Raw genomic sequence first — 54,045 nt, 5'->3', positions numbered from 1 at the left:
TTAATTTATCAAGATCAAGGATAATAGCATTTTCATTAATATCTTTTAGTGCTTGTATTCTGCTTTCTGTGTAATATTGACCATCTAAACAAAATCACACTGAATCAACAGTGTTAGGGCCAAGATTTTTAAGTTGGATAATAACATCATTGTATTGATTATCTTGAGCTCCACCACATTCATTTGTATATTTATTTACAACATAAATTGTCTTACCGTTATGATGTATGACAAAATCTAGTGATTTTAGTTCTCTTGGTTTGTCATTTGAATTATGAACAATTTCATCATTGAGTAAATAAAGAGCTTCAGCTCCTTTAGGATTTAGTTTTTGAACATTTACTCCAATTTTTGTTAATTCATCTTTAAAGACGCTCTCATAGATATTTTGTCTTTTAGGATCTTTCATAAGGAAAGATAATAAAACATCGTCAGTTAGTAATGACTCTCTTATTTTGTCTTCATACTTTTTATCTAAGAATACTCTATCAACAACTTTTTTAATTTTTAATTCTAGTCATTCAGGAATTCCGTTTTCTTTGATTTCTTCCTTAAGTTTTTCTCTTTCGTTTTTTCATTTTTCTTCAATTATTTTGCTATATCTATCCATAAATGACACTCCATTTTATTTTCTAGTAATTTAATTATACTAAATTTGAAACTAATTTTCATTGTAGAAAAGTTTAAAGTGACCAATCAATGTAATTGATCTGAATTCAGAATAAATAAATTTAATTGGTTGAAAATATAATAAATGTTATATCATTTGATTATATAAAGAGTAAGTAAAGTAATTATTTGTTTTTACTTACAGATGGAGACTTATGAAAAAATCAAGTTTATTTAAATTATTATTTTTAGCACCTGCAACAAGTTTATTGATTTCTGCAATTTCTTGTGGTACTAAAAATGTTAAAGAACCAACACCTGCTAAACCAGGAGAACCAATTTCAATAGAACCAAATCCAGTAACACCAGAACCGAATGCTCCAGAAAAATTAAATAGTGTTGAATCATATAAATCACAAATTGAGCAAACAAGAGTTGATTTTAACAATTACTTGAACGATTATGCGAATGTTTATAACGGACGTGCTGAATCATTTGTATTTCATATGGCTAGACCTGAAGGAACTGATGAGCAATATGGATCTTACAAAAATTTTGCCGATGTAATTTTTGGCAAAATTAATACAGTAATTGATGGGTGAGATACTGTAGTGGGGAATAATGCAGAATCTGCTAAAGAAGAATATGCAAAAATTAACAAAATGTTTTCAACATTTGTTAAAGGTTTTAATAAGCAATTAGCTGCGATAAATCCTCCTACTTATTCTTTAAAATCTGAAATGACAATTGATGAAGTTAGAGAACATTTCAAAGAAATCGTTCAAAGAGTTGTTTCAGATAAAAATGAAGATCATTCAAATGAAGAAAACTACAAACCATTAAATGGAAGAATCAATTATGATAAAAATGGATATTTAATTCCTGCTGATACATATTATGAAGTTGTTAAAGATTTCTTAAAATCAGGTTTTAGAAATTTCAAACAAATTTCATTAGTTTCAACATCATCAATTTCATTTGAAGTTACACCACAGAATAAAGTTTATGGAATTTTAATAAATGCAAATGACTTTAGAAGAAATGATATGAATCAAGTTGTTGATAAATACGTTGAAAATGCACTTAGTTTAGTCGATAACTCAATGAATACTTATGAAAAAGTATATGTTCTAGGTAAATACGTTTTAGAAAACTTAATTTATAAAACTGAATCAGGTAAAGAAACAATGAATTCACTTGACTTTGCCTACATTGAACATAAAGGTGTATGTAGACATTATGTTGATCAAATGGCGCTACTTTTATCGAACTTAAATATTCCATACAAAGTGATACAAGGTGACTACCATACTTGATTAAATATCCAAAATGAAGATGGTAAATGATTCTCAACTGATCCAACACATGCAGATACAGGTAAAGCTGAAAAATACTTCCCTCTAGGAAAATCAGGTGAAATCGATTTAGATTTTGAAATGAAAAACTTTTTTAATTATCAAAATGCAGTTACAACAGATTTCACATTATTTGATTTAGAGCCAAATGATGGTTCAAATGAAACAATTAACTTTATTTCTCAAGAAATGCATAATTCATTATTTAATAAGTGAGTTTACAAACTTAAAGATATGTATGCAAATGGAGAAGAAATTTCATCATTAAACTATAGTGATCATAAGTTGTATTTTGTTTCGACAAAAGATAATCAACCTAAATTACAATATGTTGAAACAAACAAAACTATTCCAATTGAAAATATTGAAAACTCAATTCATACAGTTGATGAATTTAGTTCATTAGTTAATGGACTAAGTTTAAAAGTTTTACCAAAAGCTGCTATGCATAGGGATAAAATGTTCTTTATGGCTCAAAATGATAATGGAAATTATATTTATTCATATAATATTAAAACACGTGGACTTAAAAAAGAATTTGTATATAGTGAAGACTACAAAAACTTCTTTATCTTCCTAAATCAAAATGAAAACAAACTTGAGTTTTCATTTGGAGATCAAAATTCAGAAAACAAATTAGTTAAGTTATTTGACTTAAATTTACAAGATCAATAGAAATTGAAGCAGACTAAAATGTCTGCTTTTTGATTAAAAAAACATCTCAAGTTACCGAGATGCAAAACTCTATTTTTTAGCATTCTTGTGCTCTGAAACAATTTCATTAAGTTTTCTAAATCAGTGATTTATTCCACTTTTTGAAACATACATATTATGTTCAGTGTTAAGTAAATTTGATAATTCAGGAAGTGACAATCATTTGTTTTCAACTTTTAATCTAAATAAAACAAGTTGATTGTCTGTGAAATGAATATCTAATCCATTTTCAAACATATAGTTAATGTTTTCAATATGCTTAATTGTACTCTTTGCAATCTTATTAATATTACTCATATCGATATTATTAATACGGTTAACAACATTTTCAAAGTCGCGAGCAATAATTATGTTTTGAAGCTTGTACCAAGACTTTTTAGCATCAATAGCTGCTAAAAAGTCAATAACTTTTTCCTTATTTTTAAGGTAAATTATGTATTTATTATTTCTATTCAAGAAGTTGAAATTAAAGTCATATTGATTTAGTTTTTCTTGAATTTTTACTAAGTGTCCAGGATTATGTGAAGAAATTTCTAAGTGGTATGAAGTTGATGATTTTCCTGAGATGCTACCACTTCCGAAGAATACACCAGCAAAAAAACTTGTAAGTGAATCTTTAAAATCAATTTCCTCAATCATTTCAAGGTCAGAAATCTTAATTAATATTTTAGTTTTTCATTTTTGATTAATGATTGGTTTAATATTAATTTTTTCAAGTTTTCTAATCAATTTTGAATAAAGATATTCATTTTTAATTTTGAGAACATAAAACTCTTTTTCAACTTCTGCAGCACAAAAAAGTAAACCACTTAAAAACCTCTTAATTTCGTGTGGTTTAGATAAGTTGTTTATGACTTCTTTTTTTAACTCTCAACTAAACGATGTTTTATGTTCTTTATTCATAGTTTAATTATAAAAAATATAATATTTTATGTAAGTTATTTTTTAACAAATAAGCAATATTTTTAGTTCATAAAAATGCATATAAAAGTTGGGTTTAGACAGTCAAATAAAATAAATTTATTTGTAATTACTTGCATAAATAAAATTGCTAAAACTTTTTTACCTTACACATAGGTATATTGGTTAAAAACTAACATATAACATAGTTATATGTAAGGTTAATCAAAAAATATTTTTTTGATAAAATTAAAAAGCAATATAAAAGTTTAAATTGCAGAAAAGTAGAAGACACTTCTCACCTGATGACCATAGTCTTGGGTTTAGCTACAATTAAACGTATCAAAAATTCTGATACCTTTTTTAGTAGAACAAGGAAGTGGGTAACCACTTTTTTACTTAACATTTATTTAAGGAGTATATTATTCAAGCAAAAGGAAAGAAAACACCTTCAGAACATTACGTAAATTCTGATATTCCATTCAAACAAGTTTTTGTAATTGGAGCAGATCAAGAAAAAATTGGTGTAATGTACACATCTGAAGCAATTGAATTGGCAAAAAGCCAGAGAATGGACTTAGTTTTAATAAGCGTTGAACCTAAACCAATCTGTCGTATTCTTGATTACGGTAAATTTAAATATGACCGTAAAAAGAAAAATAAAGAACTAAAAGAAAAACAAACAATTATCCAAAATCGTGAAGTTAGATTAACTGCGATGATTGGAGAAAATGATTTACTTACAAAAAGTAGAAAAGCTAGAGAATTTCTTTTAAAAGGTGACCGTATCAAAGTTTCATTAAAATTAAGAGGACGTGAATTATTGATGAAAGATTTAGGGATCAAGACTTTAGAAAAATTCTTCGCAACATTAGAAGATATTGCTGAAATCACATCAGAACCTAAATTAATCAATAATCGTTTCCTTGACATGAATCTCCAACCAAATAAACAAAAAGTACTTAGATACCAAAAAGAAAAGAATCTTGAATCAAAAGATCAAGATGCTAAAGAAGGAGAATAAAATGCCAAAAATGAAAACTAAAAGTGCGTTAAAAAAACGTATTAAAGTTACAGGAACAGGTAAAATCTTAAGAGAACAAGCTTACCGTTCACACTTAGCACAAAACAAAACTACAAAACAAAAACGTCACTCACGTAAAGCTGCTCTTATGTCTAAATCAGACCTTAAAAGATTTAAAGCTTTAATCTAATCTTGTTAAGTTAATTCATAAACAAGATAATAATTAACATTATTTAAGAAAGGAATTAAATTATGGCAAGAGTTAAAGGTGGAACAGTTACAAGAGCAAGACGTAAAAAATGAATAAAATTAGCTAAGGGATATTTTGGACACAAATCAATCGGTTACAAAGTTGCTAAACAAGCAGTTGTAAAATCTTGAACATACGCTTTTAGAGACCGTAAACAAGTTAAAAGAAACTTCCGTAAATTATGAATCGCTCGTATCAACGCTGCAGTTAGAGCAGAAGGAATGAGCTACTCAAGATTTATTAACGGTTTAAAAAGAGCAGGTGTTACAATTAACCGTAAAATGCTTTCAGAATTAGCTATCAACGAACCAAAAACATTTGCAGTTTTAGTTGATATTGCAAAACAAGCTTAATTTTAAATTGCTATTCACACATCCGGATGGATGTGTTTTATTTTGCTTTTTGATATCTTAAAATTGCAAAATAAAATCTCGGAATAAACTTCCGAGATAGTATATAAGCTATATAAATTAATTTTGAGGTTTGTCAACAAAGTTTCTAATGATACTTTTAGCCGTAACATCAACATTAGCAAAGATTGGTTTTCATTCTCAATCTATTAATGTATTTTGAGGAACAATATGATCAAAACTAATGTTTACTAATTTATCAAAACTTGTTTCAGTTGAGTTGTCATCAACACCTTTAACAAATTTTTCAGGGTCAAAGTATTTTTCAATTCTGATTGAAACAATTTTAACTTCATCATCAGGTGAAACCATTTCTCTAACTGAATTAATGTTTCCTTTGAAGTATTCTAACTCATTAGGGAAACGTAAGTCGTCAATGATGAATAAACTGCTTTTACCTGCTTTAGAAGATTCGTTAGCAATTGATTTAATTTTTTCAAAAACTCTTGAACATCAAATGTTTGTATCGATGTTTCTTCCAACTTCCCCCATAGCGATTCAAAGCGGTCTAACAATTTCTTTGTCTTGACCATTTCAATTAATTTCATCTAAGATCGGTTGAGTAATTTGTTTAATTGGTTGTGCAAAAGATAAAATGTGTGTGTTATCTTCGAATTGAGGTTTTAATTGTTTTGAAAGTTCATTACTTAATAAACCTTTTCCACTACGTCTTTTACCATTGATTAAAATAATAACGTGTTTATTTTTGCTCATATTGTCTCCTTGTAAATCTATATAAATTTATTGTTAATAGTGCATTAAATTATGCATTTTATGAATCTAAATTTGAAATAAAAACAACGATAGAAATTGATTAATTTCTGATTGCTGTAAATGAATTATAAAGACAAAATTTAAAAACAAAAAGAAATAGCTGAAATTTTCACAAAATGTGAAAAATAGAAAAATTACAATTTTTTTGATTAGCAAAATTTACTAATAACATTAGAAAATTAAAAATTTAATTTTATTTCATAAAACTACTTTTATTACTATGCTATAGGTATAAAAGTATCAAAAGTATTATTCTAATTTTTAAGTTATGCTATATAATATAAACGCAATACATATAGACAGTAACTGTATAAATGCTTATACTTAATTTGTTACCGAGTGTATCTCATTCCTGTTCAAATTGTATTGCATAATAGATTTTGAAGGGAGGCACAAGTATGTCAGAATCAAAATTAAAAGCAGCTAAAAAAGAAGTTGTTTTAGAAATTGTTGATAAAATTCAAAACTCTAAAGCTGTTGCTTTTGCTGAATACCGTGGTTTAACAGTTTCTGAATTAGAAGATTTCAGAAAAGAAGCTAAAAAACTTGGTGTTGACATCAAAGTTTACAAAAACCGTTTATTCAACTTAGCAGCACAACAAACAGGATTTGCTGACTTAGCAGAATACTTAGTTGGTCCAAACATTTTCGCATTCTCAAATAATGACGATATGTCAGCAGCTAAATTACTTACAAAATATGCTAAAACTCACAAATTATTAGTTGTAAAAGCTGGAACATTTGAAGGTAAAGTTATCAACGCTGCAGGTGTTAAAGAAGTTGCTACTCTTCCAACATACGAAGAAGCACTTGGAATTCTTGCACGTTCAATGATGGCACCATTACAACAAATTTCATTATCACTTAAATTAGTAAGTGAAGGTAAAACAGAATAATAAAAATATTTAGTTTGAAAGGAAACATATTATGGCTAAATTAACAAAAGAAACATTCATCGAATCATTAAAAGAAATGTCAATTAAAGAAGTTATGGAACTTGTAGACGCTATGAAAGAAGAATTCGGAATCGACCCTACAGCTGCTGTTGCTGTTGCTGCAGCTCCTGCTGAAGGTGGTTCAGAAGAAAAAACAAGCGTTAAAGTTGTTTTAAAAGCTGACAACGGTAAAAAAGTTGCAATCATTAAAGTTGTTAAAGACTTATTAGGTGTTGCTTTAATGGATGCTAAGAAAATCGTTGACACATTACCAGCTGTTGTTAAAGAAAACATTAAACCAGAAGAAGCTGAACAAATTAGAGCAGCTTTAGTTGAAGCTGGTGCAGATGTTTCAGTTGAATAATATAACTTCAATTAATTCAAATTTATAATTAAAAAACCTTACAAAATCTGTAAGGTTTTTCTTTTTTATCTCATTAACTATAAAAAAAGTGAGAGCTCATGGCTGTACGTGAGACTCTCTTTAAAAATATCTAACAAAACCACCAGACACAGCACTTCCTCATGTGGCTGCTACATTTCTGTCCTGACCAGGTTAGTGGGTTACTGTTCTGATGGCTTAAATATTATAACACCATTTTTTAATATTCTCTATTTTTTAATTTTAAAATTTCATCTTCAGTTAAATATCTAAACTGATCTTCTTGTAGTGTTTCGTTTTTAATATCTAAGAAAGCAAATGAAATTCTTTGTAATTTAGTCACTGTTAAATCAAAATGTTTAAACATTCTTTTAACTTGATGGTACTTACCTTCATTTATTGTAAGATTTGCAGAATTATCTGAAAGAATTTGAAGTTTTGAAGGTAAGACAATTTCATTGTCTCCTATATCAAAACCTTTTTCAAATTCAGTTATTAAGTTTTGGTCAATTTTGTTATCAACTTCAACATAGTAAGTTTTCTTGACATGTTTTTTAGGTGAAAGTAAATCGTGAGTTAATTGTCCATCATTTGTTATTAATAGTAGCCCTGTAGTGTCTTTGTCTAATCTTCCCACTGTGTGAATATCTTTATATGAGTTAATGTTTTCATCTAATAATTCAAAAACAGTTTTATTTAAGTTATCGTAATTTGCACAAACATAATCAGCAGGTTTATTTAGTAAAACATAAATAAATTCTTGATTAGGAACAATTAATTTATCATCTAAACAAACTTCTTCATTGATTATATTAATAATTGATTTAACCACTTTGTTATCAACTTTAATTCTTTTAGAGGAAATTAACTTTTTAGCATCAGTTCTACTGATGTTTAAGTTAAATGAAAGTCATTTATCTAATCTAGTCATATTATTTTAGTAAAGCATTATAAATGTTGTGTTTATAAACTTCTACTCCTGGTTGAGATAATGGGTCAACTCCAAATAACAATGAAGATAAGATTGCAACAAATTGGAAGAAAGCAAATAAATGAGCTAAATTATTGATTGAAATTTCATCAAATTCAATAATTAAATCATTATCCTCAAATGCATTATTTTTGATATTAAAATTAGGTTGATTTTCACCTTTTGTGCCTAGGAGACCTAGCTGGTCGAATTTTTTATTGTCTTGATTCAAGTTGTATTTTTTATTCTTAAATACAATGTTTGTTGTGATTGAAAAATCACTATCCAAACTATTTGTATTATTAACAGAATCCTTAATTGTTAAATAACCTTTTTTCTCTTTATTTTCACTTGAGTTATATAATGAACAAACATATTCAACAAAGGAATCTAATATAAAATCATTATCATTAATAACTTCAACAGTCTTGTTATTGTATCTTGCAAAAATGTATCTAAAAATAGCTGTAAGAAACACAATATTTTCTTTTATTGGTGTGTTCAAGGTCTTTTCAATAATTGAGACAAATGTCTCGATTAATTCTCTTGAATTAAAATTCAAGAATTCAAGTACAAATAATGATGATGGATCAAATATTGAAACATATCTTTCAGGTATGTTTGTAGGTAATTTCAAGAATAAATAATTATGAATTTTAGCCATCTTATTAAGTATATTATCTGCTTCAGTGCTTGCAACTGTAATAAGTGCATTTAACATTTCAATACTATCGCTTTTTTTTAAGTTAGCTTCAAGTAGTTTTCTATATTCTCTAAATGAAACAGAGCTTTCAATAGAAATTGCACTCTTTGAAATATAATAGATAGCAAATTTTTGCCCTATTAATAAAGAAAGTTGATTTGTTAAAACTTCAGGAGAAATGTTGTTTTGTGTAAAGATAATATTAAAAGCAGGTTTATTATTTAAATAATTATTAAAAATAAAGTCATAAATCGCTTTAGTAGTTAAATATGATTCTCCATCAGCAATCACAACTAATGTATCTATTTTGCTAGATTTTAAAAATTCAACTTTAGCTTTAATTAACTCTAAGTTAAATTCAAGATTATCATCAATATACTTAAGCACATTAGTTTCTTCATCGTCAGTGTTTTGGAAATTTAAAACTAAGTTGTTATGAATACTATTAACTTTTTTAATAATTTCATTAATTTTGCTGTGTTTTAATATTGAATTCACATCCTTAAGTAGGATATTTAGGTTACCGAATTTATACATTTTTCTCCTTATTAATAGTGTTAATTAAATTTTATATTTATTTTTAGAGTTTGTTATTTTAAAACACTTATTTTTATAATAAAAATTCGATATTCTCACGATATAAACTAATAATAGTTTATAATATAGAACGCAAATACATATTTATATGTATTTAACATTATTTCATTTAATAATTTGATTAAAAATTACATTATTTATTCATATTTTGGAGGCAATATGAGAGAAAAACAACCGACTTACATATTTGGTTTAGGTGGTGTTGAAGAAATCGGTAAATCCACATTAGTTGTAGAACATATGAACCATATTTTCTTAATTGACTCAGGGATTAAATTTGCAGACACTTACAACACTGGTGTTAAAGGTATTATTCCTGACTATTCATACTTAAATCAACCTGGAAAAATAATTGAAGGTTTATTCATTACACACGGACACGAAGATCACATTGGTGGTGTTGTTTATTTAGTTAAACAAACAAAAATCAAAAAGATTTTTGCTCCAAGAATTGCAATTCAATATTTAAAACTTAAATTTGAAGAGCACAAAATTACAAGAAAAATTGATTTTATTGAAATCAATAAATCAGATGTTTATAAGTTTGCAAATGGATGTAGAGCTGACTTTTGAACCGCTCAACACTCAATTCCCGATGCATTTGGTGTTAGATTAACTACCCCAAACGGTTCGCTTATGTGTACAGGAGACTTTAGATTTGACTATACACCAATCGGAAACTATACAGACTTTGCAAGATTAGATGAAATTGGTAAAGAGGGACTTACAGTTCTTTTATCAGATTCAACTAATGCCATGAGACCTGAGCATTCACCTAGTGAATCAGACATCTTAACTGACTTGGAACGTCATATGCGTGCTGCAAAAAGAAAAATTATTATTACTTCATTTGCTTCTAACTTAACAAGAGTTAAAGTTATTATTGAGCTTGCTGCTAAATTAGGTAAAAAAGTTATTCCATTCGGTCGTTCAATGATCCAAGGAATTAAAATTGGTAGAAAATTAGGTTACATCAATGTTGCGAATGGTGTGATTGTTGATAAAAAAGACTTGCCTAACATTAAAGATTCAGATCTTGTTGTTTTAACAACAGGTTCTCAAGGTGAAGAACTTGCCGCATTATCTAGAATGAGTTATGGTAAGCATGCAACAATTAAAATTGTAAAAGGTGATATGGTTATTTTCTCATCAAGTCCAATCCCTGGAAACAGAATGGTCGTTGAGTTACTTACAAACAGACTTTACAAATTAGGTGCAATTATTAAAGAAAATGGTGTTGATGGTTACTTACATACATCAGGTCACGCTTATGAGTGAGAGCATGATAAAATCTTTAAATTAACTAGACCTAAATATTTCCTTCCATACCATGGTGACTACAGAATGTGTTTAGTTCACGGACAAACAGCTATTAAAAATGGAGTTAATCCTAAACATGTTTTAATACCTAAAAAAGGTCAAGTGTTTGAAATGTACAATAACGTTATTAAGTCAACTAATAAAACAATTAACTTTGGTCCTATTTACATTGATGGAAACACAGTTTTAAACATTTCAGAAAAAATGCTTCAAGAAAGAGCAAAACTTAAAGACAGTGGATTTGTTAATATTGTTTTCTTAATTGATAGAAACAAAAATGCAATCGTTAATAGACCTCAAATTGTAACAAGAGGAAGCTTCTTTGTGAAAACTTCTAAACAATTAATTGAAGAAACAAGGAGAGTTGCTCACGGTGCAGTTCTATACTACATTAAAAATAATCCAGAATGATCTGTTAAAGATTTGGAAAAATTAATTCAAGATAGATTAAGTACATTATTCTACAAGGAAAAACGTAGAAATCCTATTATCATTCCTACAATTATGTTCCTTGACGAACCGACTGATGAAAAATTAGCTAAAGTTAAACTTAACTTCGGTAAACAGTTAGATATCGATGAACAATTAAATGATCCTACAACAAAGAATTTAAGCAAATCACTGAAGAAACAATTACTTAAGGTTAAAGAATCAATTTTTGGTGAAGTTGAAAACGATGAATTAGAAATTGATGAAGAAGATGAAATTTAACCAATAACACTTGAGCACATAGATAAAAACTCTATGTGCTTTTATTTTTGTAAAAGTAAAATCCCAAACTTTATGTAAATTTTTCATATTTTTAAACAAACTTTTCAAATAATATAAGGTAGTTAAATCAAAGGGGTATAATTAAAATAACCAAATTATTATGGAGGTTATATGTCAGGTATTGTTATTGCTGTAATTATAATTGTTGCAGTGCTTGCCGTAGTAATGCTTGTGATTACAAGTTGTCTTTCAGTGAGAATTGTTAGCAAAACTAACTTCTGCATTGTTGAAAGACTTGGTAAATACAAGAAAACAATGACTAAGGGTGTAAACTTTATGGCTCCTTACATTGACAAAATCAGAGTTAAAAATAACTTTAAGGAAAAAGTTTTTGACTACCCTGCTCAACACGTTATTACAAAAGATAACGCTACTATTCAAGTGGACACAACAGTATATTTAAAAATCTTTGATCCAAAATTATTTGCTTATGGAGCTGAAGATCCATTTTTAGCTATTGAGTTTTTAACATCAACAACACTTAGAAACTTAATCGGGGAACTTGAACTTGATGAAGCATTAACATCTAGAGAAATTATTAACGCTAAGTTAACTAAAATCTTGGATGAAGCTTCAGATGCTTGAGGAATTAAAGTAAAAAGAATTGAAATTCAAAACATTATTCCACCAAAAGAAGTTCAAGAAGCTATGACAAAACAGATGCAAGCTGAACGTATCAAGAGAGCTCAAATCCTTGAAGCTAGTGCTGAAAAAGAAAGTAAAATTCTTAGAGAGCAAGGTGAATATGAAAGTACAATCTTACGTGCAAAAGCAGAAAAAGAAAGTATGATTGAAAGAGCGACAGGTAAGAAACAAGCGATTGAACTTATTACAACTGCAAACATTTCAACTGAATACTTACAATTACAAAGTATTGAACAATTAGAAAAACTTGCAAATGGTCATGCTACAAAAATCATTATTCCACCTAACTTAGCAGATGTTGCTAAATCAATGTCAGTTGCAAAAGAAGTTTTAGATTTACCTTCTAGAGAAGAAGCTAAAGTAAACAAATAGAAATTAAAAACAAACAGTGTAATTATTAAAAAAACACTGTTTGTTTTTTGATTTTAATTATCCAGCATAAGGAGCAAATAAAATAAGTGAAATTCCTATGTTTATAAGAATAATTCAGAATAGAGAAATTCTTCTTTTAGCTAAGTAATATGAACCTAAAATACCTATTGGTACATAGATTTTTAACAGAATATTTTTGTATCCCACAAAATAATTATTGCTTGTTCATCCTGCGTAACCTTTAGAAGATGAATTAAAGAAAATTTCAGGTACATAAATAGAGATGAATAATTGAATTGCAAGAGCAATAATTATTCCTGAAACAATTGGTTTCATAATGATTAACATATTAGCAATGAAAGTATTAGTTTTAAATTTTTTAATATATTTCATTGCAATTACCATAATGATAATGGCTGGTAAACAGAAAATTACATAAGTTAAGAAAACTGCTATATAACCTCATCATTGACCAGATGCAACTAGGTAACCTGTGAAAAAAGCGAATTTAGTTGACACAACACCAGGTGTAGTGTTTGAAATTGCAAACACATTATTGATTGCATTTTCATCAATATTTGCTCCAAAAACTTGTGCTAAAAAGTTTCACAATCATTGGAATATTGGCATAAAAACTTGACCACCACCAAAGATTGAAAGTGAAATTAATATTAAAAGAGGTAAGCAAACTAATAAAGCAGTAAGTAGCATTATTTACCTCCTTTTTTAATGAAGGTAATCCCATTTTCCTCAAGTGATTTATTTAATGATTGCTTATTGATAAAGTGCTTTTTATTTACTAAAAAAACTACAGCAAAGACAAATAAGATAATTACAATTGAGAAAATTGGTAAATTGTAAGGCGATGGAACAAACAAGGAAACACAAATTGAAAAGAGCATAATAATTAATCAGACTGGTAATTTGAGTGATTGTTTAGATTGTTTTATATATCTTTGTGCAAATGCAATCAGAAAAGCAATAATTGAAACAAGCACACCGACTGAAATTATTTTTAAGTACTCGCTAGGTATGTATTTAGTCAAGATAACTAAGAAAATAAATGCAAATATTACGTGAGGCAATATTCCAAATAAAGTAACTACGGTTCCCTTAAATTTACCTAAAAGACTTATAGATATATATGAAAGTGTTTGAATAACCGAAGCACCTGGGAGCATATTTGTAACAATTACAATATCATCCATTTCTTCGTTAGTTATTCATTCTTTATTATCAACTGCTTCTTTTTTGATAACTGGTAAAAGGGCATTACCTCCACCAAATCCAATAAAAGTAACTTTGATAATAAACCAAAACAATTCTCAAAAACTAACTTTTTTCTTATTTTTATTCATTATGTCTCCTATTTATTTAGCAATATTTTATAGTTTTTTCAAAATAACTAAACAATAATAAAAAGTTTAATGATTTTTCTCATTAATTTAGATGAATTTAAGAATTTTTAAGATTTTTATGACTATAAAATAAATAAAATGCTATTATATATTTGCATCAGTCGACAGCTGCATTTTATGTAGAGGAAAGTCCGTGCTAACACCATCTGCGATGATGGTAGTGATCGTGCTAAGCCAAATAAGCTTAGGTTATGCATTATGTGTATAAACGACTAGTGCCACAGAGACGAGAAATATGAAACGGGTAAACTCCACGAGTTAGAAACTCAAATTTTGGTAGAGGAATCATTATTTTAGAACTGAATAAAATAATGGAGTGACATTAAGTCATTAGATAAATTGTCGACCTAGACAGAACACGGCTTATAGATGCAAGCATTCAGGCAACTGAATGTTTTTTTATTTAATATAAAAAATCCACCAAATGATGGATTAGTTAAATATTTGATTTACTTGTTCTTTAATGTGTTCATCAACGTGATTTGGTTCAGTTTGATTAATTGGAGAAACTTTTGTTCCAAAGTATTTAATTTCTTTTGAATCATTACCTGTTAAGAATTTAAATGTTCCTTTTAATCAATCAGAGTGATTGCCTCAAGTGTATCAACCCTGTGGTGCACCTTGAGTTGAAACTATAACTGTATTTAAGTTAGTTAATAAAGGAATTGCATCACCTTGCTTTGAGTATTTGTAACTAAATGTTTTATTAGCTACTGAAATAGCATCGATGAAATTTTTAACTATGACACTAGGTCCAAAGTTAATCATTGGGTTTGAAATGATTAATAAATCAGTTTCTTTAAGTTTTTGAATTCATCTATCTGACTCAACATCTGTGTAATAAGTTGTAAATGTTTGCTTAGTTAAAAAATGTTCATTTAGCTTTGTAGTTGATAAGTCTACTCTTTCGATTGATACATTTTCTTTTGATTTAAGTGCTTCTTCAATGTAATTTAAAATATTAGTTGAGTATGATTTTTCATTTTGTAAAAGACTTCCATCTAAAATTAATACTTTTTTCATATTTTCTCCTTAAATTTTATAAAAAGTTAATATTTAGTTATTTTTTAGCTTCGAAAATAACTTTTTTATATTGGTTATATTTTAGCAAACTTTTAATAATAGGTATGATAAAACACAAAAATAATATAAAAAGTTAGTATTGATTAACAAATACCAACTGTAAAAATTATTTAGTAGAGTAACCAAATTTTTCAAGTGCATCTGCATCATCGATTCATTTTTTAGCTATCTTAACTTTTAAAGTTAATGATGTAGGAATATCAAATTGATGTGCAATTTTCTTTCTAGCAACTGTACCTATTTTTTTGATTTTTTCACCGTTTTTACCTATAACCATACCTTTTTGAGAAGCTTTTTTAACATAGATAATTGCATCAATATCTAATCTATCTTCAGATTCTTCAAATTCCAGAACTTCAACAGCAATTGAGTGAGGTAGCTCTTCATAAAGTTCATTAATTGCAGATTCACGGATGATTTCTTTTGCTATAAAACGCATAGATTTGTCTGTGATGTATTCAGGATCATATTGTGCTTCACCATCGTAAGCGTATTTTTCAATTTCACTAATTAAAGCACTAATTGATTTAGGATCGTTTACATCAGTAGACATAATTGTTTCAAAACCGTGTTCTTTAAGCTCTTTGATTTTATCAAGTAGCTTTTGAGGATCTTTTTTAATTTTGTCAATCTTAGAAATAACAGCAATCTTGTTTTTTACGTGCTTGATTTTTTCTAAAATCATTTCATCACCTTTACCAATTGCTTCATCAGCAGGAGATAAGAATAAAAGAACATCTATGTCTTTAGTTGCATCATAAGCATTTTTGTTTAAAGCTTCACCAAGTTTATTTTGTGGTTTATGGATACCAGGTGTATCAATGAAAATGATTTGTAAATCATTTTCTGTATAGATACCTGTAATTTGGTCTCTGGTTGTTTGAGCTACATTAGTAACAATTGCAACATTGTAGCCGATAATAGCATTAAGAAGACTACTTTTACCTACGTTTGGTCTTCCTAAAATACTTGCAAAACATATTTTCATAATTATTTAATTGTAATTTCTTCAGCTCTGATGCTGTATGGAACTAATTCTTCAACTGTGTTAACTCTTAATTGTTTTCCATCATTACTGTATTGGTAAACTTTTGCATCAAGAGGCATAAATTCAGTCATAACTTGTCTACATCCAGCACAAGGGCTAATGATTTCATTTTTTCCACTAATAATGTGAATTTCTTTAAATGATCCAACTTTTCCACCGTATGCTACTGAACCAAACATAGCACTTCTTTCAGCACATAAACCTGATGGATAAGCAGCGTTTTCAACGTTAACTCCATAATATTCTTTCCCATCTTCTCCGATCAAAATTGCTGCTACTGGGAATTTTGAATATGGTGTATAAGTATATTTAAGTAAATCTTTTAATTTTTCAAATGTCATATTTGTACCTTCTTTCCTTGTTATTTTTAAAGGATTAAAAATATCATCAACCATTTTATTCATTTGAATTCTTTCTTCTTCAATTTCGTGGTCATATCCTGCTAAGTGGACTAATCCGTGAGTGAATAAGTAGCAGAATTCTCTTTTAATTGAGTGTCCAAAATATTTTGCTTGTCTTACAACTTTGTTTCAACAAATAACTAACTCTCCCAGATGAATAAATGGAAGTTCGTCATACATAGAACTATCATCAAATCCAAATGAAAGGATGTCAGTTACATAATCTTTGTTTCTGTATTCTTTGTTTAATCTCTTAATTTTTTGAGGAGAAACTAATGAAACATCAACAATGATTTGTTTTTTTATACCAAAGTATTCTGCAAAATTTTTGATAATTTGCTTCATTTCTTTTTCAAAAATAATTGCATCTTTAATTTTTGAATTAATAGTCAATGATATTTTTGTCTTTTTCATACTTTATAATTATACTTTAAATATGTAAACATATTTAGTTGAAGCAAATAAAAAAACTTGAAAATTAATCAAGTTTAGTAATTTAATTTAATACGTTTTTTAGTTTCGAATTGATAATCAACTGCTCATAGCTTTCCATCAGTGAATTGAAGTGGTAATCCATTTGGAACTTTGTGTTTTGTAGCATAATAAATTTTGACTCTTTTGTTATCTAAAATAACATAAGCACCCGGGTTCGATGAGAATGCTCTGATTTTATTAAATGCTTGTTCAACTGATAAATCGCTTGTTATGAGTGCATCTTCTTTTAATAATTTTGGACTTAAAATGACTTTTTCTTCATCTTGAACAATTTCCTTAAAATCACCTTTAACATAGTCTACAAGTCATTTTGTGATATTTTCAGTAGCTAATTTTGATAATTTTACAAACAATGTATCAGATGTGTCTGTGTCTTCAATTGGAATTGAAACCATTTTAATAATGTTACCTGCGTCCATTTGTTTTGTCATATACATTAATGAAAGTCCGGTTTCTTTATCTCCATAAAGAAGTGAATATTGAATAGGTGCAGCACCTCTATATTTAGGTAATAGTGAACCGTGAATATTAATTGAAGCTAATTTTGGAAGAGCTAAAACTTTTTCAGGAACATATTGACCAAAAGCACAAGTTAGTAAGATATCAAAATCTAATTCTTTAAGTTCGTCATAAATTTGTCCGATTTTTTCAGGTTGAAAAAGTCTAATGTTATATTTTTGAGCTAATAATTTTGTAGGAGTAGGTAAAAGTGCATAACCTCTATTTGCTGGTTTATCAGGCTGCGAAACAATTCCTACAACGTCAAAGTTTTTGATAACTTCCTCAAAAATAGGAACCGAGAACTCCGGTGTTCCTGCTAATAAAATTTTCGTTTTATTCATTTTTCTCCTATCCGATTGAGATTTCCTTGTAAATTAGCTCTCTCATAACTTCAACGATTTTAGTAAGCATTTGTTCAGTTAATTTAGTTGTTGATTTACTATTTTCATTAATTTCTTTTAAGTGTGTAAACATTTTTTCAGATGTAAAGTATGTTCCAAAGAAAGTAATTTTATTATTGATTGATCTTTGTTCTAAAATTTCCATAATTACTGAATCTCAGAATCAAATACTTAAGTTTTTAAGTCCAATTTCATCTAAAACTAACAAATCAACTTCACTAAGCTGTTTTTTAATAAAATCAATGTCATTTGAGTTTTTCTTATCAAATGTTTTTTTGATCTCTTGGTCTAAATCATTTATATTGATGTAAGCAACAGTTTTGTTATCTAATGCAAAAGAATTTGCGATTCTTGAAAGTAAATTACTTCTTTGAGATTTTCTTACTCCAGAAATTAAAAGCCCCTTCATTGATAGTTCATTGTGTTCTTTTAATTTTACCTTTAACTCTTCTACATATTTGTGTAAGTCAATATAGTCTTCATCATTTATAACTACATTTTCAATAACTTCATCATTAATTGGTTCACTGATGTCTGTGAAAATTAAGTGATTTTCTAATCTTAATTTTCTACCTTCATCATTATTTGCTATTTTTCTGACTAACTGCAATTTACCATTTTCATCTCTTAAAAAATAATTTCTAATAGGTAGATTTTTATCGATAGTTCTTTGCTTATAGTAATCAATTAAATGAACAAAATAATCTCAAATTTCCTTATCTGAGATATTTAATTCATCTATTAGTTGTGCTAATATTTCTTTTTTCTTGATATCAGCAATAATCTGTGCAGGATCTATTTTCAAGTTTTTATCTAGAAAAATTCTTCAATCTAGATTTTGATTATTGTTTGTCATTAATTAAGTCTCCAATTAATGTTTAAGTGCATTCTTGAAAGCTTCTTTTTCATGGAAAATTTTTTGTTCTTTTTTATCTTTAAATTTTCCATCAAAATAAGCTTCGATTGTGTCGAATCTCATAAGACCTGCATTTTTAATTTCAACCATCATTGAGTTTGCATGTTTAAATCACTCGTTAGGAGTTGAAGATTTTTCTTTAGAAATATATAAAACATAGTTAATGATTTTTGAATCAGTAAATTTGCTAATTCATTCATCTAATTTGTTTTCAATTTTTTCATTTCTGAAACCATATGAAATTGATTTATAGAAATCTCTTGTGCTTAATTTAATTAAAGCTTCATATTTATTTGAATACTTATATTCGTTTAATAAACTAATAGGCTCTAACATAGAAAAATCAACTGGTGCAAAATCGGCATTTTGTTGTCTTAATTTACCTAAATTAATTAAATTGTCAACAAATTCATTCTTTGGATATTGAGCTTGCTCATTCTCATTATTAAATACATCAAAGAAACTTGCTGAAACATCTTGAATGTGTGGTGTTTCGATGATGTTTGATTTTTTCAATCTATTATTAACTTTAATTTTGAAGTATGTATCACCGATTTTAGATTTCAACATTTCTGAAATTAAATGGTTATTTTTAATACCAGCTGCATTAAGTGGTTTTTGAATACTAAAGATAGTGATTTTTTGTTCATCATCTCTTAAAGTATCAATTAAACCAACGGCTTCAAGTTGTAATCTAGCTTGATTTAATCTGTTTTCGTGCATATTTAAGAATGTAGTTAGAGTTAAAAAATCATAGCTACTTCTTTTGTATTTGCTATCTTTAACAATATCTAATAAATATTGGTAAAGAAAAACAGGGTCAGCACCTAAAAATGGACCGTAAAATTCACGTAAATTACTAAGGTCCTCCATTGTTATTTCGTTAACTTTTTCAACTGCGAAATATTGATAAATCATCGGTGCTTCCTCCTGTTTTTTCTTGTGTTTGAAATTTTTGGTACTCTAATTTTACTTACTTATTTTTTTAGCTCCAAAAATTCTTTTATTTTTTCTTTACTATCTCTAATATTAATAGGGATATGCACAACCTTTTTTGACCTAAAAAAATCTTTTGTGTCTCAATTGTAGTTGTTTTGGTTGTCTAAAATTTCTTTTGTAAAGTTATCCACACCCCTAATTTTTAAGAATTGTGACCTATTTTCTTCATCTATTTGCATATGATAGACTGTAGAGAAAAAGATTGAAAAATCGACTATTTTTGTATATAAAATTGGTATTTCTACAAAATCGTACTGATTTGATTTAAGGTGCTCAAAAATTACTTCAAAAACATACTTTTCAAGTATTTTTAAGTTATTTGGATTTAAACTTACCCATTGCTTAATAAACGGTTTTCAAACTTGATTATTTTTGATTAAAAAACTACCGATTTTATTGTTAATTTTGTTGATAAAATCAGTATTTTTTTCATATAAATCATTTACAAATTCATCAAGATTTAATGATTTGTAACCTAATTCTCTTGCAGTATTTAAAAAGTAAGTTTTGCCAGAGCAAATTCTACCTACTATTGCTATCATAATTTAGCATACTTTCTTTTAATCTAACTAATTCAAGTTCATCAAGAATAGACATTGCATTTTGTAGATTAAGTTTTAATAAGTAGTTATCTTTTGATTCATTAAAATCTGGAACATTTGTATATAACTGAGCCATTTTATAACAGAATAACCCTTGGTCATATCCGGATTCTAATTTTGTAATAATTGATTTTGTAAAATTATCAGCTCAAGTATCTTTTTGTTCATATAAATTAATGAAACTTTTGTATTTATCAAGAATACTGATAGCGGTTTTTTCTCCAATACCTTTAATACCTGGCAAGTTATCACTGCTATCTCCTGCTAAACCTTTATAATCAGGAACTTGATTTGGATAAATTCCATATTCTTCAGGATAAATATCTAATGTTAATAAATCAAATTTATTTTTTTTAGGTCTCTTAACAATAACTGATGTGTGTTCATCAATTAATTGATGTAAGTCTCTGTCTTTTGAAAAGATAATTTTCTCTTCTCCTTGAGCGACATTTTTAACATAAGTTCCGATTAAATCGTCAGCTTCATAACCGGTTTGCTCTTTTCAAGGAATTTCTAAAAGAGTTAACATTTCTTTAATTTTGTCCATTTGAACAAATAATTCAGATGGAGCTGAAGCTCTACCGCTTTTGTATTCATCAAAAGCTTCGTGTCTGAAAGTTTTTCCTTGACTATCAAAAGCTATAAAAATGTGTGTTGGATTAAATTGGTTGAATATTTTTAGAAGTTGATGGAAGAATAAGTTGATTGCATTAGTAGGGAAACCTGTTGAAGTTCTTAAAATGTCATTAGGATTTCCATAATATGTTGCATAAAATGATTGAAAACTTAAGTAGTTTCCATCAACTAATAAATGTAAGTTTTTGTTATCCATTATCTACCTCTCTTCAATCACTAAAGTTATAAAATCCTTTACTAATTTTGATTAAAATCAACATTTTTCTAGGTCTTGTATCATTAAGAATTTCAATAGCTCTATTATTAAAGCCAAAAACTGTTACAGATTTTGTTGAATCTGTTACCGATAATCTAGGTCTACCTTTAGCATCCTTAGTCACTTTAGTTAACATAACTTCAATTCACTCATATTGATCTGTAAGCTGATCTAATGTTAATGTATTGTGTTTGTTTGAAATATTTGAATTTAAGTTATAAATGCTTCCTAATAATTGAGATTCATATTGAATTTGTTCATTTAAATCACTTGGTACGAGTTCAAATTCAATTTGCTCAATATTTTGCATTTTAATAAACTCTTGGAGTTGTTGTTTTTTATCGCCTTCAATTTTCTTATATGAAGCAACAAATAAATCATTAAGTTGCTTGCAAATGATCAGTCCATTTAATAGCGTTTGCATTCCATAAAATTCTCTAAATGCATTAGCTTTAATAAGTGTTTCAATATTTGACTCAGTTACATTTCCTAAATTTCTTAATCTAAGATATGCGACTATAAAGTTTTCATATTGGCCATTTTGATTTCTTTCTTCAAGTATTTTTTCAACAGCACTTTCACCAATTCCTTTAATCATATTTAATGGTAAATAAAGTTCATTATCAACAATTTCAACCATATTTGATGAATTGTTAATTTCAGGTGATTGAACTTTTATATCTTGGTCACTAGCTTCAACGGTGTATTTTTTGATATTTTGCTGGTCTGATGATGAATTTGAAATTAACACTTTATAGAAAATAAGTGGGTAGTTTGCTTTATAGAAAGCTAACTTATATGAAATTAATGAATAAGCAACAGCGTGTGATTTATTAAATCCATAAGCAGCGAATTTTTCAATATTTGAATAAATTTTTTCTAATAAGTCTATAGAAATATTGTTTTGTAATCCACCTTTGAAAAATTCAGCTTTATAGCTATGTAATAGCTTTTCATCTTTTTTAGAAATTGCTCTTCTAAGTAAATCAGCTTGAGCAAAAGACATATTTGCAACTTGCTGTGCAATTTGCATAATTTGCTCTTGGTAAACAATAATTCCAAATGTAGGTTTAACAATTTGATCATATAGTGGATGAATTGTTTCGATTCTGTTTTGGTTTTGTTTATTTTTACCATATGTACCAATAAATTCCATTGGACCAGGTCTAAACAATGAAACAATTGCATAGATATCATCAAATGAATCAATTTTAACTTCTTTAATTGTTCTTTGCATTCCTATTGATTCAAGTTGAAAAATTCCATTTGTATGTGTGTTATTAAGTAATTTTTTAGTTTTATCTTCTAATTGAACTGAATAACTATCTCCTATGACTTTTTCAAAAGTCTGTTCAGGTTCTAATAAATCTTCAATTTCTTTGAGAATAGTTAAGTTCTTAAGTGCCAAAAAGTCAATTTTAATAAGACCATATTTTTCTAGATGGTTTAATGTAAATTGAACTTGTTGAATTAATCCGTTATTGTAAATTGTGGGAATAAGTTTATTAATTTGTTGATCACAAACAATAATACCAGCAGGGTGTGTTCCGATTTGTCTTGGTAACCCCTCAATTTTTGAAGCATACTCGTGTAAGTTAGGATATTTATCTACATATGATCTATATTTTGGATTAGTTTCATAAGCATCAACAAGACTTAAGTCAGTTGACTTAATTGCATTACAAATTTTTTCAACTTCTGAAAGTGGTACATCTAAGTATCTAGCAACATCTCTGATGCTGTTTTTTAGTGCTAAAGTTTGAAACGTTGTAATTAGAGCAACATTTTCTTCTCCATATTTATTTTTAATGTATTCTAAAACTTCATTTCTTCTGTTATCTTGAATATCAATATCAATATCTGGAAGAGAAACTCTGTCAATATTTAAGAAACGTTCAAATAGCAATCCAAATTCTAGTGGATTAATATCCGTAATTCCTAATATATAAGAAATAATTGACCCAGAAGCACTACCTCTACCTGGTCCTACTTCAATTTTATTTTTCTTAGCTCAAGCAATTGCATCTTGAATAATCAAAAAGTAGTTAATAAAACCTAATTTAGCAATAACAGAAATCTCATAATTAACTCTATTTACAACAACATCTTCACCGAATTTGTAAATAAGTTCTTTGGTTCTATCATTAATTAATAATTTTTTAAATTCTGCTGCTGCATTGTCTGAAAATTTAGCTAATTTAATTGAATTATTAGGTTTAGATACGTTGCAATTTTGTGCAATGTATAACATATTTTTATATACATCTTCGTGAAGATCTTGTCAATCTTCTTCATCTAAATATTCATTATATGTTTGAGTTTCTTCGTTAATTGAACCAATTTTTTGAATAACTCTGAGGATTTCATTATCCTCAAAATTTAAAACTTTTTTAGCTGGTGCATAGACAGTTTGATATTCAAGTGGAGTTTTATTATTTAAATAAAAATTACTTAAATATTTATCAACTGCAATACCTTTAGATCTATGTCCTAGGTATTGATGGTCAATAATGAAAATATCTGAATTATCAAGTTCATGGTATGAAACTACTTTACCTTCAGATTTAGCATAAATAAGTTGATTAATAAAAGCGTATCCATTATTGTTTTTAGCTAATACAATAACAGTAAATCCTTCTGACAAATCAAGTTCAATACCAATAAGGGGTTTGATATTAAACTTATCTTGCATATTTCAATAATATTGCAATGCATATAAGTTTTCCTTATCTGTTAAAGGTAAGAATTCTAAATTATTTTCAACTGCTAATTTAATGAGTTTTTCAACTCTGATAGCAGAGTTTAAAAATGAATATTCAGTATTTGTGTGAAGATATATTTTTTTCATATTTAAATTATATTTTTCTTTTATCAAACTAACAGAAAATACCTGATTTTTTTAATTAAATATATCTACTAAATTCATAAAAATTTCGTTAATCACCCTATTTTATGACACTACAAAAATCATTTTTCTGTTTTAGAAGCAAAATGTGTAAGAAAATATGAAAAATATAGTTTTTTATAAAAAAATTACATAAAAATAAGATATTGAGATTAATAAGGAGTACAATCAAGATATATTAGATATTTTTTAAATGTCAGTCAGGGTGAGAAATGTTGAATTTTAAGAGAATAAAGAATAAACCTAACAAAATGTAAAGTTTGTTGAATAGATTTTTACATAATATATTAGTGAATGATTATGTATTGGGAGATGTTTATTATGCATAGAAAGTTTTTATTATTAGGTGCTATTTCAGGTATATTGCTTTCTTCATTGACAATGGTAAGCTGTTCAGAAGAAGATGAAAGTAAGTTTTTCACAAAAGAAGAAAAAAAGATAATATGAGGGGGTGAATATAAACCTGAAGAATTTTTTAATGAGTCTTATTCGCTGATAAGTGAAATTAATCAAACAAATGAACTTCAAACAGAAATTAAAAAGATTATTGAAAATATATCTATATATTTAAAGAATTTGTTGTTCATAAATTCTAATGATAATAAAAATGAATCGTTGATCAATTTTGTTAATGAAAGAAATAAAATTCAATTTTTGATTTCATCAACATTAAATTCAATTGAAGAAAAATATGCGTTATTGAAACAATTAATAGATACAAATACCGAAAAAGAGCAACCAAAATCTGAATACGAATCATTTAAAATTGAAAAGTTAAATGAACTAAAATCTAAATTATCTCAATATGTGGTTGAAACTAATTTTAATGAAACAATTTTAAACAATTGGTTGGATATAATTAAAAAAATAAACAATGAAAAAACTCAAAAATATAACTTGAGCAGAAAATTTAAAATTAACTTAAAGTCTTTTAAGAATTTTTATAAAAATTTTGAATGAACATTTGGTAGCTCTATATCTAAGTTTGAAAAAGATATTTTCCAAAACAGAAGTGATCAATTTTGATTTTCTGATATCTTATTAACAACATTAAACGATAAAGTTGTGAATAGAATATTTTCAGAAACAACAAATAGTAAAACAAAAGAAGAATTTGTCAAATTAGCAGGTAAATTTATAAATTTCTGAAAATTCAACTATGAAGAAGATAAATTTATTAGTGATCCTAATTTATTAAGATTAATTAAAAATGCAAATATTTGATCAATTAATTATTGGGACTCACTAAGCATAAGCAATGAATTAAGCAAGAAGGTTGAAGTAGATTTAATAAACAATAAAAAATACTTTTTTGATCAATTGATTTTTAACGACTGCGATTACAATAAAAATGAAGCTATTCAAATAATTAAAAAAGTATTGCAACTTATGCCGTCTGAGAAAGAATTTGAAGTCGATTCCTCAGGAAAAGATGATTGAAATATTTTCGCTGATCAGATAGTAGATAGAAGTCATATTTGAGTTAAAGAGTGAGCTACTACTGAATTTTGAAATTATTACAATAACATATATTTAAATGATATCTCTAGAAAATGAGAAGAATCAAATTTTTGATCTTTAAATACACTAAATACAAATGGTTTCAAAAATCCACAAAATAGAAAATCTAAATTCTATAATAATGTAATGAATAAGCGTTTAGATGATCTTAACCAAAATATCACAACCTTATCAATTGCACTTGATTGATTTAATCCTGATGAAGATATTTTAATTTGGTATGATCCAGAGGATGGTATTGATAATTGGGTTACTAATTCTAATATAAATCCATTTAATAATTTATATGTAAAAAATAATAAAGGTAATAAAGTTTTTATTAAAACTCCTAAAAATATTTATTCAACTTTTATGAACAAATTTTTGAGAATATGTCAGTTTATATTGAGGTTTTATCGAATGTCTCCATGATCTATTTTGAATCTTGAAGATTTAAGTCATTATGAAGAATTAATTGATTTAGCTAAAATACCAAAAGAATTACTTGAAAAGTCATCTGAAGATATGAAAGAAATATGAGCTGAAATACAGAGCAAGCCAGACTTTACTAAAGAAGATATGGAATGATTTAAAATATCTTATTACTTATCTACTTATGGAGAAAATGTTGAATATTTAAAAGAACCAGGATTGGAAGGTTTCAAAATAAAAATAAGACAAGGTGACTATTCGCATTTGGGCAATTTATATAATATTTCATATTCATTTACAGAAGATGAAATAAATAATATCAAGCAAAGATATTTCACGGCTGACGAAATGATGAATTCAAACAATAATAACAGCAAATTCTATGAATTAATTGAGCAATTGCAACATATTAAAAATGTAATTGAGACAAGTAGGAACAACAAAAATTCAAATCATAAGTTTTTCAAACACTTGAAAAATTATGCTGCTAAAAATATTAATTTTAATGAATGATTAAAATTAAAAGAAAATCAAAACAATTATTTTGGTAATGATGTTAAATCTAAAACTAATTACCAAATTGATAGAACAATTGAATTTCTAAATGAATTAATCGCCATTCTTAAATCTAATTAAAAAATACAAGCAAATAATTACAGTTTCAGTCGTAATAATTGCTTGTATTTTTATTTTAATCTCTTGGGGCTAGTGTTATTTGCTCATTTTCTATCTTGTATTCATACTTTTCTGAATCAATTTTGTACTCATATTCATCAAGTTCTGGGAACTTAAGTCTAAGAATGTACATAATAAGCTCATAAACCATTATCATAGCTCTAACATCGTTTTCACAGTACTTTTTAAGTTCAGGAACAATGTCATTTTCTCAATGTGAATCCCCAATTAGTTTTGCGTGTCTAATTTGCGCTTTTTCCATTGCCATAGTACCTTTTTGAATAACTAATTCTGAATAAGGTGTAATCAATGTTTTGAGTTTTAAATTGTTATGTGTAATGTATTTTTCAACTTTCTTAATGCTACTAAATCTTAGTAGTTCATTAATATAACAAATTCTATCTAATGCAAATTTTTCAGTATCGCTATTAATTAATTTAACTAATTCTAATGTTTCATTGCTTGTATTTTCTTTAAATACGATGAAATATTTATCTGAAATTAACCTAGATTTAAGTTCTGTTGATGTTGATTTAAAAATATCATTTAAGTCGATTGCTAAATTGTTGATTTCATTAATTGCTTGTTTGAAGTTTCCTAATGTTTCAAAATGCAAGTGAATTTGCTCTTGAATTTTTTCATTATTATTTTTGTATTCAATTTCAATTAAATTAAGAATTTCTTTGTTTCTTGTATTTTCATATGTCTTGTTATATACAACATAACCTTTAGCATCTTTATCGTGAATTATCTTAAACATATATATTGTTTTAGATAAATCGAAGTTTTTTGTGTCTATGACAAAGTTCTCTTTGTAAGTTTCTTTGCCATTTTGAGTTTTGATAACAGATACTTGGTTAACGATTTGCTGATATGATGATGTACCGGGGATAACTGGATAGATTGATGAAAAACCTTCATAGTCATATCAAACAATTACTGAGTCTTTTAAGTGAATTTTAAAGATTTTATCAAGAGCCGCTTTAACATTTATTGCATTTATTTTTTCATATTTGTTAATTAGCTCAAGTACTTTATCTTCAGATTCTTTAGTTATTCTACCGAATGAATAAGGCATAAAATCTTTTCCATAAAGATATGCTCTAATAACTAATTTATCAGGTGATTTGAATACATCTGTAGGTATATTAATAAGAGAACTATTTGAAATCTTTGAGTTTTTGTATGCATTTATATAATCATTTAAACTATTTATTAATTCAAAATTATCTTCAGCATCTTTGCTAAAACAATATCTAAATAAGTTGTAATCAATATTAGATAATTCGGGTGCTAAATAATAAGAATTGATGATTTTGTCAATGTAACTATCAAATGGTTCGTAGTAAACATATGACTCAGGTGAACTTCCTCTCTTGTCTTTTGTAAGAAAAACACCATTTGATTTTTCTATTAATGAATTAACTGATTTATAGATATCATGAGTTTCTTTTATTTGGTCTATAAATTCACTAAATATCTTAATTACATTAGGTATTGCTGCAAATTCTTCTAAATTAAGTCCTAAACTTCTATCGCAATAATATCCTCTTTTAGCACTCAAAATAAAGGAATTTGAATTTTTTGTAAAGTTATTTAAGTAGTCTTGTTCATTTCACGAATCATACAATGTAAGTGTTCCTGATTTTAATAATCCGTGTTCGATTAGGGTGAATAAATTATAAAATTCATCTTCGCTCATTCAATCTAATTTATCAGATTTATTACTTGGTTTTGAAGGCGATTTTATCTTTGTCATTGCTGAAAAGACTTCGTAAAAGTCAATCTTGTCTTTTTGAGTTAATCTAAGTTTATTAACAAATGGATTAATAATAATTTCGCTAATAGATTCAAGAGGAATATTTTCTTTTTTTAGCACGTTGTAGTTATAAAAGTTTTTTTGATATAAATCTTTCTTAGCTTTATCGACATATGATAAACCTACATATTTTTTAAGTTTTTTATCATATATAAGCGCTGATGAAGTTAAATAAAATACATCATTTTGATTCTCGATTTTATAAGCAAATACAGGTTCAATAATTACTTTGATTTTGTCATCATTTAAGTAATTAAGTGTTTGTTGCAATTTAATTTCTAAATTATCAATTTGTTTAATATAACCAACTTCATTTGGTTTATAGTTGTGTTTATTTAAATATCAATTGTATGCATCCAATTTAAATTGCAAGAATTCAGAAATGTTAACTTTAATAAATTCAACTTGTTCGCTGTTTTCTTGTTTTGCAAAAATTGAACCTAATTCGTGTAAGAAATTATTGCTTCAAACAAGTTTGTCTGAATTTGTATCTAGTTCCATTTGCAAGTTTTGTTCAGACATAAATTCAGACACTTTATTTGCATCAATTGCATTTTCACTAGATTCATCCTCATCGTCATCTAATTCATCAATATTGCCGAATTTAATATTGCTTAAATAATCATCCATTGATACATTATATTTATCAAAATAAGCTGATTTTTTAATTCAATCAACTAAGTTATTTGAATGAAAAATCAGTAAAGGATTTTTGAAAAAAACTTTTAGAAAGTTGTTTGCAGTTATCTTAATAATATTTTTTTGCTCCATATTTACACCCCTTATTTTGATTATATCAAGTTGTAGATATTTGATTGTAACTTCTGTGTTTGAACCATAGGGATAAATAAAAATATCACCAGAAGAATCTCTGGTAACATTGAATTATTTATCATTTTTTAAAGTATTCTTGAACTTTTTGATATTAAGAATATCCTTGAATTTGTTAAAGAAGTTTTGGAAGATTGAGAACACTTTTTTCTTAGTTTCGTATCTATTTGATGAATTTGCTCCACGTGGAAATAATGGTGCTTTGATAGCTGAATCGAAGTCTTGACCATCAAATTTTAAGCTTCCACTTTCAAGTGAGTTAAGAATGTAGTTTTTAGCTTGCTCAGCTTGAATGTTTTGGCTATTAATAATTGTGTTAATTTCTTGTCCAGCTCTTTGATGAACGAATTTTTCTCATTCTTCTCAAGTGTTGATTTCAATTTCATTTTCAGTAGCAGTCTTTGAAATATCTTGAATATTGTATTGGTCAATGAATTCTAAAATAAGATCCTTTTTGTTTCTGAGAGAAGTACTTGATTGTGCAAGTTTACCAACTTCTTTTTTAACTTTTTCAGTATCTGTTTTTTGAGCAAATCTAGTTGCAATTAATCTAATGATGTATTCAACATTAATTTCATCTTGTTGAACTAATTCGATTTCAAAGACAATATCATTGATGATATTTTCTTTGTAAACGTCATTCTTTTCTTTGTCCTTAAATTCATTTCAAATATTTAAGTAGTGAGATTGATAATCTTGCAAGTCTCTGTCAGGAATAATTTTATTAGCATCTTGTTGGAATTCATCAAACACCATTAATGTATTCTTACATTTTAAGATTTTTCCAAATAACTTAGCAAATTCTTTCTTCTTACTTTCAGGGAAGTATTCGATTCTTTGGTCTAAATTCTCAAGTGGGAATTTTTCTTTTATTTCATTAACATAGTCAACGTAACCCTTAACGTGCACACCTGTTTTCTCATTAGTTTCACCCTTTAAGTAGAAGTTATAATCTCTAAATAAAGCTGTATTAGAAGCTTCTTTATCGTTAAGAGCAAATAATGCAATAGCATCTTGAACTTCTTTTCTTAATTCTCTAAAGCAAACTATGTTTCCACATACTTTAACAGAGTTTAAAATTCTGTTTGTTCTTGAAAATGCTTGAATTAAACGGTGATATTCAAGTTTTCTATCAACTCATAAAGTATTTAATGTAGGTGAGTCAAATCCAGTTAAGAACATATCGACAACTATTAAGATATCAATATCTTTGTTTTTCATTCTTAATGAAACATCTTTATAGTAGTTAGCAAACCCTTCTGAACCATCTAATAAGAAGTTAGTTTTGAACATTTGATTATAATCATCCATAGCTTGCGCTAAGAATTCTTTATCAGTTGAATCATAAGTTACATTCGTAGGGATATCAATATCTTCTTCCTCAAAAACTCCTGATTCAGGATCTGGATTAGGTGCATATGTGAATATTGTTGCAATTCTTAAATTTCTATGCTGCTCTGCTAATTGTTTTTTGAATTCAAGGTAGTATTTTTTAGCCATCAAGATATTTTCAACTGTAAAAATAGAGTTGAAACCTTGAAGGTTTGTATCAACTTTTATTTCTTTAGCAGTGTTATCCTTGCTTTTAACCATTTCATCATAGTTAACTAATTTAGAAAATGAGTAACCATCTTTTGCTCTGGTTTTTCTATCAAAGTTTTCAAGAATATACTGAACATTCATTGCGACTCTTTTGTCTGATTCCTTGATACTTTTCTTGTCGATTCCATATATTTTCTTATCTTCGATACCAGAAGCAGATTTAAATGTATTCAAGAAATCAACTTTAAATTTAAGAACATTATGGTCTCTAATACCATCTAAAATTGTGTAAGTATGAAGTTGGTCTTTGAATATATCAGTTGTTAGCATTTGACCATTTGTTGTATTTGCGTTTTCAACAAATATAGGTGTTCCAGTAAATCCGAATAAGAAGTATTTTTTGAACTTATTAACAATTCTTTTATGCATCTTACCGAATTGTGAACGGTGGCATTCATCAAAGATGAAGACAACTTTTTTATCATATATAGTTGATTTAGGTGTTTTTTCAATAAATTTTGAAAGTTTTTGAATTGTTGTGACTAAGATTTTAGATCTTTCATCTTCGACAGTTTCATTTTCAAGGACTTGACTTAAAATGTTCGTCGATTGTACACCTTTAACACTTCCTTTTTCAAAACGGTTATATTCATTAATTGTTTGGAAGTCTAAGTCTCTTCTGTCTACAACGAAGATAACTTTTTCAATGTCATCTAATTCTTTTGCTAATTCAGCGGTCTTAAATGATGTAAGTGTCTTACCTGAACCAGTAGTATGTCATACATATCCAGTTGCATCTTTTTTACCTCAGTTGCCTAATGAAGACATCATTTTAATTTTTGAAATGATTGCTTCAGTAGCTGCAATTTGATATGGACGCATTACTAATAGTTGTTTATTTGAATCAAAGACACAATATTTAGTAAGAATATTTAATAATGTGTGTCTTGAAAAGAATGTTCTAGTAAAGTCAATAAGATCAGTTATTTTTCTATTCTTACCATCTGCTCAATATGATGTATATTGGAATGATTGTTTACTTTTCTTAACAGCTGAACCAGATTTGTTTGATGAAGTTTTTAAATCCCTAGTTGTATTTGAGTAGTATTTTGTTTCAGTTCCATTACTAATGACAAAGATTTGAATAAATTCAAAGAAACCTTCATCAGATCAGAAGCTTTCACTTTGGTATCTTTCAATTTGGTTGAAAGCTTCTCTGATGTCTACACCTCTTCTCTTAAGTTCGACATGAACTAAAGGAAGACCATTTACTAAAATAGTTACATCGTATCTATTTTTATATTTACCGTGGTCAGCTTCATATTGATTAATTACTTGAAGTATGTTGCTTTGTGGATTTTTAAAGTCAATTAATCTAATGTTTTTAGTTTGAAATTCACCATTAGGTAATTCTCTTTTAAGAGGGATAATGTTATTTTTTTGAATAATTTCAGTTTTTTCTTTAATACCTTTACCTTCTCCTGAAACTTCAGAAAGAATCTGTGTTCATTCACTATCTGTAAAAGTAACTTGATTTAATCTTTCAATTTGCTTTCTAAAGTTATTTTTAAGTTCTTCTGAATTTTTGATTTGAATATACTCATAACCTTGACTAGTTAGAAGATTAATAAACTCTTTTTCTAAATCTGCTTCTGACTGATAATTTGTAGGTCTTTGTCTTTGTTTTTCAAAATCAAACTCAGCAATAACTGTGTTTTCAGGAGTATGTAATATTGCGTGATTTTCTTTTGCCATAGTAAATCCCCTTTATTTGTTGTTATATGTTGCTTATATTAGTTTTATACAGCTTGGATATAGGTATTAAAGTGTTAATTATTTTTATCTGATAATTTATCAAATATTAAATTTCTATAATATTCATATTGTTGTTGTCTTCTTGTTTCCTCAGCCGGAAGACCTATTTTTAAATTGTTGCACATAGTGTCAAAAGTATCTAGAATCTCGACTATTTTGTTTTGAGTTTCTAGTGTTGGTAATTTGATTTGTAAATCAAGAATTTGAAAATCTCTTAAGTAACCTTGGTTTGAGTTTTGTTTATTAGTCTCTAATTTCTCTTGAACACTCTTGCTGTTGAATCAGTATTGGAAAAATTTAATATTTATTATTTCACTAATAAATCTCAATAAATAAATATTTTGACCATAGAACATTGTATTTTCACCGACAATAGCACTTTGACCAATTCTTCCAATCATTGTGATTAGGAAGTCATTCTGATAAATTTCTCTATTTTTTCTAAATTTATAAAAATCTTCTTCCGAAATGTATTTAACATCATCAAAATTTATAATGTTATTAATTATATTTTTAGAAGTAATGTAAGGGATGCCATCTTTAATGTATCTAGGTGTAGATGGCATTAATCAAAATGAAGTCTCTAATAAGTTGCTTAAAGTTAATTCTAAACTACCGAATATATATTGAATTAACTTAATTAAACCTGTGGTTAAGTTATCTTCTCTCTCTCTCTCTCTCTCTCATTAATTTTTCAAATGAGTTAGTTTCAAGATATTCAAAGATTGAATCTCTATAAAATTCATATTGTTGTTGTCTTTTTATTTCTTCTGCTGGGAGTCCAATTTTAAGATCTTTGCAAATTGATTCAAAGTTGTCAAGAACTTTGACTATTTTTTCTTGAGTGTTAAGATCTGGTAAACAAATTGTTAAATCTTCGATATCTTTTTTTGATATTGTATATCTTTGAGAGCCTTTTGCTTTTTTTGTAAAGTATTTTTTTGTTAAAGAAGAATTGATATAGTAGTTTAAAAATTTAGAAGTAACTAAATTGTTTTTAAACAATCTTATTCTACAAATGTGATAGCTATACAAACAATTTTCTAAATTTTCTAAGACCACAGCACTTTTTGCTATTTCAGCAATCGTTTCAGAAGAGGGTGTTATAAATATGTCGCCCTTTAAGATATTACATTTTTCAATTTCATTCTCACTTGCACTAACAATCATTCCGGGAATTGCTTTGTTTATTTCATTGTTGTTAAAAACGTCTAGATAATTTAGAATTGAAACTCTTTTTTCGTTTTCTAATATTTTTTTATCTATACCTGTGTTTGAGACTTCTGCGATTTCGCTTAATTTTTTGCTAAAAGAATTAATGTCATTTGACAAATTGTTATTTGATAACAATTTGTCTCTGTAGTATTCATACTGTGTGGATCTAGCTTTCAGCTCCGCTTTCAGCTCCGCTTTCAGCTTTTCTGCGTAACTAGAAAAGATATCTAATATATTTGCTATATGCTTTTGAGTTTCTAAGTTTGGAAAAGTTACTTTAACTTCAGAAATTTGACTTACTGTTAGTAATGGGTTTGGAGATGATTTATTTACATATTTATCTAAATTGACTGAAAGATAAAAGTAAAGATATTTAGGTAATAGAAGTGATTTATCAGTTTCTATTGATCCACAGTGAGAGGTGATATTAAATTTACCTGTTCTATAAAAGGCAGTCCCAGCATAAACTCCATCAGTTGTTCAAGAAACATATTCACCATCATATTTGTAAGTGTTTATTTTTCCAAACTCTCCATTGTTTGTTGTTTGAGATGAATAAACCGGATATTCACCAGGATTGTTTTCAATAAAGTTTTTAGTTATCGATTCACCTCTAAAAAATTTAGCTATTTTAGAAAGATGAATAGTAATTGTTGTGTTAAATATGAATTGAATAAGTTTAATTAAGTTCACTATTGTATCTTTGTCTGATATTTTTTCAGTTAACTCATCAAATGATTCTGATTCAAGATATTCAAAAATTAATTTTTCATATATCTTTAGTTGTTTTTGCTTTTCACTGTGGTCACTTGATAAATCCACTTCTAACTCATAACAAACTTTTTCAAGATTTTCAATAGTTTCAATTATTTTGTTTTGGCAATTTATTGAAGGAATTGTTATGTCTATATCTAAGACTTTCAGTAAATTAAAATCAATTAAATCACTTTTATCTTTAACTAATTTGTGAATTAAATTGCTTTTTGTTCTTAAAAAGTGGTGTAAATACTTATTTGTTAAAATACTTTTATCATTTGATTTGATAATTGCAGGATTTATATCTCCATCTTGAGAGATAAATTCACTAATTTCCAGTCTGTTTTCATCAATCAACAAAACTACATCAGATAGTTTTTTAACTTCGATTGATTTGAATTCATTTTTAGGAAGTAAATTATCAATAAAGTCTAAATTAAGTTTATTTTCACTCATTTTACCCTCCTTTAGTTTTATAAGTCTTCAAGACTTTTGTCTAATCTTTCAACAATTTCATCAATTTTTGCTCTAAGCACTACTTGCTCTGCAACAATTTCCTTGATTTCTTGATTTAACTTCTTAATATCAATAGCTTCTCTTGTGTCTTCTTTTTCAACATAAGTGTTTACAGAAAGACTGTAATTATTATTTGCTATATCTTCAGTTCTAACAATTTTAAGGACATTTATTTTATCTTCGTCTGAATTGTATAAGTTAATAATGTTTTGAATGTTTTCATCGGTTAACTTGTTGTTATTTGCAATTTTAATGAACTCCTTACTTGCGTCAATGAATTTAACTTTATTGCTTGTTTTATTTTTCTTAATTACAAGGATGCAAGTTGAAATACTTGTTCCATAGAATAAGTTGTCTGGTAATTGAATAATTGCATCAACAAAGTTGTTATCTACAAAGTATTTTCTGATTTTAGCTTCGGCTCCGGCACGATACATAATTCCAGGGAAACAAACAATTGCAGCTGTACCATCTGCTGAAAGTTTGTGAAGTGCATGTTGGACGAATGCTCAGTCAGCTTTAGATTTGGGAGCTAGCACACCGGCTGGTGCAAATCTAGGATCAGCAATTAATGTTGCATTAGCATCACCTTCCCATTTAATTGAGTAAGGTGGATTAGAAACGATTACATCAAATGGTTCTTCCTCATCTAAACCAGGATGAGTTAATGTGTCATCACAAACAATTTTGAACTTGCTGTAGTTAATATCATGTAAGAACATATTGATTCTACATAAGTTATAAGTAGAAACATTTTTTTCTTGTCCATAAAGACCTTCTTTAATATTGTCTTTCCCGAGCACTTTAATTGATTGAAGTAATAAAGAACCACTACCAGCACACATATCATAAACTTTTCTAACTTCAGTTCTATTTCCAAGAGCAAGTTTGAAAAGTAATTTACTTACTTCTTGTGGAGTAAAAAATTCACCACCTGATTTACCTGCGTTTTGAGCATACATAGAAATTAAAAACTCATATGCATCACCAAATAAGTCAATAGTGTTGTCTTCAAAGTTTCCGAGTTCCATTTTTTTAACACCTGTAAGAAGTGCTCTTAATGTAGCGTTACATTTTGCAACTGTGTTTCCTAATTTGTTGCTGTTAACATCAAAATCTTCGAAAAGTCCTTTAAGGTCACCTTCACTTGAACGGCCCTTTGCAGAATTTTCAATGTTTTTAAAGATATTTTCAAGTGTTTCATTTAAGTTTTCATCGTTGGTTGCATTAGCTTCAACATTTGTAAAAAGTTGTGATGGGTAAATGAAAAACCCTTTTGCAGAAATAATAGCTTCTTTGATGCTATCGGTAATTTCGTCATCACTTAAGGTTTCATAATTAAAATCTAAATCACCAGTTTCGTGTTGAATGGCATTTACATATCTTGTGATACTTTCTGAGATAAAACGATAAAAAAGTGTTCCAAGTACATAGTTTTTGAATTCTCATCCATCAACTTGACTTCTTAATTGATCAGCAATGTTTCAAATTGTTTTATGCAATTCAGCTCTTTGTATTTCTTTTGTATTGTCCATAAAAATCCCTTTCATTTACACCTAAATTGTCGTTATTTTAAATTATATTAAAATATTTTATATTTTAAGCTAGATATATGCTATTATGCTGTTGATTTTTTATTTAAAAAACTATTTAAAACTTAGTTAGTTCATATAACTATTTTTGATAATAAATTGATAATTTTTGCTATCTAAATTTATTCTAAAAAAAAAAAAAAAAAAAACAAAGTAAATAGCCAAAATTACAAAAAAATAGATATGAGAAACTATTATTTCTAAATAATAAAAATATATTTTCTTATTAAAATTCATTTCTTAATTAAATATTCTATGTGCTACTAATTTAGCATTATTATCGTAAGTGTTGGAATGCAATGTTTTATTTAAAATTATCGATTTACATTAAAATCGACCTTAGTATGTAGTATAAAAAATGAATAAAAAGCTATGTTTCTGTAACATAGCAAACAAGATATCTTTCAGACTCAACTGTGTATCTAAACTATCAACCATACAAGCGACTCTGGTTTCTAGTATTTCACATACCAAATGTTATTTTTTATATCACTATAAAAATTATTTATTAATGTATATTCAGATAATCTTGATAGTAAATACAAGCTATTATCATCCTAGCTTTTACTTTTTTCTCTGTTGAATAATTCGCCTATTTCAAATAAAGCTTCAGAAAGTGTTAATTCATTATTTTTATTATCATCTTTATTTTTTCTTAAAAGCGGTATGCTTATAAAATCTTCAGGTTTATCAAAGTGTCTATTAATTTCTTCAGAAGACATTTTAGTTAAGTCATTAGCAAAAGTAAAACCTGCTTTTTCCAATGAAAAGCCAAAATAGATTCTATATGGTAATTTGTATTTTCTAATAACGTAATCTATATTTAGATTTTTTGAAAATTCTGACATTAAATCTTTGTCAGGATAAAAGAATATATTGGATAAGTAATGCAATTTATAATAAATTCTTTTAATAGTATTATCTACAGTAATGTCATTAAAATTCTCAATAATATCCCCTTCATCTGTAATATCTCTTATAGAATGGATAATTGTACTTTTTAATTTATTCTCATTTGGATCTTTATATACTTCCTGTAAGGTATATTGATTTTTATTTAATGCTATTTGAGACATTATTTTATTTATCACAACTCATGATAGTTTTCTATTCAAATCAAATTGATTTTTCATATAGATTTCTTTAAATAATTTTTTATCCATAATTTGAATAGAAGTTGTATCAACATATGAATCGTATTTTAATCCTGTATTTTCATCATTTGCTTGTATTAATACTTCTCCTAATTTAGGAACTTTATAGAAGAAAGGAGATTTTCATATATCAATTTTTGGTTGATTTTTCTTTTTCTTAATTGCAGTTCTTAAATTTAAATAACAAACTTTATGACCTATATAGAATGTTATAATGGGTCTGTTATTACTTCTTCATTCATCTTTATTATTTTTTGAAAATTTGCTCTTAATTCAATAGTGTCATTGTGATTTTCATCATTATCATATGGCGATATTAAATTACCTTTATTATCAACACAAGAACTAGGATTTTTGTTTATTGAATTTTGTTCTTTTTTTATTTCTGAAGATTAACATATAAAAATTATGATAAAAAAGCCATGTTTTCATCAAGAAAACACGCCCATACTATTCTGTTTCTGCGCACGGTCACCTGATATATAAACTATCAGCTCTACAAGCGACTCAAGCTTTTAAGTGTCTCATATATCAAATGTCAATTATCATTATAAAAGCTTTTTACAATTTTTCTGAAAAAATTTATAAAAATTTTTAATTTTTTAAAATCTGATATCAAAATATTTTAAAAATAATTATATTATTATTTCTATTATTCTTGATTTAGGAATATTATAGCCAAAAATTAATTTTTTATCTTTTTTATTTTAATGTTTCTCTAACCAAAAAAGTATAAAAAAATTACCAACTAAGTTGAAAATTCGATATTTTACCCATTAGAACCCATAAAATTTTAGTGTGTGGATTTTGATATCTTACTTAAACTTAATTTATGGATTTTTTCTATTATTTTATTGACTTATTTCGCCAATTTTAGCAACCTAAAAAAATATTGTAAAAAAGGTGATATAACTTTCTAAAAGTATTAAAATAGAAACATGCTACCAATTAAAAAGGCTATAAAAAAAATGACATATATGCAAATGCATACTTTTATATTTGCAATCTTTTTTTTATTAATTTCTGTAGTGTTTTTATCTCTTATAGGAATTAATCGTGGTCTATTTTTTGGGTATGCATTAGGTGGTCTACTAATTTATTTTTTATTTAAATTAAACTGACTTTTTGCGTATTTATTTCTAAGAAATAAAAAAACAAAATTGTATGCTTTATCGATTTTAAAATCAGTTTTATTTTTCTTAATTTTAGGCGCGATCGTGTACTTAATGTTTTTTATTAATACAGAGTACCTAAAACAAATGCAGATTACCGAATATTCAGTATTGCAAGTATTAGATCAACCGTTTAATTTCTTTGCATTTGCTGGAGGAATATTAACTAATATTTTTGTGATTATCATCACAGAAATAGTTAATAAAAAAATAAGAAACTAAAAAGAAAGGAGATGAGCAGGATGGATACATTTTTAAAAGGTCTTTGAGTTTGAAATCAACCACAAATGTTATCGCTTGTAGTTACTGTTTTTATAGTACTAATTATTTGTTTAGTTGTCTATTTCAAAGTATCAAAAATTAAACCAAATGAAGCTCCGAAAGGTGTAGTACTCATTGCTGAAGGTTATGTTAAGTTCATTGACAAAACTTTTGATGATGCAACTGGTGGAACACAAGTGCAAAATTCAAGATACTATATTTTGACTTTAGCTACTTTTATTCTAATTGGTAACCTTACAGCTGTCTTTGGTTTAGAACCGATCGTAACATCTTATTCAGTTCCGTTAACATTAGCTTTAATGAGCTGACTTGGTATCTTTGTTTGTGGTGCAGTGTATCGTAAGTGAAGATATCTAAAATCATTTATCAACCCACTTGATTTACCTGGTAAAGTATCTCCTCTTATTTCTCTTAGTTTTCGTATTTATGGAAATGTTATAGGAGGATCTACAGTTATTTTCTTATTTTATTCATTCTGTGGGTGAATATGGACAAAAGTAACAGGGTCAAGTAATCAACAATTCTTCTTCGGATTGATTTTATCACCTGCATTACACTTTTATTTTGACTTATTCGGTTCTACCTTACAAGCTTACATATTTTCACTTTTGACACTTGTATACTGAACTATTGAGTCAACTGCAGAAGAAGTTAAACCTAAAAAACTTAAAAAAGGTAAATCAAAAATTGTAAGAAGTAACAAAAACCTTAATTCACAATTATCACAAGCAATTTATTAAATAGAAAAGAGGATTAATTATGATTGAAACAGTAACAAAATTTTTAGAAGAAACTGCAAATAACACTACTCAAGCAGCTGCACAAAATGGTGGAGACATCAAATCAGGTCTTGTTGCTATTGGTGCAGGATTAGCTGCAATTGGTGTTTTAGGAACAGGTATCGGACAAGGTTATGCTGCTGGTAAAGCTGCAGAAGCTGTTGGAAGAAATCCTGAAGCAGAATCAAAAATCCGTTTAATGTTAATTATCGGTGTTGGTATTGCTGAAACAGCTGCTATTTATGCATTTATTATTGCTTTATTATTAATGTTCATTAAATAATAACTATGGTTCAAAATTTAATTTATCTTAAGCAAGAATCATTGAATCAACAAGTCCAAGAAAAATTCAATGGACTATTTCCAAGTGTTCCAATGATGATTGCTACTATCATCGCTTTTTTAATTGTGTTTTTATTACTTACATATCTTTTATATAAACCAGTTAAAAAGATGATGAAAAATAGAACAAATTTCATCCAAGAAAATATCAACAGTGCTATTAAACAAAAAGAAGACAGCTTAGAAGTTTTAAACGACGCAAACGAAAAACTTAAAGAAGCTCACAAGCAAGCAGATAGCATTGTTAACAAAGCAAAAATAAAAGCTGGTGAAGTTTCTAAAACTTATATTGACAAAGCAAAAGCTGAATCATATAGATTACTTGAAGAAACTAACCAAGATATAGCGTTGCAAAAGAAAGAATTTGATGCTAATGCTAAAAAATATGTAATCCAAGTAGCTACAGAATTAGCAGAGAAAATCTTACGTAAAGAAATTTCTCCAGAAACTCAAGATGAAATTATTAAAAACTATCTTGAATCAAGTGAGTAATTAACTTTTACAGCTATATAACTACTATAAAAGTAAAATATCAAAACTTTTAAGATTTTATTATGTACAAAAAAAGAAATACATCTGCATATGCAGTAGCAATTTATGACTTGGTCAAAAAACAAGATAAATTTAAATTAATTCAACCTCAATTTGAGGCTGTTAAAGATTTAATTGACACAATTCCAGGTTTTATCGAATATTTAGGAAACGACTTAATTCCTGAAGCTGAAAGATTCAAAACAATCGATATGGCTTTTGATAAAAATCAATTTGACTATATTGTAATTAACTCAATTAAAGTTATAGTTCAAAGAAAAATGGTGTCTCAATTAAAAAACATCATCATTGAATATTTAAAGTTATCAAATGATGCATTAAGAATTCGTTATGTAGTAGTTGAATCAGCCTTTCCATTAAGTGATGAGCAACTTCAACAAATCAATGACAAACTTCAAAAAGTTACAAGACGTACAATTGAAATTCACAATGTAATTAACCCAAATATTATTAGTGGATTTAGAATTGTGTCTAAAACCGAAGTCATTGAAATGAACATACTACATGACTTAAACAAAATCAAAAACGAAATTATTTTTAAACAAAAAGAAAAGGAGGTGTAATTTATGGCTATCAAATTAGATGATATTTCTGCAATCATTAAAGAAAGAATTCAAAACATTGGTAAGGTAGCTGACAGATCAGAAATTGGTCAAGTTATCTCAATTGGTGATGGTATTGCTGTTGTATCAGGTCTTCAAAAGGTTAAAAATGCCGAAATCGTAGTTTTTGACAACGGTGTTTATGGACTTGCTTTAAACCTTGAAGAAGAAACAGTTGGAGTTGCTTTATTTGGTGATGCTAACTCTGTTTCTGAAGGAGACATTGTTAAAAGAACAGGTCAAGTTATTGACGTAAATGTTGGTGATGCTCTTTTAGGTAGAGTTGTTAACGCCCTTGGAGAACCAATTGATGGTAAAGGTAAAATTCAAGGAACAATTAAAAGTGAAATCTTCAAAATTGCTCCTGGTGTTATGACTAGAGAAGAAGTTAACCAACCACTTGAAACAGGTATTATTGCGATTGACTCAATGATTCCAATCGGTAAAGGTCAAAGAGAGCTTATCATCGGTGACCGTCAAACTGGTAAAACAGCTATGGCTATTGATGCTATCATCAACCAAAAAGGTAAAAACGTTAAGTGTGTTTACGTAGCAATTGGACAAAAGAACTCAACAGTTGCGCAAATTGTTAACAAACTTAATGAATTTGGTGCGCTTGATTACACAGCAGTAGTTGTTGCAGGAGCTTCAGAATTAGCTCCACAACAATACATTGCTCCATATACAGGAGTTACTATTGCAGAATACTGAATGTCTCAAGGACAAGACGTATTAATTGTTTATGATGATTTATCAAAACACGCAGTTGCATATAGAACGCTTTCACTTCTTTTAAGAAGACCACCTGGTCGTGAAGCTTACCCTGGAGACGTTTTCTACTTACACTCTCAACTTTTAGAGCGTGCAGCTAGACTTAACAAAGAAAATGGTGGAGGTTCAATTACTGCTCTTCCAATCATTGAAACTCAACAAGGGGATATTTCAGCTTACATTCCAACTAACGTAATTTCAATTACAGATGGTCAAATTTTCACAAAAGAATCACTATTTAACTCAGGACAAAGACCTGCTGTTGACATTGGTTTCTCAGTTTCTCGTGTTGGTTCAGCTGTTCAAATTAAAGCTATGAAACAAGTTGTTGGTTCACTTAAACTTGAACTTGCTCAATACAACGAAATGTTAGCTTTTGCTCAATTTGGTTCAGACCTTGATGAGTCAACTAAATCAATTTTAGAACACGGTGCTAAAGTATATGAACTTTTAAAACAAGAACAATACTTTGCGATTCCACAAGTTACACAAGCTATTATTCTTTTAGGGGTTAAAGAAAGAATTATTAACCCACTTCCAAAAGAATACATTAAAGAATACAGAGATAACGTTATTGCATTTGTAAACAAAACAGCTGAAGGTATGGAACTTTTCTCAAACATTGCTTCAAAAGGTTTGTTCACACTTGAAGACTACCAATCAACAGAAAAAGTATTAGTTAAGATAGTACAAAACATCATCGCTACAATTCCTAACTATGATCCTAAGTTGCATAAAGCATTTCCTAAAAAATACAATGACTTACTTAAATAATTAAAATGGCAAACTTAAATTCAATTAAAAATAGAATTAATGTAATTAACAATACCAAAAAGATTACTAATGCTATGCAATTAGTATCAACTGCTAAATTACGTAGAATTAGAACTGAATTTGAAAGTATTGAAACATATTTAAATTCACTAAACGAAATGTTTAGAGAATTAGCATCACACGTTGAACCAAGAGAGTTTTACTCAATTTTCCCTAAAAACACTAATGTTGATTCTGATTTACACATCATCATCACATCTGATTTAGGATTATGCGGTTCATACAATACTAATATTGTTAAATTACTTAAAGAAACTCTTAAACCAAGCGACAAAATCATTGTGCTTGGAGGAAAAGGACTTGCTCTATTACATTCATTTAAATATGATGAACAAGTCATTTCTAAATACACAGAACTAGGAGATAAAATCTCTTATGAACTTAGTTCTGTTGTATCTAAAAAAGCTTTTGAAGAATATTCAAACAAAAGAGTTGCTAACATTTACATCTATTACACAGAATTTATCAACAACATTACACAGGAAGCTAAAAAACTTAAACTCTTCCCACTAGACATTGAATCTGAAAATGCTAGTGTGCAAGCTAAAAACACAATTGAATTTGAGCCTAACTCAGAAGTGGTGCTTAAAAACTCAATTCCACTTTACTTAGCAAGTATGGTTTATGGACTTGCTACAGGTTCAAAAGTTTCAGAAATCGCTTCAAGACGTAATGCTATGGAAAATGCTACAAATAATGCGACAGACTTAGTTGATGAGTTAAGATTACAATTTAACAGAAAACGTCAAGGTAACATAACTCAAGAAATCAATGAAATTGTAGCTGGTGCAGATGCTACTTAATTAAAATAAGGAGGAATGAATGGTAAAAAACAAAGGAATTATCGTTCAAATCTTAGGTCCAGTTGTCGATGTTAGATTTGAAGAAGGAAAATTACCTCGCTTACTTAATGCTGTTGAATTAGAACATGATGGAAAAGTTTACACATTCGAAGTCGCTCAACACATTGGGGATGATACAGCTCGTACAATCTCAATGGTTTCTACAAATAGACTTCAAAGAGGAATGGTTGTAACTGACACAGGTACACCAATTTCTGTACCTGTAGGAAACGTTGTTTTAGGTAGAATGTTTGACGTTTTAGGGAACCCAATTGACAACTTACCTTTACCAAAAGAAATTGAAAGAGATCCTATCCACGCACCAGCACCTTCTTATGAAGAACAAAAAACTTCATCAGAAGTGCTTGAAACAGGAATTAAAGTTATTGACTTACTTATTCCTTATGCAAAGGGTGGAAAAATTGGTCTTTTTGGTGGAGCCGGAGTTGGTAAAACAGTTCTTGTTCAAGAGCTTATTAACAACATAGCTACAGAGCACAATGGACTTTCAGTATTTGCTGGAGTTGGAGAAAGAACACGTGAAGGAAATGACCTTTACTATGAAATGAAAGCTGCAGGAGTTTTAGATAAAACTGCACTTGTATTTGGACAAATGAATGAACCACCTGGGGCACGTATGAGAGTTGCTCTTACAGGTCTTACAATGGCTGAATACTTTAGAGATAAACAAAATCAAGACGTACTTTTATTCGTTGACAACATCTTTAGATTTACACAAGCTGGTTCAGAGGTTTCTGCTCTTTTAGGACGTATGCCATCAGCTGTTGGTTATCAACCGACACTTGCTACAGAAATGGGTGCGCTTCAAGAAAGAATTACTTCAACACGTAGAGGTTCAATTACATCAGTTCAAGCTGTTTATGTGCCTGCTGATGACTTAACTGATCCAGCACCTGCTACAACTTTCACTCACTTAGATGCTAAAACAGTTCTTGACCGTGGAACAGCAGCACTTGGAATTTATCCAGCTATTGACCCACTTAACTCTTCATCAAGATTACTTGATCCATTAATTGTTGGGCATGAACACTACGAAACAGCTCAAGAAGTTGTTGCAATCTTACAAAGATTTAAAGAACTTCAAGATATTATTGCAATCTTAGGGATGGGTGAATTATCTGAAGAAGATAAGAAAATTGTTAACAGAGCAAGAAGAATTAGACAATTCTTATCTCAACCTTTCACAGTTGCTGAAAAATTCAGTGGTATTAAAGGTAGATATGTTCCATTATCTGAAACAATTAGAAGTTTCAAAGTTATTCTTTCAGGTGAATTAGATAACCTTCCAGAAGAAATGTTCAGATATGCTGGAAGCATTGATGATGTTATTGAACGTTACAAAAAATATCAAGAAGAAAATAACATTTCAACTGAATCATCAACAGATAAAAAATAATGAATAATACAACTCATTTATTAATAACAGTACCATCAGGTGTATTTTATGAAGGTGATGTAAACATTGTTACATTAAAAACAGCATCAGGTTACATCGGGCTTCAAGCTAATAGAACACCACTTTTCTCAAACATTGAAATTTGCAACTTATCAATCAAACCTGAAAATGGTGAAGAAATTCGTTGCTACATCGGTGGTGGTCTTGTATATGCTGATGAGAAAAAAGTATCAATCATAACAGATGATATTATCAATGTTAAAAACATTGATGTACAAAGAGCGCTTCGTGATCGTGATAAACTTATTAAACAAATCGAAGAGGCTTCACACAATGATTCAGTAAATAAAACAAAATTAGAGTCTAAACTTAAAAAAGCTCTTTTTAAAATTGATGCATACAATTTATTCAATAAATAATATTTGCAACCTTTTTAGGTTGCTTTTATTATGCGCTTGATGTAAAAAAAGGAAAACAAAAAAAGTTGCTATTAACAACTTTTTTTCATATGGGGCGAACGACGGGATTCGAACCCGCGCATGATGGGACCACAACCCACTGTGTTAACCACTTCACCACGTTCGCCATAAGTAAAACTATTATACCACTATTTTAAGCATCTAGTAAACAATTTAATTAATTTTTAGACCTTGTTTTAAGGTGTTAAAATCTATTTTCAACATTATAAAAATGATATAAAATTTATTTTATTTAAGGAGTATATTATTATGACTGAAAGAGATAAATACATAGACTTATTAGTAAAAATTGTTGATGCATTCGGTGGGCTTGACAATATTACTTCATTCAATAATTCAGCATCACAATTAAGATATGATGTTAAAAATGTTTCATTAGTTTCAAAAGCAGAATTTGAACAATTAGGTGCTACATCAGTTAAAATTTTCGAAGCACAAAAACACGTTCAAGTTGAACTACCAAATGCAGAAGCTTTAAATGCGCTTATCAAAATTAACAAAGACTTAATTTCAACAATGTGTAAATCAGTTGAAATTTCAACTGTTTCAACATCAAATAATGCAACAGCATCTACTCAAGTAGTTTCAGAATTAGAAATCTTAGCACCTGCTTCAGGACAAATTGTTTCATTTGAATCATTAAATGATGGTGTATTTTCAAATGATTTAGTTGGAAAAGGATTTGCAATCAAATTAGATGGAACATCAGGTAAAATTGTTGCTCCATTTGATGGAAAAATAACAATGCAACCAGCAAGCAAATCACAAGTTATCTTATCTAACACATCATTAGGTGTTGAAGCTGTTATTGTTTTTGGTTTAAACTCATACAAATTAAATGGGATTGGTATGGATGCTAAAGTTTCATTAAACCAAGAAGTTAAATCTGGAGATGAATTAATCGTTTTAGATTTAAACAGATTCAAATCAGAAAACATTGATCAAGAAATTATTTTTGCATTAACAACTGATTCAAAATTACAAAACTTTAAAAACTTAGAACACAAAAACATCAAACATTCAGAAGTTGTTGCTAAATTAGTTTAATCATTAGATTAAACTGAGTTGTAAATCAGAGCAGAAAAAATCTGTTCTTTTTTATTTATTAAAAAAATATTTTTTTGGTGATATATATTACAAAAAAGTTTTATAATAAAAGTACCTCATTATTTTTCATACTTAATGAGGTAACCTGGAATTAGAAAATATAAACTCTTTGATAGCATGTTTTTCCGGGATACAAGCACCATTTAAATGGTGCTTTTCTTTTTTTGTATTACAATTTTATATTATGAGTAAAAGCAAGAATACCAAAGGACATAGATGATTTAGTCACACAGAATTATTGACAGGTTTTATAGATCTAAAAACACGAGAAATTCACAAAGTCTTAATTTCAAATTCACTTTTAAAAAAGTTTGCTAATTTAAATTCAAATTCAAATATTGAGGATAATTTTTCAACATTTTCTGATAGTGATTTTACTGATAAGGAAATTTTTGAGAATGTTCAAGAATTATTTAATAGCAAGCAGACTAAAGTGGATTTTTCGACTTTGTATCAAAACTCAAACAATGAAGAAAAAACTAAATATGAAATATATACTGATGCCATTGAAAAATTAGCTATTGAAAAAATAACTGATGTTACAAAAGAAGCAAATTTTAAAGGTAAAATGCCAGAATACTTATTTAAAGCAATATGTTTCACAGATTCCAAAGTAAAGAATTGAGAAAAGTTTGATATTGATGACATATTGAAAAAAGATAATGATTTCATAAAAAATAAAAAAGTTGCTGAGTTTTTGGAAAAATTCTTTGAAAAAGGAAAAGATAACTTTGCAAATTATCCTGCTAAAAATAACAAATATTTTAATTGTGAAAAATTTGAACGAGATAATCCTATATTATGATTTGTATATTACTTCTTGAAACTAATATTTCGCGATGAATCACTTGTGAAAATATTCAATGAGAGTGAGAAGCAAAGATTATGATGATATATTATTTGTGGCAACAAAACAGAAGATTATCCTAATTCACTTACATTTATTCTTGCAAATTACTATCGTTTTTATGCTGAAACATCTTTATATCTTAAGGCATTAGAAATTTCTGATTTTAATCATATAGACTCAACTGAAGGAATATTTTCAGATAAAAAGTTTATGGTTGATTTAGATAACGTAAATATATTAAAACCATTTATTTACGATTTCAAGACGTATTCTGATTCTAACTATCTAAAAAGTGACCGAAATATTCATCAATTATGTTGGTATATTTACATTCTTATTAATAATAAAACCAACAAATACAACTCATTAATTGAAAGTATTGAATTTAAACCTGAGAAACCTACTGAAACAAATGTTATTGTTTGTGATCATCAGTTACCTGCTGAAAGCAATGGTGCTCAATTCGAAAAACAGATCTCTGTTGAAACTGATCTTACGAATGAAGTTGCAACTAAAATTATTACTGAAAGAAAAAATGTGAAGGTTAGAGCTGCGTGAACTTCCTTAGGAGCTATATTAACATTAATTTTGATAGGAATTCTTCTTGGTATTCTAAAAGCCGCTGGATTAATGTAACTAGGTTGATAAAAGTAAGATAGAAAATCTAAAAAAACTGTTTTTCTGTCTTATTTTAGCTCAATATGGCTGGTGGATTTGTTTTTATGAAAAGTATATTAAAATTCCTATCACTACTGAAGCGATAGGAATTTTTAATAATTATTAATTTTAGTTTTTTGATTCTTGTTCTAAAATTGATTTTTGTTTCTTGAAACAACCTAAGAATTTTTGGATTTTTGGTCTCATGTAACTTACAAATTTTGGTGTAACAAAGTATAAACATAAAGCGTACAAGATTACACAAACACCAAATACGACAGTTACATCATAAGGGAATAATAGTCATTTTGGTTGTCAACTAGCTTCGGCTTTGTCCGTTCCTTCGTTAACATTAATCATTCTAGGAACTCAAAATAGTGTGATTATAATTCCAACAATGAATACATAGTTAACAAGTCTTCAAACACTCATTTTTTCTTTTAAAACAACAAAGAAACCAAATGATAAAACTAAAATTGGAAAGAAAATTGATGCTAATATACGTGCATAAAGAGGTACATTATAAACAGAATTTGGAACGATTCTATCTCAAGGGATGATGTTTCCACTTGTTAAAATCATTGCAGCTGCTAAAACTCAAAATATTACTAAAAATGATATGTATCAACCATTAATTGGTTTTCTAAGTTTCTTTTCGTTTTTGTTTTCTTGTTTTTTATTATTCACGAGAATCTCTCAATCTCATCATTTTTAGGACAAATTCAGCAACAGGTATTGTTGTTGTTTCTTGTTTACCATATTCACGGTATGAAACAGTTTCATTTAATCTTTCAGCTTCTCCAACAATGATTTGGAATTTAGATTTTGACATTTGTGCTTCACGCACTTTTTTACCTAAACGTTCTTCACGGTCGTCTAATTTAGATCTAAAGTCTGTATTGAATAATAATTGGTTGATGTCTGATGCGTATTTCACATCTTCTGGATTATTTGTAGCAGGAATGACTGTGAATTGTTTTGGTGCTAATCAGAATGGAAGCACACCCTTTGTTTGTTCTAAAAGAATTGAAACAAAACGTTCATATGTTCCAATAAGACCTCTGTGGATCATGACTGGACGTTCTTCTTGATTGTCTTTATTTGTGTATGTAATATCAAATCTTTCAGGTAATAAGAAGTCAAGTTGTAATGTAGAAACTGTGATTTCGTGTCCTAAAGCTGTAAAGATTTGAATATCCATTTTAGGTCCATAGAAAGCAGCTTCTCCGATTTTTTCTTCGTATTTAACGCCTAATTCATTAAGCACTTTTCTAAGTTCATTTTCAGCTTCATTTCACATTTTGTCATCTGAATAGTACTTATCTGTGTTTTCAGGGTCCCTTAAACTTAAAGAAACATAACTAATTTGAATTTTAAAGATTTCTAATGTTTCTTTAATTAATTGATACATCGATTTGAATTCTTGAGCAATTTGATCTTTTCTAACAAATAAGTGTCCTTCTGTTAAAAGCATTCCTCTAACACGTTCAAGACCTGTAAGAGCACCTGATTTTTCATATCTGTAAAGTTGTGATTGTTCTGAATATCTAATTGGTAAGTCACGGTATGAACGTTTTTCTGTGTTGTAGCAAATAATGTGGTGAGGACAAGTCATTGGACGTGCAATTAACTTTTCATTTTCAAGCACAACTGGTTTAAACATATCATCTTTGTAGTGGGCTAGGTGACCTGAAATTTTGTAAAGTTCTTCTTCACCAAAGTGTGGTGTTAAAACTTCTGTGAAACCGTATTTTCTGTCCATTTTAAGAACAAGGTTTCTAATTTCATTGTGAATGTACATCCCATCTTCTAATCAGAATGGTAATCCTTGACCACCTAATTTGTTGAATGTGAATAATTTCATCTCTTTACCAATTTTACGATGGTCTCTTTCTTTTCTATCTTTAAGGATTTCTAAGTATTCTTCAAGTTCTGTTGCTGTATCTCAAGATGTTCCATAAATTCTTGTTAATTGGATGTTATCTGAATTTCCTCTTCAGTATGCACCAGCTAAGTTAAGTAATTTAAAGTGTTTAATGTGTTTTGTGTCTTCAACATGTCCACCAGCACATAAGTCAACAAAGATTGTTTCATTACTTAAAGGATCTACAAGAGCATAGAATGTAACTTCTTTACCTGATGCTACTAATTCATCATAAAGTTCTTTTTTGTAAGGTTTACCTTCAAATGAATATTCATCGATTGAAACTTGCTTCATAACTAAATTTCTTGAAGCAAGTTTTTTCATAAACTTTTCAATTTTAGGTAATTCTGTTTCTGAAAGTGGTTCAACAAATTCTAAGTCATAGTAAAAACCTTCTTCAGTAGCTGGACCAAATCCTAATTTAACATTTGGATAAAGTTTTTCAACAGCTGCACCAAGTAAGTGACTTGTTGTATGGTTAAGTTTTTTATTAGCTTTCATATTAATTTACCTCTTATTTATCATTTTTGGGTTTTGTCAATGAGGAATAGAGCCCCATTTTTTTCATTAACTTGTTTAAATTATAATCTGCGATTTTAGAAGCTCTAATTGCGCCTTCATCAGTTATTTTGTCAACTTCTTTTAAAGCTGCATTGTATTTTGATTGAATATCAATTAAAAGATTTTTAACTGATGTAGCAACTGCTTCTTTAAATTCTTTATAGTTTTTATCTTTAAATAATTCTTCTGCTTGTTCAAGTGTTATGTTGTTTAATGAAGCATAGATATTAAGTAAGTTTAAGATACCAGGTTTATCATTTGAAATATATACTTTACCTTCTGAGTCAGTAACTGCTTTCATAATCTTGTTGTAAGCTTGCTGTGGGTCTTCAAGTAAGTAAATGGTTGATTTGGCACCATGTTCGCTTTTTGACATTTTAGCAGTGGGATCAGTAAGTGATTTAATTCTTGCTCCAACTTTAGGAACAACTCCGTTAGGAATTGTGAAGTTAGCATTGTATTTTGAATTAAATCTTTCAGCAATGTTTCTGGTTAATTCAAGGTGCTGAGTTTGATCTTCTCCAATAGGAACTACATCAGGGTTGTATAAAAGAATATCAGCAGCCATTAGTACTGGATACATTAAAAGACCAGTAGGTATTTTAGAAGTCCCGTTAGCTTGTTTAATTTGTTGTGACTTATCTTTGAATTGGGTCATTCTTTGCAATTCACCAATTGTCGTTTCTGATGTACAAAGTCAATTCATCATTCCGTGCGCACTAACTTGTGATTGATAGAAAATTGTTACATTTTCTGGATTAAGTCCACAAGCTAAATAAAGTGCAACAATGGTTTTTCTTGCTTTTTTAAGTTCAGCTGGATCGACACTTCCGGTTGTAAGTGCGTGTAAGTCAGCTACAAAAATGTATGATTCATAATCATTTTGCATTTGCACAAAGTTTCTAATTGCACCAATGTAATTACCTAATGTTAAATCACCAGTTGGTTTTATTCCACTTAATAATTTTTGTTTCATAACACTCCTTAACTAATTAATAAAGTTATTTATTAATTATATTGTTTTTTAAATAATGTATATTCATTTTGTTGATTGATTTTACAAATGCAAATAGCTGAATTAATCAAACAAAATTAATTAATAAATTAAGCGAAAAGAAGCAAAATAAAAAATCTTTTTAAATAGGTTATATAGAGCTAAATAATAATTCATTATTTATAAAATAATGATAGAATAAATAAGCATAAAACAGCAGTTTATTATGACTTTTAAATAAATTTAACATGACTATAACATTGCAAGTAGATTAGCTGATTTAATCCAAAGCATTAAGTTAAATTTAACTAGTTAGAAATAAACCCTCTAAGTTATGCAGAAAGAGGTAAAAATACTATGTCAAGATACACAGGACCTGTATTTAAAAAGTCACGTCGTTTAGGATTCTCTATCTTAGAATCAGGTAAAGAATTCGCTAAAGGTAAAAAGAGAACTTATGCTCCAGGACAACACGGAAACAAACGTGTTAAATTATCTGAATACGGATTACACTTATACGAAAAACAAAAAGTTAAACACTTATTTGGTTTAAATGAAAAACAATTAAGAAGAGTTTTTGAAAAAGCTGTTAAAGCTAAAGGGATTACAGGGACAAACTTACTTCAATTATTAGAAGTTCGTTTAGACAACTTAGTTTATAGAGCAGGATTTGCTACAACAAGAAGACAAGCTCGTCAACTTGTTAACCACGGACACTTTGTTGTTGATGGTAAAAAAGCAAACATTCCTTCTATGTCAATCTCATTAGGTTCAGAAATTACTCTTAAAGAAAAATCAAGAGACAACAAACAAATTCTTGAAGCTATGGAACAAAAAGCTGCTTCAGCTTGAATGACAAGAAAAGACTTTTCAGTTAAATTAGACCGTTTACCAGAACGTAACGAAATTCACGCAGAAATTAAGGATGCTTTAATCGTTGAGTTCTACTCAAAATAGTAATTAGGAATATTAGGAGTTTTATTTATGAAAAAAGATATTCACTTACCATACCACGAAGTAAACGTTACTTGTTCAACTTGCCACAAAGTGTTCCAATTCAAATCAGTTAAACCAAACTTTACAGTAGACGTATGTTCAGGATGCCACCCAGTTTACACAGGGTCAAGAGCACAAGTTAAAGCGACAGGTAGAATCGACAGATTCAACAAAAGACTTGAAAAAATGAACAGTAAATAATTATTGTTTCATTTATACATCTAACTCAAATTACTTTATGTAGTTTGGGTTTTCTTTTTCACCTAGTAACAAGGTAATTTAGTTTATTTAATAAATTAAATAACTTAATAATAAAATTTCACTTTTATATATAAACAATTATAATTGTTAGATAATTTATAAACCCTTAAAGGAGCATTATGAACTTTGAAGAAAAATATTTTTTCTTAAAACCTGGTTTCTGATCTTGAACCGGTGGTGGTGAAATATCAGAGACAATGCTAGCTCAAACTAATTTAGGTCTTAGATTATCTTGAGTTATTGCTATGTTGATTATTTTTGTTATTTGAATCTTCAAAAGACAAATACACGAAGCAATTAAGCGTAAAAATGTGTCTGCAAAAACTCAAGAAATATTAATTAGAACTGCAGGAGCACTAACACTTACATTTATCGCTGCTAGAG

General features: G+C 28.0%; 48 protein-coding genes, 1 tRNA gene and 2 other RNA genes. 24 read left to right on the top strand and 27 right to left on the bottom strand.

The genetic code is table 4. The features are described 5' to 3' along the window. The coding region (locus tag ACMZI9_RS01785) for a hypothetical protein (protein WP_416099132.1) at positions 1-610 on the bottom strand (610 nt) is incomplete at its 3' end. A 214-nt stretch (positions 611-824) separates the two neighbouring features. Between ACMZI9_RS01785 and ACMZI9_RS01780 the strand changes: the two genes are divergently transcribed. After that, positions 825-2,639, top strand: coding sequence for a transglutaminase domain-containing protein (locus ACMZI9_RS01780; protein ID WP_416099131.1), 1,815 nt, complete (start codon positions 825-827; stop codon positions 2,637-2,639). Positions 2,640-2,708: 69 nt separating this feature from the next. Here ACMZI9_RS01780 and whiA read toward each other — a convergent pair whose 3' ends face one another. Further along, complete coding sequence (gene whiA / locus ACMZI9_RS01775) at positions 2,709-3,581, bottom strand: DNA-binding protein WhiA (protein WP_323177392.1); 873 nt, start codon at positions 3,579-3,581, stop codon at positions 2,709-2,711. Between the two features lie 403 nt (positions 3,582-3,984). Here whiA and infC point away from each other — a divergent pair, with 403 nt between their 5' ends. The 3 genes from infC (at position 3,985) to rplT (ending at position 5,205) form a co-directional block, all read left to right on the top strand. After that, the gene (gene infC, locus ACMZI9_RS01770; RefSeq protein ID WP_257089781.1) at positions 3,985-4,602 is read left to right on the top strand and encodes a translation initiation factor IF-3; all 618 of its coding nucleotides are present in this window, start codon (positions 3,985-3,987) and stop codon (positions 4,600-4,602) included. A gap of 1 nt (position 4,603) precedes the next feature. Then, positions 4,604-4,792 carry a 50S ribosomal protein L35 gene (gene rpmI, locus ACMZI9_RS01765; RefSeq protein ID WP_257088789.1) on the top strand — a complete coding sequence of 63 codons (189 nt, stop codon included), beginning with the start codon at positions 4,604-4,606 and terminating at the stop codon, positions 4,790-4,792. Positions 4,793-4,854: 62 nt separating this feature from the next. After that, entirely contained in the window at positions 4,855-5,205 is a 351-nt protein-coding gene (rplT, locus tag ACMZI9_RS01760) for a 50S ribosomal protein L20 (RefSeq protein ID WP_257088787.1), read from the top strand. Positions 5,206-5,322: 117 nt separating this feature from the next. Here the strand turns inward: rplT and ACMZI9_RS01755 are convergent, their stop codons facing one another. After that, positions 5,323-5,976 (bottom strand): hypothetical protein, encoded by a 654-nt coding sequence (locus tag ACMZI9_RS01755; protein WP_323188430.1) that lies wholly within the window; start codon positions 5,974-5,976, stop codon positions 5,323-5,325. Positions 5,977-6,434: 458 nt separating this feature from the next. Here ACMZI9_RS01755 and rplJ point away from each other — a divergent pair, with 458 nt between their 5' ends. Together rplJ and rplL are read left to right on the top strand one after the other, a co-directional pair. Continuing rightward, positions 6,435-6,932, top strand: coding sequence for a 50S ribosomal protein L10 (gene rplJ, locus ACMZI9_RS01750; protein WP_257088783.1), 498 nt, complete (start codon positions 6,435-6,437; stop codon positions 6,930-6,932). 31 nt (positions 6,933-6,963) lie between these two features. Continuing rightward, the gene (rplL, locus tag ACMZI9_RS01745) at positions 6,964-7,335 is read left to right on the top strand and encodes a 50S ribosomal protein L7/L12 (RefSeq protein WP_257088781.1); all 372 of its coding nucleotides are present in this window, start codon (positions 6,964-6,966) and stop codon (positions 7,333-7,335) included. A 128-nt stretch (positions 7,336-7,463) separates the two neighbouring features. Here the strand turns inward: rplL and ffs are convergent. From ffs to ACMZI9_RS01730, 3 genes are all read right to left on the bottom strand, one after another. After that, positions 7,464-7,558: signal recognition particle sRNA small type (gene ffs, locus ACMZI9_RS01740), an RNA gene on the bottom strand. A gap of 15 nt (positions 7,559-7,573) precedes the next feature. Then, positions 7,574-8,284, bottom strand: a complete 711-nt coding sequence (locus ACMZI9_RS01735) for a pseudouridine synthase (RefSeq protein WP_323177394.1) — start codon at positions 8,282-8,284, stop codon at positions 7,574-7,576. A 1-nt stretch (position 8,285) separates the two neighbouring features. Beyond that, on the bottom strand, positions 8,286-9,563 hold the full coding sequence (locus ACMZI9_RS01730; protein ID WP_416099130.1) for a hypothetical protein: 1,278 nt from the start codon (positions 9,561-9,563) through the stop codon (positions 8,286-8,288). A gap of 219 nt (positions 9,564-9,782) precedes the next feature. Between ACMZI9_RS01730 and ACMZI9_RS01725 the strand changes: the two genes are divergently transcribed. Further along, complete coding sequence (locus ACMZI9_RS01725) at positions 9,783-11,654, top strand: ribonuclease J (RefSeq protein WP_323177396.1); 1,872 nt, start codon at positions 9,783-9,785, stop codon at positions 11,652-11,654. A gap of 171 nt (positions 11,655-11,825) precedes the next feature. Next, a complete protein-coding gene (locus tag ACMZI9_RS01720) occupies positions 11,826-12,731 on the top strand; it encodes an SPFH domain-containing protein (RefSeq protein ID WP_416099129.1) in 906 nt (301 codons plus the stop codon). A gap of 57 nt (positions 12,732-12,788) precedes the next feature. On the opposite strand, the gene ACMZI9_RS01715 is transcribed toward ACMZI9_RS01720, so the two are convergent. Both ACMZI9_RS01715 and ACMZI9_RS01710 read right to left on the bottom strand, forming a co-directional pair. After that, on the bottom strand, positions 12,789-13,442 hold the full coding sequence (locus ACMZI9_RS01715) for a chromate transporter (protein ID WP_323177398.1): 654 nt from the start codon (positions 13,440-13,442) through the stop codon (positions 12,789-12,791). After that, positions 13,442-14,089, bottom strand: a complete 648-nt coding sequence (locus tag ACMZI9_RS01710) for a chromate transporter (protein WP_416099128.1) — start codon at positions 14,087-14,089, stop codon at positions 13,442-13,444. The genes ACMZI9_RS01715 and ACMZI9_RS01710 overlap by 1 nt, the downstream gene beginning before the upstream one ends. Positions 14,090-14,242: 153 nt before the next feature. On the opposite strand from ACMZI9_RS01710, the gene rnpB reads away from it, so the two are divergent. Then, positions 14,243-14,520, top strand: an RNA gene (rnpB, locus tag ACMZI9_RS01705) — RNase P RNA component class B. A 61-nt stretch (positions 14,521-14,581) separates the two neighbouring features. Here the strand turns inward: rnpB and ACMZI9_RS01700 are convergent. From ACMZI9_RS01700 to dnaE, 9 genes are all read right to left on the bottom strand, one after another. Then, positions 14,582-15,172 (bottom strand): FMN-dependent NADH-azoreductase, encoded by a 591-nt coding sequence (locus tag ACMZI9_RS01700; RefSeq protein WP_416099127.1) that lies wholly within the window; start codon positions 15,170-15,172, stop codon positions 14,582-14,584. A 166-nt stretch (positions 15,173-15,338) separates the two neighbouring features. After that, positions 15,339-16,220 (bottom strand): GTPase Era, encoded by an 882-nt coding sequence (gene era, locus ACMZI9_RS01695; RefSeq protein WP_416099126.1) that lies wholly within the window; start codon positions 16,218-16,220, stop codon positions 15,339-15,341. A 2-nt stretch (positions 16,221-16,222) separates the two neighbouring features. Then, complete coding sequence (gene cdd, locus ACMZI9_RS01690; protein WP_323177402.1) at positions 16,223-17,095, bottom strand: cytidine deaminase; 873 nt, start codon at positions 17,093-17,095, stop codon at positions 16,223-16,225. Between the two features lie 74 nt (positions 17,096-17,169). Next, a complete protein-coding gene (gene fmt / locus ACMZI9_RS01685; protein ID WP_323177403.1) occupies positions 17,170-18,018 on the bottom strand; it encodes a methionyl-tRNA formyltransferase in 849 nt (282 codons plus the stop codon). 7 nt (positions 18,019-18,025) lie between these two features. Beyond that, positions 18,026-18,934, bottom strand: a complete 909-nt coding sequence (locus ACMZI9_RS01680) for a hypothetical protein (protein ID WP_323177404.1) — start codon at positions 18,932-18,934, stop codon at positions 18,026-18,028. A gap of 15 nt (positions 18,935-18,949) precedes the next feature. Further along, positions 18,950-19,912 carry a hypothetical protein gene (locus ACMZI9_RS01675; RefSeq protein ID WP_323177405.1) on the bottom strand — a complete coding sequence of 321 codons (963 nt, stop codon included), beginning with the start codon at positions 19,910-19,912 and terminating at the stop codon, positions 18,950-18,952. 59 nt (positions 19,913-19,971) lie between these two features. After that, the gene (locus ACMZI9_RS01670) at positions 19,972-20,535 is read right to left on the bottom strand and encodes a hypothetical protein (protein ID WP_416099125.1); all 564 of its coding nucleotides are present in this window, start codon (positions 20,533-20,535) and stop codon (positions 19,972-19,974) included. Next, a complete protein-coding gene (locus ACMZI9_RS01665) occupies positions 20,516-21,427 on the bottom strand; it encodes a 5'-3' exonuclease (RefSeq protein WP_416099124.1) in 912 nt (303 codons plus the stop codon). The genes ACMZI9_RS01670 and ACMZI9_RS01665 overlap by 20 nt, the downstream gene beginning before the upstream one ends. Further along, on the bottom strand, positions 21,420-24,335 hold the full coding sequence (gene dnaE, locus ACMZI9_RS01660) for a DNA polymerase III subunit alpha (RefSeq protein ID WP_323176560.1): 2,916 nt from the start codon (positions 24,333-24,335) through the stop codon (positions 21,420-21,422). Before dnaE ends, ACMZI9_RS01665 begins: the two co-directional genes overlap by 8 nt. 378 nt (positions 24,336-24,713) lie before the next feature. Between dnaE and ACMZI9_RS01655 the strand changes: the two genes are divergently transcribed. Further along, positions 24,714-26,960 carry a hypothetical protein gene (locus ACMZI9_RS01655; RefSeq protein WP_323176561.1) on the top strand — a complete coding sequence of 749 codons (2,247 nt, stop codon included), beginning with the start codon at positions 24,714-24,716 and terminating at the stop codon, positions 26,958-26,960. Between the two features lie 55 nt (positions 26,961-27,015). Here the strand turns inward: ACMZI9_RS01655 and ACMZI9_RS01650 are convergent, their stop codons facing one another. The 6 genes from ACMZI9_RS01650 to ACMZI9_RS01625 all read right to left on the bottom strand — a co-directional run bounded on the left by ACMZI9_RS01650 (position 27,016) and on the right by ACMZI9_RS01625 (position 38,512). Continuing rightward, positions 27,016-29,589: a UU173 family protein gene (locus ACMZI9_RS01650; RefSeq protein ID WP_323176562.1), complete on the bottom strand. Its 2,574-nt coding sequence runs from the start codon at positions 29,587-29,589 to the stop codon at positions 27,016-27,018. Between the two features lie 114 nt (positions 29,590-29,703). Then, positions 29,704-32,946: a type I restriction endonuclease subunit R gene (locus ACMZI9_RS01645; protein ID WP_416099123.1), complete on the bottom strand. Its 3,243-nt coding sequence runs from the start codon at positions 32,944-32,946 to the stop codon at positions 29,704-29,706. 74 nt (positions 32,947-33,020) lie between these two features. Next, positions 33,021-33,572 (bottom strand): restriction endonuclease subunit S, encoded by a 552-nt coding sequence (locus ACMZI9_RS01640; protein ID WP_416099122.1) that lies wholly within the window; start codon positions 33,570-33,572, stop codon positions 33,021-33,023. 91 nt (positions 33,573-33,663) lie between these two features. After that, positions 33,664-35,433 carry a restriction endonuclease subunit S gene (locus ACMZI9_RS01635; protein WP_416099121.1) on the bottom strand — a complete coding sequence of 590 codons (1,770 nt, stop codon included), beginning with the start codon at positions 35,431-35,433 and terminating at the stop codon, positions 33,664-33,666. A gap of 17 nt (positions 35,434-35,450) precedes the next feature. Next, positions 35,451-37,028 (bottom strand): type I restriction-modification system subunit M, encoded by a 1,578-nt coding sequence (locus ACMZI9_RS01630; protein ID WP_416099120.1) that lies wholly within the window; start codon positions 37,026-37,028, stop codon positions 35,451-35,453. A 614-nt stretch (positions 37,029-37,642) separates the two neighbouring features. Further along, positions 37,643-38,512 carry an Mbov_0400 family ICE element protein gene (locus ACMZI9_RS01625; RefSeq protein ID WP_416099133.1) on the bottom strand — a complete coding sequence of 290 codons (870 nt, stop codon included), beginning with the start codon at positions 38,510-38,512 and terminating at the stop codon, positions 37,643-37,645. A gap of 665 nt (positions 38,513-39,177) precedes the next feature. Here ACMZI9_RS01625 and ACMZI9_RS01620 point away from each other — a divergent pair. From ACMZI9_RS01620 to atpC, 9 genes are all read left to right on the top strand, one after another. Beyond that, positions 39,178-39,633 carry a hypothetical protein gene (locus tag ACMZI9_RS01620; RefSeq protein ID WP_257088741.1) on the top strand — a complete coding sequence of 152 codons (456 nt, stop codon included), beginning with the start codon at positions 39,178-39,180 and terminating at the stop codon, positions 39,631-39,633. A gap of 20 nt (positions 39,634-39,653) precedes the next feature. Continuing rightward, a complete protein-coding gene (locus ACMZI9_RS01615) occupies positions 39,654-40,433 on the top strand; it encodes a F0F1 ATP synthase subunit A (protein ID WP_257088739.1) in 780 nt (259 codons plus the stop codon). Between the two features lie 19 nt (positions 40,434-40,452). After that, entirely contained in the window at positions 40,453-40,755 is a 303-nt protein-coding gene (gene atpE, locus ACMZI9_RS01610) for an ATP synthase F0 subunit C (protein ID WP_257088737.1), read from the top strand. 5 nt (positions 40,756-40,760) lie between these two features. Then, positions 40,761-41,306, top strand: a complete 546-nt coding sequence (gene atpF / locus ACMZI9_RS01605; RefSeq protein ID WP_416099119.1) for a F0F1 ATP synthase subunit B — start codon at positions 40,761-40,763, stop codon at positions 41,304-41,306. Positions 41,307-41,368: 62 nt separating this feature from the next. Continuing rightward, on the top strand, positions 41,369-41,929 hold the full coding sequence (gene atpH / locus ACMZI9_RS01600; RefSeq protein ID WP_257088733.1) for an ATP synthase F1 subunit delta: 561 nt from the start codon (positions 41,369-41,371) through the stop codon (positions 41,927-41,929). A gap of 3 nt (positions 41,930-41,932) precedes the next feature. Continuing rightward, on the top strand, positions 41,933-43,513 hold the full coding sequence (atpA, locus tag ACMZI9_RS01595; protein ID WP_416099118.1) for a F0F1 ATP synthase subunit alpha: 1,581 nt from the start codon (positions 41,933-41,935) through the stop codon (positions 43,511-43,513). Between the two features lie 5 nt (positions 43,514-43,518). Continuing rightward, a complete protein-coding gene (atpG, locus tag ACMZI9_RS01590) occupies positions 43,519-44,376 on the top strand; it encodes an ATP synthase F1 subunit gamma (protein ID WP_257088729.1) in 858 nt (285 codons plus the stop codon). Between the two features lie 19 nt (positions 44,377-44,395). Next, on the top strand, positions 44,396-45,832 hold the full coding sequence (gene atpD, locus ACMZI9_RS01585; RefSeq protein ID WP_416099117.1) for a F0F1 ATP synthase subunit beta: 1,437 nt from the start codon (positions 44,396-44,398) through the stop codon (positions 45,830-45,832). Continuing rightward, entirely contained in the window at positions 45,832-46,251 is a 420-nt protein-coding gene (gene atpC, locus ACMZI9_RS01580) for an ATP synthase F1 subunit epsilon (protein WP_257088725.1), read from the top strand. The genes atpD and atpC overlap by 1 nt, the downstream gene beginning before the upstream one ends. A gap of 90 nt (positions 46,252-46,341) precedes the next feature. Here atpC and ACMZI9_RS01575 read toward each other — a convergent pair. Next, positions 46,342-46,417, bottom strand: a tRNA-His gene (locus ACMZI9_RS01575). A 143-nt stretch (positions 46,418-46,560) separates the two neighbouring features. Between ACMZI9_RS01575 and ACMZI9_RS01570 the strand changes: the two genes are divergently transcribed. Both ACMZI9_RS01570 and ACMZI9_RS01565 read left to right on the top strand, forming a co-directional pair. Beyond that, positions 46,561-47,358, top strand: a complete 798-nt coding sequence (locus tag ACMZI9_RS01570; RefSeq protein WP_416099116.1) for a PTS glucose transporter subunit IIA — start codon at positions 46,561-46,563, stop codon at positions 47,356-47,358. 244 nt (positions 47,359-47,602) lie between these two features. Further along, positions 47,603-48,904, top strand: a complete 1,302-nt coding sequence (locus ACMZI9_RS01565; protein WP_416099115.1) for a hypothetical protein — start codon at positions 47,603-47,605, stop codon at positions 48,902-48,904. Between the two features lie 150 nt (positions 48,905-49,054). Here the strand turns inward: ACMZI9_RS01565 and ACMZI9_RS01560 are convergent, their stop codons facing one another. Genes ACMZI9_RS01560 through trpS form a run of 3 tightly spaced genes read right to left on the bottom strand, consistent with a single transcriptional unit; the run spans position 49,055 to position 52,386 of the window. Next, positions 49,055-49,612 carry a hypothetical protein gene (locus ACMZI9_RS01560; protein ID WP_416099114.1) on the bottom strand — a complete coding sequence of 186 codons (558 nt, stop codon included), beginning with the start codon at positions 49,610-49,612 and terminating at the stop codon, positions 49,055-49,057. Beyond that, positions 49,605-51,350, bottom strand: coding sequence for a threonine--tRNA ligase (thrS, locus tag ACMZI9_RS01555; protein ID WP_416099113.1), 1,746 nt, complete (start codon positions 51,348-51,350; stop codon positions 49,605-49,607). The genes ACMZI9_RS01560 and thrS overlap by 8 nt, the downstream gene beginning before the upstream one ends. Before the next feature lie 13 nt (positions 51,351-51,363). Continuing rightward, positions 51,364-52,386 (bottom strand): tryptophan--tRNA ligase, encoded by a 1,023-nt coding sequence (trpS, locus tag ACMZI9_RS01550; protein ID WP_416099112.1) that lies wholly within the window; start codon positions 52,384-52,386, stop codon positions 51,364-51,366. A gap of 375 nt (positions 52,387-52,761) precedes the next feature. On the opposite strand from trpS, the gene rpsD reads away from it, so the two are divergent. The 3 genes from rpsD to ACMZI9_RS01535 all read left to right on the top strand — a co-directional run. Next, positions 52,762-53,361, top strand: coding sequence for a 30S ribosomal protein S4 (rpsD, locus tag ACMZI9_RS01545; protein WP_323176576.1), 600 nt, complete (start codon positions 52,762-52,764; stop codon positions 53,359-53,361). A gap of 27 nt (positions 53,362-53,388) precedes the next feature. Beyond that, entirely contained in the window at positions 53,389-53,601 is a 213-nt protein-coding gene (rpmE, locus tag ACMZI9_RS01540; RefSeq protein WP_323176577.1) for a 50S ribosomal protein L31, read from the top strand. Positions 53,602-53,780: 179 nt separating this feature from the next. Beyond that, a partial coding sequence (locus ACMZI9_RS01535; protein WP_416099111.1) for a hypothetical protein occupies positions 53,781-54,045 on the top strand: 265 nt, incomplete at its 3' end.

The sequence above is a fragment of the Mycoplasma sp. 4079 genome (assembly GCF_047785185.1).
In the GTDB taxonomy this organism is placed as follows: Bacteria; Bacillota_I; Bacilli_A; order Mycoplasmatales; family Metamycoplasmataceae; genus Mycoplasmopsis.
The sequence above is the reverse complement of the archived record's forward strand: the minus strand, read 5'-3'. Positions and strand labels throughout refer to the sequence as shown.